This window comes from Kitasatospora sp. NPDC034035 (assembly GCF_055575755.1).
The window spans coordinates 5,971-62,304 of the sequence record NZ_JBVISA010000019.1 but is presented as its reverse complement, the minus strand read 5'-3'; the positions used below and the strand labels follow the sequence as shown (position 1 = coordinate 62,304).

The window sequence follows — 56,334 nt, the reverse complement described above, 5'->3', positions numbered from 1 at the left end:
CCGCCGCCTGGGCGGGTGATCGGACCTGAACTGCCGTATCCTCCGGGGCCGATAACGGTGCCCGGCGGCGTCCGACGGCGTCCGACGGTATTCGGTAACGTTCGACGGAACGGGGGAGCAGCATGATGCAGCGGGGGCAGGTGCCGCGGAGCAACGCGCGGGAGCTGTGGGGGGCGTTGCCGAGGAGTGTGCGGCGGCAGGTGATCGCGGACGCCCGGCGGGGGCGGGCCTGGGAGGACCGGCGGGTGGCGGCGGTGGCCGTCGGCTGGGCCTGGCAGGTGCTCGGCACCCCGGACGCCCGTCGAAGGGACCTCGGCGCGCTGCTGGGCTACCTGCTCAACGCGGTCATGAGCGCCGGCCCGGGTGCCACGGCGGGCGTGGACATCCTCGACGGTTCCCCGGACCACGACGCCAACCCGCTGGTCCGCCGCTGGGCGCGGCGGGTCGAGGCGGCCAACCCGGTGCGGCGGCCGTGAGGAAGGAAGCCGGGACGTGAGCGATGACGTCCTGTCGGTGATCCCGGCGGACCGTCCTGGCAGCCGGACCGGTCGGCGTTCGAGCGGCCGGCGCGCCTCTTCCCATGAGGACGGATGACCGGTGCCCCGGTCCGGCCGACCAGCAGGCCAGGAGGTCGGCGGACCGGACCGCGGCATCGGGTCACGGCACCAGCAGGTGCAGGGCGTTCCTTTCCACCGCGACCTCGACCGGCAGGGGTGCGATGAATTCTCCGTCGGCGTAGGCGGTGATGCCCGGGGAATCGATGCGCAGGGACTCGGTGCGCAGGGTGGTGACCTCGGGGCGGGTGGTGTGGGTGCCTTTGAAGAGGGTGGGGAAGAACCGGGCGATGCGCAGGCGGGGCATGGCGTCGACGAGGGTGACGTCGAGTAGGCCGTCGTCCGGGAGGGCGTCCGGGCACATGAGCATGCCGCCGCCGTAGCTGCGGGTGTTGCCGACGGCGGCGAGGGTGAGGTCGCGTTCGATGACGGTGCCGTCGGCGAGAGTGATCCGGAACGGGAGCGGGCGCAGGTTGGCGAACTCGATGAGGATGGCGAGGTTGTAGCGCATCCGGCCGCGTGGCCAGCGCAGGCGGTTGGTGCGGTCGCTGACCAGGGAGTCGAAGCCGGTGGCGAGGATGGAGCCGAACCGGCGGACGGACCCGTCCGGACCGGTGACCCGGCCGAGGTCGACGGTGCGGATGCGGCCGGCGGCGATGATGTCGGCGGCGGCCTCGGGGGCGTCGAGCGGGAGGCCGTACGCGCGGGCGTGGTCGTTGCCGGTGCCGGCCGGTATCACGCCGAGCGGGACGGTGGTGCCGGCGAGGGCCTGCAGGGCGAGGTTGATCATGCCGTCACCGCCGACCACGGCGACCGCGTCCACACCGTCCGCGGCCGCTTCGCGGGCGAGGCGGACGGCGTCGTCGGCGGAGCGCCCGGCGTGGGGTTCGGCGTCGATGCCGAGGGAGCGCAGGCGGGCGACGGCCCGCTCCGCGGCGGGGCCGGCGTGGCCGGCGCCCGCCGCCGGGTTGGTGAGAACGGCGACCCTGCGGACGGTTCTCGGGCCGTCCGCCCCATGAGCCCGGCTCATGGGATCAGCTTGCCGGGGTTGAGGATGCCCGCCGGGTCGAGCTCGGCCTTGACGGCGCGCAGGATGCGGACGCCCAGGTCGCCGAGCTCGTCGGTCATCCAGGGCCGGTGGTCGGCGCCGACGGCGTGGTGGTGGGTGATGGTGCCGCCCGCGCCGACGATGGCGTCCCCGGCGGCGCGCTTGGCGGCGCCCCAGCGGGTGAGCGGGTCCTCGCCGAGGGCGGCGACGACGGTGAAATAGAGCGAGGCACCGGTCGGGTAGACGTGCGAGATGTGGCAGAGCACGAGCGCGCCGGGCAGGGCGGCGGTGAGTGCCTCGGTGACGGCGGCCCGCAGGGCCGGCAGTCGGCCCCAGCCGGCGGCCGTCTCCAGGGTTTCGCACAGCGCCCCCGCGCCGAGCAGTGAGTCGCGCAGGTAGGGCGCGTTGAACCGGCCGTGTTCCCAGGCCCGGGCGGGGGCTTCGCCGAGCGAGGTGGCGCCGGCGGCGAGCAGCGCCTCGCGGGTGGCACGGTGCCGGGCGGCGACCTGTTCGGCGCTGCCTTCGAAGACGGTGACGGCCAGGCAGCCGCTGACGGTCGGGCTGCCGCCGATCTGTTCGGTCATGGCGAGGTTGACCATGGTCTCGGCCTCGTCGGAGAGCCGGATCACGGTCGGGCCGGTGCCCTGCTGCTCGACGGCGCGCAGCGCGGCCGTCCCGGTGGCGAAGTCGGGGAAGCTCCACGCCTCGTAGGCCTTGACGGCGGGCAGCGGGTGGACGCGCAGCCGGACGGCGGTGATCACGCCGAGGGTGCCCTCGGAGCCGAGGAAGAGCTGGCGCAGGTCGGGGCCGGCGGCGGAGGCGGGGGCGCGGCCGAGGTCGAGCACCCCGGCAGGGGTGACCACCCGCAGGCCGCGCACCATCTCGTCGAAGCGCCCGTACCCGGCGGAGTCCTGACCGGAGGAGCGGGTGGCCGCGAAGCCGCCGATGGTGGCGTAGCGGAAGCTCTGCGGGTAGTGGCCGAGTTCCCAACCGCGTTCGGCGAGCAGTGCTTCGGCGGCCGGGCCGGTGAGGCCGGCGCCGAGGACGGCCTCGCCGGAGGTCTCGTCCAGGTCGAGCAGTTCGTCGAAGCGGCGCAGGTCGAGCGAGACGACGGCGTGGAAGGGGCCGCGCTCGGGGTCGAGGCCGCCGACGACGCTGGTGCCGCCGCCGAAGGGGACGACGGCGATGCGGCGTTCGGCGCACGCCGCGAGGACGGCGGCGACCTCCTGCTCGCTGCCGGGCAGCACGACGGCGTCGGGCGCGTCCTGCGGCTCGCGGCTGCGGCGGCGCAGCAGGTCGGGGGTGGACTTGCCGCCGGCGCGCGGCAGGCGGTCGGCGTCGGCGGTGCTGACGTGGGTCTCGCCGACGGCGGCGGCGAGTGCCTTGAGGTCCTCGGCGGAGGTCCGGGACGGGTGCAGTACGACCTCCTCGGCGCTCGGCCCGGGGGCTGCGTCGCCGGTGACGCCGAGGGCCGCGGCGAGCAGTCCCTTGATGTCGGCGGACAGCTCCTTGGCCAGGGCCGGGTCGCCCCAGGCGTCCCACTTCATCGGGGGGAGCGGAAGAGCGGCGCCCGCCGGTCCCGCTTGCGTCTCAGGTGCCATGCGTTACAGTTTCACACATCATGTCAAGTAGTAACGCCGAGCCGGCGGCAGCAGCCGGGCAGCCCCGCAGCACCGACGACGCGATCCTGGACGCCGCCGCCGACCTGCTCGTCCACCTCGGCGTGCGCCGCACGCAGTTGGCCGAGATCGCGCGCCGCGCCGGGGTCAGCCGGCCGACCGTCTACCGGCGCTGGCCGGACGTCCGGGCGGTGATCGGCGCGCTGCTCACCCGGGAGATCCTGGCCACCCTGGAGGGCGCCTCGCTGGACGTCCAGGACCGGGAGACCCTCGTGGAACGGGTCGTCGAGGTCGCCGTCCGGCTGCGCGACCACCCGGTGCTCGGCGCGCTGCTCCACTCCGAGGACTCCGACCTGCTGCTCGAGTACGTGGTCGAGCGGCTCGGCGCCAGCCAGCGCGGCCTGCTGGAGGCGCTGCGCAGCGGCATCGAGCGGGGCCAGGCGCACGGCTCGGTCCGCGCCGGGGAGCCGCTCGAACTGGCCGCCATGGTCCTGCTGATCGCCCAGTCCACCGTCCAGTCGCACCGCATGGTCGCCTCCCTGCTGCCAGAGGCGGCCTGGCGGCGCGAACTGGCCAGAGCGCTGAACGGATACCTCGCACCATGACGACGCCCGCCGTCGGCCCCTTCGCGGGGACCAGCCGACTCAACGCCGCACGCCGCACGCTGGAACTCGAGGCGCTCGGCGACGACCCGCACATCGACCTGCTGGTGATCGGCGGCGGTGTCACCGGCGCCGGGGTGGCCCTGGACGCCGCCTCGCGCGGCCTGCGCACGGTGCTGGTCGAGTCCCGCGACCTGGCCTTCGGCACCAGCCGCTGGAGCTCCAAGCTGGTGCACGGCGGACTGCGCTACCTCGCCTCCGGCAGGATCAAGGTGGCCCGGGAGAGCGCGGTCGAGCGCGGCGTGCTGATGACCCGCACCGCCCCGCACCTGATCCGCGCGCTGCCCCAACTGGTGCCTCTGCTCCCGGACTTGCTGCGCCCCGGGCAGGGCGCGCTGATCCGCGCGGGCTTCCACGCCGGCGACGCGCTGCGGGTCAGCGCCGGCACGCCGGGCGCGCTGCTGCCCCGGATGCGCCGGATCGACGCGGCCCGCACTCGACAGCTGGTGCCGGGCGTCCGGACCGCGGGCCTGCGCGGCGCGCTCGTCGCGCACGACGGCCAACTCGTGGACGACGCACGGCTGGTGGTCGCCCTGGCGCGAACCGCCGCGCAGTACGGCGCGAGCGTGCTGACCAGGGTCCGGGCCGAGGCGGTGACCGGCACCTCCGCCCGGCTCGTCGACACGCTGACCGGACAGGAACTGGCCGTCCGGGCGGGCGCGGTGGTCAACGCCACCGGCGTCTGGGCGGGTGAGGTGGACACCTCGATCACGTTGCGTCCGAGCCGTGGCACCCATGTCCTGGTGGACGCGGGGATGCTGGGGAATCCGACCGCCGCCCTCACCGTGCCGGTGCCCGGCTCGACCAGCCGCTTCGTGTTCGCCCTGCCGCAGCAGCTCGGCCGGGTCGCGATCGGCCTGACCGACGAGGACGCCCCGGGCCCGATCCCGGACGAGCCGCAGCCCGCCGAGGCCGAGCTGACCTTCCTCCTCGACACCGTCAACGCCGCCCTCGCCACCGCGCTGACCAGGGCGGACGTGCGCGGGGCCTACGCCGGGCTGCGCCCGCTGATCGACACCGGGGGCGGCAGCACCGCCGACATCTCGCGCGAGCACGCGGTGCTGGAGTCCCCGTCCGGGTTGGTCACCGTGGTCGGCGGCAAGCTCACCACCTACCGCCGGATGGCCGAGGACGCGGTGGATGCCGCCGTCCGGCTGCGCGGTCTGCCCGCTCGGACCTGCTGGACGGCGCGGCTGCCACTGGTCGGCGCCCCCGGACACCGGGACAGTCGACCCCTGCCCGCGCAGAAGGTGCCCTCCTCACTGCTCGCCCGGCACGGCGGCGCCGCCCACGAGGTGCTGGCGGCGGGGGAGTCGGTGCCGGTGACCGAGGGTCTGGACGTCACGCGCGCCGAGATCGCGTACGCGGTCACCCACGAGGGCGCGCTGGACGCCGCCGACGTGCTCGACCGCCGTACCCGGATCGGGCTGGTCGCGGAGGACGCGGAACGGGCACGGAAGGTGGTCGAAGAGATTCTGACGGAGTGTCAGGACGGCTGATCGGCCCAGGGGGAGGGCGTCAGGTCCGGTTCGACCCAGCTGGTCCGGGCCTGCTCGCTCGCGAGCGTTCCGGGCCGGTAGTGGCGGGCGAGCAGCTCCTTGTCGAGCAGCTCGGGATGGCGGGCCGCGAACGCCTCGAAGTCCTCGCGCTCCTCGAAAACCGGTGCGCCGTCGGCGTGGTGGGCCACCAGCTCGACCCAGGCCCGGGTCATGGTGACGTGGAACTTCTGCGGCGCCCCGGCCTTGGTGGCGGTGCGCCGGATGCCGTCGCCGATCAGGCCGAGGGCGGTGGCGGCGCCGTGCCGGCGGACCGCGAGCCAGGTGAGGCGGACGTGCCGGCGGTGGCCGAAGCGCTCGGCTCCGGTCATCGCTTCGCGCAGCAGGTCGTCGAAGACGGCGAAGGCGTCGGGGGAGTCCGGGGCGTCGGGGCAGCCCGAGGCGTGGGGGGTCGCGGAGGAGGGCATGCGGGGCTCTCATGGGGGAGGGTGGAACATGCGAATGGGAGATCGTAGGGTTTCGGCGCATTCACGGGCAAACCACCCGCACGGACGGTTTCAGCGGGCCGCGTGCTCCGGCATGGGGAGTTCGGTGCCGGCGAGCTCCAGGACGCAGGAGAGCGGCTGCTCGGCACTGCCGGTGCGGTCCAGGGTCACCGCGAGCGGCCGGGGCGGTTCCTCGGCGAGCTGGGCGGCGAGGGTCAGCGGGTAGCTGCCGTGCCCGTGGACGCGGTGGAAGGCGCACTCCTTGCCGTCCACCAGCAGCTCGGTCTCGGTGATCCAGCCGGAGCGGACGTTGACGGTCACGGAGTGTCCGCCCTGGTCGACGTGGAAGCTGTACCGCTGGCGCATGGGAACCTCCCGCGAGGGCGCCGCAGCCGGGGGAACCGGGAATCGGGGAACCACCGCCAGTCTAGGTCGGCCGCACCGCCCCGGCGCCCCGGTCGGTCCGGTCGGTCCGGCCTCGGGTTCCCCTCGATCGGTTCCCGTCGGAGTCCCTGAAAAGGACCCGGAGAAATTCCCGGGGCGGAGCCCGCCTTCAGGCGGATTCTCGTGATCTCTACAGTGTTGTAGATTCGTCCGCAGGGAGAGATCAGAGGAGGGCATTGTGGGAGTTTCACTGGCCAAGGGCGGCAACGTCTCGCTGAGCAAGGAGGCGCCCGGTCTGAGCGCCGTGATCGTGGGTCTCGGCTGGGACGTGCGCACCACCACCGGGGCCGACTACGACCTGGACGCCAGTGCGCTGCTGTGCAACGCGCTCGGCAAGGTGATCTCGGACCAGCACTTCGTGTTCTTCAACAACCTTCGCAGCCCCGACGGTTCGGTCGAGCACAGCGGCGACAACCTGACCGGTGGCGGCGACGGCGACGACGAGCAGATCAAGGTCGACCTGGACCGGGTGCCGGCCGACGTGGCCAAGGTGGTCTTCCCGGTGTCGATCTACGACGCCGACGCCCGGCTGCAGAGCTTCGGTCAGGTCCGCAACGCGTTCATCCGGATCGTCAACCAGGCCAACGGCCAGGAGATCGCGCGCTACGACCTGTCCGAGGACGCCTCGACCGAGACCGCGATGGTCTTCGGAGAGCTGTACCGCAACGGCGCCGAGTGGAAGTTCCGCGCCATCGGCCAGGGCTACGCCTCCGGCCTTCGCGGCATCGCGACCGACTACGGCGTCAACGTCTGATCCTCGCGCCGGAGCCGGCGGGTTTCGGTGGTCACGCGGAAGGTTCGGTCCGTCCGAGCGCGTGGCCGCCGAAACCCCCGCTGCCGGTGAGCTGGTGCTGCCACCAGGCGGTCATCGCGGGCTCGTCCATGGTCGACCAGTCCGGTGCCTCGGTGACCTGCGCCCGGCCGAGCGTCCGGCCCAGGTCCACCAACTCCCGGCCGGCCGCGCTCCGTTCGCGGTCGTACGCGGCCAGTAGGGACGACCAGGAGCCGGCGGCCCGTCCGGCCTGCTCGAAGGCGTGTGCGTCCTGCATAGCCTTCACCGCCCCGCTCGTGTTGTGCGGGCGCACGACGGTGGCCGCGTCCCCGCCGATGAGCAGCCGCCCGGCCGTGCGGCGCGGGGTCGCCAGGTCGTAGACGGGCTGCAGGAAGGTCCGTTCACGCGGGGTGAGGGTGACCAGCCCGGCCCAGTACGGCGGCAGGTGCCGCTCCGCGAGCTGCCGCAGCTCGTCCAGCCGCCCGTCGGTGAGGGCGCCCGCCGGGAGGCTGGTCGGGCCGTCCAGGCGCAGCCAGGCCGGGGTAGGTGCGTAGAAGACCCAGTTCACCTGGGTGCGGCCGGGGTCCAGCCCGGGGATGCGGTAGATCACGACCTGTCCGCCGCGGTAGCAGACGGTGATGCACTCCTCCTCCGGCCAGACCGCGGCCCCGCCGGGAAGCCCGTCGAGCAGTGCGGCGTCGTAGCTGCCGCGCCAGCACACGTACCCGGCGTACTCGGGCGCGGCCTGCGGGCAGACGGCGGCGCGGACCACCGAGCGGTAGCCGTCCGCGCCGATCACCAGGTCGTAGGCATGGCGGCCGCCGTCGGCGTCCTCGGCCCAGGCGCCCTGCTCGTCGCCGCCGACCGCGGTGACGGTGGTGCCCAGCCGGTACTCGACCTGCTCGGGTTTGCGCTCGCGCAGGGCCTGCCAGAGGACGGCCCAGTGGTGGGAGTGGAACGGGAACGGCTGGTCCCAGAGCACCCGCCCGCGCCCGTCCGGGCCGTCGCCCTCGTCGGCCGGTCCCCGGGTGGTCCAGCGGCGGACGGTGAGGCGGTGGCGGCGGGTGTCCGCGGCGAGGTGCCCGGCGCGGACCAGTTCGTCGAAGCGGTCGTTGTGGGTGCAGATGCCCACGCCGCGGTCCTCCAGTCGGCCCGGGCTGCGTTCCAGCACCACGACCCGTTCCGCGCCCAGCCGGGCGGCGGCCCCGGCGAACGCGCTCCCGGCGATGCTGCCCCCGACCACGGCCACCGAACCACCCCGCACGGCCGCCCCCTCTCCCGAGCCCGCGATGTCCGGGACACGACGATACGCGGGCGTCCCGCCGTCCGCGCGGCGTTCGGTCGGTTCGGTCCGGGGCGGCAGGTCCGAGCCGCAGGGCGGCCGGTTCGGGCCGTGGCCGCTGGGCTTCCCCCGCTTTATGCAACTAGTTGCAACCGATCGACCCGTCCCCTTACCCTGCGGTAACCACGACACCCAGCCCGCGCCCCAGGAGACGTCGATGAGCGCCACCCCCGGCAGCAGCCGCTACCCGCACCTGCTCAGCCCACTCGACCTCGGCTTCACCACCCTGCCCAACCGCGTGATCATGGGCTCGATGCACGTCGGCCTGGAAGAAGCCCCCCACGGCTACGAGCGGATGGCCGCCTTCTACGCCGAGCGCGCCCGTGGGGGCGTCGGCCTGATCGTCACCGGCGGCATCGCCCCCAACGAGGCCGGACGCCCCTGGGAAGGCGGTGCGATGCTGACCACCGAGGAAGAAGCCGACCGGCACCGCGTGGTCACCGACGCGGTGCACGCCGCGGGCGGGAAGATCGCCCTGCAGATCCTGCACTTCGGCCGCTACGCCTACCACCCCGACCTCGTCGCCCCCAGCGCCCTCCAGGCCCCGATCAGCCCCTTCGTGCCCAACGAGCTCACGGCCGAACAGGTCGAGCAGACCATCGAGGACTTCGCCCGCTGCGCCGAACTCGCCCGCCGAGCCGGGTACGACGGCGTCGAGATCATGGGCTCCGAGGGCTATCTGGTCAACGAGTTCATCGTCGCCGCGACCAACCGGCGCGACGACGAGTGGGGCGGCCCGTACGAGCGGCGGATGCGCTTCCCGGTGGAGATCGTCCGCCGGGTCCGCGAGCGGGTCGGCGACGACTTCATCATCGTCTACCGCCTCTCCATGCTCGACCTGGTGCCGGGCGGCTCCACCCTGGACGAGGTGATCCGGCTCGCCCAGGCCGTCGAAGCCGCCGGGGCGACCATCATCAACAGCGGCATCGGCTGGCACGAGGCCCGCATCCCGACCATCGCCACCTCGGTGCCGCGCGGCGCCTTCGCCTGGGTGACCAAGAAGGTCATGGGCAAGGTCGGCATCCCGCTGGTCACCACCAACCGCATCAACACCCCCGAGATCGCCGAAAGCCTGCTCGCCGAGGGCAACGCGGACCTGGTCTCGATGGCCCGCCCGCTGCTCGCCGACGCCGACTTCGTCGCCAAGGCCCGCGACGACCGCGCCGACGCCATCAACACCTGCATCGGCTGCAACCAGGCCTGCCTGGACCACACCTTCAGCCTCAAGATCACCTCCTGCCTGGTCAACCCGCGCGCCTGCCACGAGACCGAACTCGTCCTCGCGCCCACCAAGGTGCGCAAGCGCGTCGGCGTCGTCGGCGCCGGCCCGGCCGGCCTCGCCTTCGCCGTCTCCGCCGCCGAGCGCGGCCACGAGGTCACGCTGTACGACGCTGCCGAGACGGTCGGCGGACAGCTGAACGTGGCCCGGCGCATCCCCGGCAAGGAGGAGTTCGACGAGACGCTGCGCTACTACCGCACCCGGCTCGCCGAACTGGGCGTCACGCTGCGCCTCGGGGCCACCGCCACCGCCGAACAGCTGGCCGAAGCGGGCTACGACGACCTCGTCCTCGCCACCGGCGTCACCCCGCGCACCCCCGCCGACCTCCCCGGGATCGACCACCCCAGCGTGGTCGGCTACCTCGACGTGCTGCGCGACGGCGCGCCCGTCGGCGAGCGGGTCGCCATCCTCGGCGCGGGCGGCATCGGCTTCGACGTGGCCGAGTTCCTCACCGACCAGGGCGACCAGGCGAGCCTCAACCCGCCGGTGTTCCAGGCCAAGTGGGGCATCGACCCGGAATACCGCGAGCGCGGCGGCCTGCGCGCCCCCGAGCGCCCGAAGCCCCCGCGCAGCGTCCACCTGCTGCAGCGCAAGACCAGCAAGGTCGGCGCCGGGCTCGGCAAGACCACCGGCTGGATCCACCGCACCGAGCTCAAGCACCGCGGCGTGGTGATGGTCCCCGGCGTGACGTACCACCTGATCGACGACGCCGGCCTGCACATCACCGTGGACGGTGAGCGCCAGCTGATCCCGGTCGACACCGTGGTGCTCTGCACCGGCCAGGAGCCGCGCCGCGACCTGTACGAGGCGCTGCGCGAGCGCGGCCTGGCAGTGCACCTGATCGGCGGCGCCGACGTGGCCGCCGAGCTGGACGCCAAGCGGGCCATCAAGCAGGGCACCGAACTGGCCGCCTCGCTCTGAGCGGCTCATGGGCGCGTGCATGAGGGCTGCTCATGCACGCGCTCATGTGACCGGGTCATGTGACCTGCTCATGGGGGGCGGTCATGAGATCCGTTCATGGGCGTGCCCCATGAGACTTGTTCATGCGCGCGGCCATGAGGCCTTCTCATGAGCGTGCCCCATGAGGCCTGCTCATGGCCTTGCTCCATGAGACCCGCTCACGGCCCGCAGCCATCCGACCCGCTCGTGCGCCCCTAGGATCGTCCGCATGTCGCTGCCGCACGCCATCCTCACCGCCCTCCTGGAGAAGCCGTCCTCGGGGCTGGAACTGACCAGGCGGTTCGACAAGTCGATCGCCTTCTTCTGGCCCGCCACCCACCAGCAGATCTACCGCGAGCTGGGCCGGCTGGAGGCCTCCGGTCACATCCGGGCCCTTCGGCCGGACGCGCCGGTGCGCGGGCAGAAGAAGGAGTACGAGGTCCTGCCGGAGGGCCGTGCCGAACTGGTCCGCTGGACGGCCGAGGGCGCCGCCCCGCGCGCCGTCCGGGAGCCGCTGCTGCTGCGGCTGCGGGCGGCGGCGGTGGTCGGCGCGGACGGCCTGACGGCCGAGCTGGAGCGCCATCTGGCGCTTCACCGCGCGCAGTTGGCCGACTACCTGGAGATCGAGCGACGCGACTTCCCGGCCGAGAAGGCGGACGGCGAGAACCGGCTCCAGCACGCGGTGCTGCGGGCCGGGATCGGGCTGGAGACCTTCTGGCTGGAGTGGCTCGCCGAGACCCTCGAAGCCCTCTCCCCGGACCATGCCTGACCCTCGCCGCACCCGGCCCTGACCTGCGAAGATGCCCGCCCCGCGCGCCGCGCCCAGCCGCCGGTGGGACACTGGTTGCCTTGTCCCTGCCCGAACTCTCGACCGGGGGCCCGTATGTCTCTTCCTAGGCCTCTCCACGCCATCACCGCCGCGGCCGTCGTCGTGGCGGTCGCTCTGGGCCCGGCCCACCTGGCGTCGGCCGCGCCCACCCAGGAGCTCCCCTCCGCCGACCAGCTGAAATCTGCCCTGCTCACCGCGGCCGACCTCGGCCCAGATTTCACCGAGGCACCCGCCACCCAGAGCCCCAGCCCGGGCGACAACCCGAGCCCGGTCAGCGGCTGTGACGCGCTCAGTGCCTTGATCAACATGCACGCCACCCAGCCCGGCCTCGCGAACCCGCGCGCCGAGACCGAACTCGACGGCCCGGACGGCAACCCGATGGTGACCGAGGCCCTCGCCGCCGAGGCGCCCGATCGGCTCGCCGCCGACTTCAACAGCGTGGCCGACGCCCTCCGAAGCTGCCACAACATCACCTTCAACGCCGGCACCGAGGACACGGTGACCTTCACCGTCACCCCGATCACCCTCGGCGACCGCCAGGACGCCCCCGCGGTTCGCCTCGACGGCACCCTGGCCGGCGTCCAACTCAACGCCTTCATCGGCATCGAGCGCTTCGGCACGGTCGCGATGGCCTTCGGCTACTTCCAGCGCGAGGGCGCCTCCTCGCAGACCGCCTCGATGCAGTACCGCACCGCCGTGGCCAAGGTCGAGCGCACCCTCGGCACCACCGCCGGCAGCACCACCCCGCCCACCGTCGTGGCCACCCAGGGCATGCGGGTCTGACTTCGGTCGGGTTCCTGAAGGACGTGTGCTCGAGGTGGCCCTGCTCCCCGCCGCGTGCCTCGCCGCGTGCGGTGGGGACACATCGTGCACGGCGGTGACGCTCGCCGACACCTGGCGGTACGGCGCGGTGGAGGACGTCGGCTACGGCCACTGGGGCCCAGGAACTGGTAGCACAGCGAGCTGTTCGACCGGTCGGTCACCCGGGGCCGGTACCTGGGTAGCTTCTCCTTCGACCCGCAGACCGGCCAGGTCTGCTCCTGCGCGGTGAACCGGAGGGTGCGAGTCGACTGGCCCCGCCCCTCAAAGCCCCGCCTCTCAAAGCCGCGCCCCTCAAAGCCCCGCCTCTCAAAGCCGCGCCTCTCAAAGCCGCGCCGTTCAAGGCCTCGCCTCTCAAGGCCTCGCTGTGCCGAAGGGGTTGTCGATCACGTAGCGCCAGTGGCCGCCCGGGTCGCGGCGGGCGACGTCGGTGGCGGTGCCGGTGAGGTGGACGGGGGTGCCGTCCGGGGCGGTGCCGGTGATCTCCCAGTCGACGATGAGGAGGGCGATGTCGTCGGCGACGTAGGTGTGCCGGGGGCGGACGGTGATGGGCAGGCCGAGAGCGAGGAACTCGGCGCTGGCGCCGTGGAGTTCGGATCCGGTGACGGCGGCTCCGGGGGAGGGGACGAAGACGGCGCCGGGCTCGTAGACCTGGGCGAGGAGGCCCGGGTCGCCGGAGTTGAACGCGGCGGCGAAGGCTGCCGGGTGTTGTGCCGGGTCGGTGCTCGCGGGGAGGCTGGTGGGGTGAGTCATGTGAGCAGTGAAGACGGGCGTGCCGTAGGTCACCAAACGGGAAGCGACGCGCGCGCCGAAAGCCGGAGCTGGGACGCGGAGTTGGTGCCCGGCGAGCGCGGCCGTACGGTGCGACCGGAGACGGACTGTCCGGTGGAGGTGGCGCTCGCGGCGGTGGCGGGCCGGTGGACGACCCTGGTGCTGCGGGAGTTGATGCACGGCCCCGCCTCGTACGGGGAGTTGCGGGCGCGGCTGCCGGAGATCAGCTCGAAGGTGCTCGCGGAGCGGCTGCAGGCCCTGGGGGAAAGGGAGTTGGTGGTGCGGGAGCGGCTGACCGGTTTTCCGGTGCGGACCTCGTACCGGCTGACGCCGGCGGGGGAGGCACTGCGCCCGTTGCTGGTGGAGCTGTACCGCACGGGTGAGCGGCTGACGGGCAGCCGGTGAGAGGGGCGGCCGCACCCCCGTGGCGGCCGCCCTCCCCCCCGGGCCCCTCCCACCCGGACCTTCGCCCCGGGCTCCTCCCACCTGGACCCCTCCCGTCCGGGCTTGCGGCCTACGGGTGGTAGGTGACCTCCGGGAAGGCCGGCGAGGGCCCGTCGAGCAGCTGGCGGCCTCGGTGGCGCAGGTGGAGGTCGAAGAAGGCGAGCGGGTAGGCCTGCTGGATGCGGATGCCCCGGTCGGGGTCCAGGGTGCCGACCTGGGACTGGATCTGCTGTTCGGTCATGCCGAGCAGCTTCCCCGCCTGGGGGATCAGCGTCATGTTGTCGCCGTACGAGGCGTGGATGGCGCCCGTGGCCTGGATGTCGAGCCGCCAGCCGCGCAGGTGGGTCCAGAAGGTTTCGGCGGCGGGGTTGGTGGCCCGGGCCCAGACGGCGGTCATCATCATGAACGGCCGGTCGAGGTCGGTGGTGGGGGCGGGGTTGGCGATCATCGGCCCGTCGAGGGAGAGTCCGGCGCGGATGCGCTGGTCGGCGGCCATGGCGAGGGCGGTGGCGGTGCCGCCCTTGGACCAGCCGAACGCGCCGACGGCGTAAGGGTCGAGGCCGCCGAGCAGGCCGACCGGAAGGGTGCGACCGTCGACGTCGGGGTTGCGGCCGGCGGCGAGGTCGTCGACGCGGTCGAGGAGGAAGCGGACGTCGGCGGCGTAGTCCTTCGGGGCCATCGGGACGAGGTCCGACGGGGTGGAGACGGTGCCGTCGGGGAACTCGGTGAACGCGTCGTGGGTGTGGTCGACGGTGACGACGGCGTAGCCGTGGCTGGCGAGCTCCTGGCAGATGACCGTGTGGTCGGCGCGGTGGCTGCCGGAGCCGTGCGAGAAGACGACGACGGGCAGCCGGTGGCCGGTCCGGTGGACGGGCGCGCCCTGGTGGCCGGCGGTGAGCGGGGCGACGGAGGGGTCGAGCGGGTAGCCGGCGTCGTCGAGGAAGGCGCGCAGGGCGCCGTCGGTCATCCAGGGGGCGAGCGGGTACGCGTGGGTGTCGGCGCTCCGGGCCGGGTACCAGACGGTGGCCATCAGCTCGCGGTACCGGCCGGGGCCGGCGATCGGGTCCGGGCGGGAGGTGTCACGCAGGTGGAGCGGCACCATGCCCACGAGGCACGGGCCGGTGGGCGCGGGAAGGGTGAGTCGGGCGGGGGCGGACCCGGTGGGCGTGGCCGGACCGCCGGAGGAGGCCGGGGCGCCCCAGGCGGCGCCGGCGAGGCCGAGCGGCACGGCGGTGCCCACGGCCAGGGCGGTGCCCATCATGCGGCGGCGCGTCAGTCCGGTACGGCTTGCGAACGGCGTGGTGTCCATGCGCTGAACGCTGTCACGCGGGGCGGGCGGGCAGCATCAGCCCGCCGATTGATCCTCCGTCACCGGGTATTGGCCCACGGGTTTACGTCCTTGGGCTGATGCGGAGCGGAAAGCGACAGCCTGGCGGTGCGCCGGTGCGCCGGTGCGCCGGTGCGCCGGGCGTGGGCTCGGGCTCGGGCTCGGTGTTCACCGTGTGCCTGTCCCGGTCAGACGAAGTTCTTGTCGATCAGCATCTGCAGCACGTTGACGTGGAAGTCCGGGAAGTCCATCGGCACGATGCCGAACCGGGCGCGCTGCTGGGTGCGGGCGTTCAGGTACGGGTAGACGGTGCGGTCCATGAGGCTCTGCGAGCTGCTCTTGGGCCAGTAACCACCGGCGTAGCTCAGGAAGTTGACGAACATCTTCGAGTAGTTCGGGTTGAGGAACGCCTTGTCGAACTGGGCGACGATGTACTGGCCCTTCTTGCCCAGCGGGTCGCTGCCGCCGATCTCCCAGACGTCCTGGGTGTCGAGGTACTCGTTCTGGCCGCTGGACCAGTCGATCAGACCCCAGGGGTTGGCGAAGTCGGCGAGCAGGACGACCTTTCCGCGCGCGGTGCCGAGCGTCGGCCAGCCGTAGAGGTGGAACAGGCTCCGGAAGCCGAACTCGTTGAAGTAGTAGTTGACCCGTCGCATGAACTCGTCGTCGCCGAGGGCCTGTCCGCCCGCCCGCTCGTTCCTGAGGCGCATCACGATGGTCTCGCCGGAGTGTGCCTGCAGGAAGGACCGGCACTGGTCGAGGACGTCCTGCAGCCGGATGTGCTGGTAGTTGTCGGAGTGGTAGATCCCGAGTTCGTCGGGCGCGCCCTGCAGGCCGTTGCAGCGGATGTCGAGGAAGCGAACGCCTTCCTGCAACTGCTGTGGGATGCCCCAGTTCTGGGTGTGCGACCACTCGGTGCCGTAGCCGGGGTTCTCGCAGCACGAATCGTGGGTGCCGGGGATGGTGAGACCGAGCAGGGAGGCGTTTCCGTCCAGGCGGCTCATCCAGTTGTCGGTCGGCAGTCCGCGTGGAGTGGTCCGCGCGGCGGCCCAGGTGGTGGACGGCAGGACGAGGCCGCCTCCCAGGGCGGCTGCCCCGCCGACTCCCGCGCCCCACTTGAGAAGATCACGACGTGCGATGCCCATGGCGTGGCTCCTTCGGCCTTCGGATCGGCTGGGACGTGCGCTGTCGCTGCTCCGAACGCGGCCTCGGCGTCGGCGGGTCCACTGTACGAGGGGCCCGCCCATGAGTCACGACTACCGACCCGGTGATGTGCTGAGGCAGGAGTGTCCCCCCGGGGCAGTGGGCCGGGTTCACGCTCGCGCAGCCGGTCGCCGATCAGCCGTCGGCGGTGGGAGTGGGAAGTCGGCGGGGTCGACCTCCCACTCCGGGCGGTGGTGGGCCTCCGCCGGTCAGCGGGCCTCGATGGCGACCGACTCGATGACCACGTCCTTCACCGGGCGGTCGTTGCGGCCGGTTTCCGCCTCGGCGATGCCGTCGACGACCTTCCGGCCGGCCTCGTCGGCGACCTCGCCGAAGATGGTGTGCTTGCCGGTGAGCCAGGTGGTCGGCGTGACGGTGATGAAGAACTGGGACCCGTTGGTGCCCGGCCCGGCGTTGGCCATCGCCACCAGGTACGGCTTGGTGAACGCCAGGTCCGGGTGGAACTCGTCCGCGAACTTGTAGCCGGGCCCGCCGGTCCCGTTGCCCAGGGGATCGCCGCCCTGGATCATGAAGCCCTCGATGACCCGGTGGAAGACCGTGCCGTCGTACAGCCTGTCGGTCGTCCTCTGCCCCGTCTCCGGGTTGATCCACTCCCGGTCGCCCTTGGCGAGCTCCACGAAGTTCCGGACGGTCTTGGGGGCGTGATGCGGCAGGAGCCGGATCACGATGTCGCCCTGGTTGGTCTTCAGCGTCGCGTACAGCTCTTCTGCCATGGCACATCCTTCGGTCGGTCCTACTGGCGCGGGCCAGTCTTCCGACCGGGCGGACGACTCGGGGCGACGGCACGGCATCTCACTCGCACGAGTGACCGCGAGTGTCGCGGCAGCGGATGAGGCATGCGGATGGCATGGCCTCGGAGGCGGCGACTACCACAGGCCGGGGAGGTCCGTGGGTGAGGGTCTCTGCGGCTCATTCGTTCGGGCGAAGCTGCCATGCCATCAGTTTGGATACGTCCCTTGTGGCCAAGAAGCGCTTCGGTATCCGTTCACGAGAGGGTGGTTCCGCATGACCGACCAGACCCCGTCGATCACCGACGCGACACTCACTGACATCGCCACCAACGGCATCTGGGGCGCCGGTCTCACCGTCAACCCGTCCGTCGTCGAAGTGGCCCAGGCGCTGCTGGCGGCCCTCCGGGGGGAGCCCGTCGGCGAACTCCCGTCGGAGCTCTCCGAGTTGGTGGCCGATATCCGGCAGGCCGCCACGGTCGAGCTGCCCCGCATCACGGCGCCCGACGGCGTCCGTCTGTCGGCGCTCAGCATCAAGCTGAACGACGGCAACCCGCACCCCGTCGTGATCGTGCCCGCCGGCTGGAACCCGTACGGCTGGCTGCCGTTCCTCTACGCGTACCTCACGCTGGCGCGGCGCGGCTACCACGTGCTGGCCTACTCGCCGCGCGGCATCGGCATCGCGGGGTGGCTGTCCACTTCCGAGGGCTTCATCGACGTGGCCGGGCCGAACGACTGGGCCGACGGCTCGGCCGTGATCGACTACGCGCAGGAGCACTTCACCCCCTCCCGGATCGGCTTCCTCGGCGAGTCCTACGGCTCCGGGATCAGCCAGCTGGTCGCCGCGCACGACCCGGCCGACCGGGTCGACGCCGTCGTCGCGCTGAGCACCTGGGGCAACCTGGCCACCAGCCTGTTCCACAACGACACCCGGCACCTCTCGGCCGTCCAGGCGCTGATCGGCTTCACCGGCGGCGCGCTGGAGGAGAAGTTCGACGAGGCCACCCAGCAACTCCTCAAGGACTTCCTCAGCGGGCAGAACCTGGAGGGCGTGGTCGCCTGGGGCACCGAGCGTTCCCCGGAGGCCTACCTGGACATCACCAACGAGCGCGACATTCCGACCTTCGTCTCGAACACCTGGCACGAGACGCTGTTCCCGGTCGCCTCGGTGATCGACACGTTCACCCGGCTGACCGTCCCGAAGCGCCTCAACCTGTGGATCGGCGACCACGGCGCCCCCGAGGGCCCGGGGCTGGCCGGTCTGGTCGGCGGCCTGCCGTTCCCCGGTCTGGCGGTGCCGATGCGGGAGGCCTACGAGTGGCTGGACCGCCACCTGCTCGGCGCGGACAACGACGTGCCGAGCTGGACGGCGGTGAACAACCAGACCATGTTCACCTACCGGACCATCGTCATCCCCGGCGGCACCAAGCTGATCACCGTCCCGGCGCGCCGCGAGCCGCACGGGGCCTGGGAGGACGTCACCACCGGCAGCGAGTCCTGGTATCTCACCGGCACGGGTGGTGCGGGCGACGGCGCGCTGTCCGACAAGCCGACCGCCGGGTGGTCGCGGGACTTCACCGCCGGGAACCTGACCGAGGCCACCGCGGTGAACGCCCTCATGGCGACCGGGCAGCAGGAGTGGTTCGGCAATCCCAAGGTCTACGACGTCGCCAAGTTCGACCGCGCGCAGCTGCTGGTCTGGTCGACCGACCCGCTCACCGGCCAGGGCGAGGTGGCGCGGCGGATCCGCGGCGCCGCCACCGTGAAGCTCACCGTGCGCAGCACGGCTGACGCCACCACGCTGGTGGCCTACCTGTACGACGTCGCGCCGGACGGCACCGCGCGGATCATCACCCACGAGCCGTACACGGCGACGAACCTGACCCCGAACGTCAACAGTGCCGTCAGCTGGGAGCTGCAGCCGGCCGCCTACGACCTGCCGGCCGGGCACCGCCTCGCCCTGGTCGTGAACAGCCGTGACCAGCTGTACTCCTTCGCGAGCGTGGACGGCAGCACCACCACGATCAGCTCGCAGACCGGCGGCGAGGCGAGCCTGGAGCTGCCGCTCGGCTGACCCGTTGTTCCGTCAGCGGCCCGTCGCCAACCTGCGGCGGGCCGTTGGCGTTCTCCTGGTCGCCGTCCTGGATCGGCCGCTGACCTGGGCAATCCCCGCAACAAGGTCCACGCGAACTTTTAACACACCTGTTCGCTTTCACGTGGCCTACGCCACAGTAACCTCGCCGCGAACAGAGGTACGATCACGCTCGCACCTCCGATCGGAGGGGTACCTACATGCAAGAGCCCAGAGGGGGAAGCTCAGTCATGTCCGCAATCCTGGACGGTACTCTCACTTACTCGAACACCGTCCCGCGTGCCACCGTCCACCGGGCCGCCATCTGTGAGGTCTTCCTCACCGACTCCGCCCGGGTCGCCGAGGGCGAGTACCTCATCGCCGCGCAGCTGCCGCGGGTGCACAGCTACTACAGCGACAACGTCACCGCGCCCGCCGCCTACGACCCGCTGCTGCTGGTCGAGGTCTTCCGCCAGGCGTCCATCTACGCCGCGCACACCTTCCTGGACGCGCCGCTGGACAACAAGTTCATCTTCGTCAGCGGGGAACTCAACATCACCGACCCGGAGGCTCTGCGGATCGGGGCCCGCCCCGGCCAGGCCGAGATCCGGGCCCACCAGGTCGACCTGAAGCGCCGGGACGGCGTCGTCACCGGCAGCACCCTCGACCTGGTCCTCTCGGTGGACGGCGACGAGGCCGCCACCATGCGCACCGTGTGCCAGTGGATGCCGGGTGCCGCCTGGGACCGGATGCGTGACAAGGGCCGCGCCGCCCTCACCCTGGCCCCGGCCCGGCCGCACCACACCGGGCGCCGGGTGCCGTCGATCTCCGTCGGCCGCGCCTCGGGGCAGAACGTCGTGCTGGCCGGGGTCGAGCTGGGGGGCCACGAGCTGCGCGCCCAGGTCGTCGTGGACCAGGGCAACCCGGCGCTGTTCGACCACCCGCTGGACCACATCCCGGGCGCGCTGATCTTCGAGGGCTTCCGCCAGTCCGCGATGTATGCGGCGCAGGAGCTGTTCGGACTCTCGTCGCGCAGCCTGCTGCTCTCCCGGGTGGAGACGGACTTCACCCGCTTCGGCGAGTTCGAGCTGCCGACCGACTGTGTCGTGCGGGTCGTGGAGTCGCCGGCGGCGGACACCGTCGCGTTCGAGATCAGCATGGTGCAGGAGGACGAGCAGATCGCCCGCGCCCGGGTGCACCTCGCCCGTACCAGCCCGATCACGGGTGCTCTGGAGAATCGTTTCGCCTATGCCGCGGCCAGTGCCTGAGCAGCGCGAAAAACCTGAGCAGCCCGAGAAGCCTGAGCAGCGCGAAAAAGCCGAACAGCCCGAACAGCCCGAACAGCCCGAACAGCCCGAGTCGCGGCGCCACGTCACTGTGCCATGTCACGGCGCCGCCACGTCACTGTGCCATGTCACGGCGCCGCCACGTCACGGCACCGCAAGGAGACACCGCCATGTCCAAGCCCATGATCTGGTTCGACTTCGGCGGTGTGCTCTCGCCGCCGCTGGACGACCTCTTCGACTCGTACCACACCCGCACCGGCATCACCCCGCGCCAGCTGAAGACCGCCCTCGGCACCGTCGCCGGCGAGCTCGGCGTCGAACCGCTCGCGCCCATCGAACTCGCCATGCTCACCGAGGCCGAGTGGGGCGACGCCATGGTCCGCGTCCTGCGGGACGAGAACCCCGGCATCGACCTGACCCGCGCCCGCTTCGAGCGCTTCGGCGAGCAGTGGTTCGAGGGGGTCAACGCCAACCCGGTGATGACCGCGACCGTGCGGCACGCCAAGGAGAACGGCTTCCGGGTCGGCATCCTCAGCAACAACGTCGTGGAGTGGGAGCCGTACTGGCAGGCCATCGTGGCGCCCGCCGGGGAGGTCGACTGCGTGGTCGACTCCTGCAAGGTCGGGTTCCGCAAGCCCGACCCGGAGATCTTCCGCCTCGCCGAGCAGCAGGCGGGGGTGACGCCCGAGGAGTGCGTGCTGATCGACGACCTCCCCGAGAACTGCGTCGCCGCCCGCCGCTGCGGCTGGCGCGCGGTGCACTTCCGCAACAGTGCCCAGGCCGTACGGGAGTTGACCGGCCTGATCGGACTGCCCGCGCTCACCTGACCGCTCATCGGCTGTCCTCGGCTGTCCTCGGCCGCGCTCCCTCACCCTCACCTCCCACCGGAGAACGCATGACCACCGTCGTCCCGTCCGCGACCGCCACCGTCACGGACATCCCGCACCTGGACCCCGTCCCGGCCTTCACCCCGCTGACCGAGCCCGGACCAAACGGCGTGCCGCTGATCGAGCTGCCCAGCGGCCACTCCGCCGTCCACCTCACCCGCTACGCCGACGTCCACAAGCTGCTCACCGACCCGGCCTCCGGCCGCACCGAGACCAACGTCGACGGCGGGCCGAGCTTCCTGCCCACCGTGATGCCGAAGGAACTGCTGCTCAACCTGGACGCCCCGCACCACGCCCGGGTGCGCGGCTTCGTCGCCGCCGACTACAGCGCGACCGGCGTGGAGCGGCTGCGCCCGGTGCTCGACCGGGTGATCGAGGAGGGGATCGCGCGGCTGCGCACGGCCGAATCCCCGGACCTGTTCAGCGACCTGATCGACCGCGTGCCGATCACCGTCAACTGCCACTTCCTCGGCGTGCCGCTGGACGACGTCGACTACTTCCGGCCGTCCTCGCGGGTGGTGCAGATCGCCTCCCACGAGAACGTGCCCGACCTCGTCCAGCACTTCTACCAGGTCTACGGCTACGTCCAGGACCTGGTCACCGGCGCCCGGCCGGTGCTGCCCGGCGGCCTGATCGAGCAGTTCCGGGCCAACCGCGACCGCGTCGAACCCGCCATGGACGACGCCGAGTTGACCGGCATCTTCTTCGGCTCCCTGCTCGGCGCGGACCAGAACATCGTGTCCGTGCTCACCAAGTCGCTCTACACCCTGCTGGCCGCCCCGGCGCTGTGGCGCCGGCTCGCCGAGGAACCGGAGATCGCGCCGCGGCTGGCCGAGGAACTGATCCGGCTCATCCCGCTCGGCACCATCTCCGCCTTCCCGCGCATCGCGGGCCGGGACCTGGAGACCAGCGTCGGCCTGGTGCCCGAGGGCAGCGTCGTCTACCCGGACGCCTTCGCCGCCAACCGCGACCCGGAGGTGTTCCCGGACCCGCTGGTGATCGACCCCGACCGCCAACCGGCCAAGCGGCACCTGCAGTTCGGGTACGGGATGCACCACTGCATGGGCGCGGCGCTGGCCCGGATGGAGATCGTGTCCGTGCTGACCCGCCTGGCGCAGGAGTTCCCGACGCTGGCACTGGCCGTCGAGCCGGCGGACGTGCCGTGGGACATCGGCACGGTGCTGCGGCGGCCGACCTCGCTGCCGGTGCGGTGGTAGCCGCGCCGGTAGTCGCGGTGGCGGTCCGGTAGGTGCGTGAAAGGGCGGGTACGGGAAGCCGTACCCGCCCTTCGGGCATGGCCGGTCGGGCCGGCGTCCGCTACGGCTCGCCGAACCACTCGCGCAGCGTGCCGGCCAGCGGACCGCCGTCGGACGCCCAGGCCACGTAGCCGTCCGGGCGGACCAGGACGGCGTCCCACGGCAGCTTGCGGTTGCCCTCGGCCCGGACCACGCGCAGCAGGTGCGACCAGCCCTCGGCCTGCTTGCGGTGCGCCTCCTCGTCGGCGCCGAGCAGGAGCAGCACCGGGCGTCCGTCCAGCAGTAGACGGATGACGTCGGTGGGGCCGTCCTCGGTGGTGAGGGGGAGGTTGGGAAGGAAGTGTCCCTCCCAGGGGGAGCCGTCCGAGATGCGCGCCGGGTAGACGGTGTCCTGGGCGCTGATCATGTTGCCGAGGTGGGTGTTGGCACCCTCGACGCCGAGCAGTTCGGAGACCAGGTCGCGCAGCGGGTCCAGGCCCGGATCGGGCCGCATCAGGGCGAGTTGGGCGCGGGTGTTGTCGACCACCCGGCGGGCGACCGGGCGGCGCTCGGCGCTGTAGGTGTCCAACAGGTCCTTGCCCGCCGTGCCGGCCAGGGTGTGGGCGAGCTTCCAGGTGAGGTTGAGCGCGTCCTGCAGGCCGAGGTTGAGGCCCTGGCCGCCGACCGGGAAGTGCACGTGGGCGGCGTCGCCGGCCAGGAAGACCCGGCCCTTGCGGTAGTCGCACACCACGCGGGAGAAGTCGTTGAACTTGGAGAAGAACACCGGGTCCGTCATCGGCACCGCGTGGCCGAGGATGCGCTCGGCCTCGGATCGCAGCTCGCCTAGGGTGAGCGGGGCGTGGCGGTCGCGGTGCGGGCCACGGAAGTCGATGGTGAAGAAGCGGCTGTGCCCGTACGGGTTCACGCCCGCGATCGTCCAGCCGCGCGGGGTGCGGTTCCAGCCGGAGGGCACCCGGTGGGGGTCGCTGAGGCGGACCAGGCCGAGCAGGGCGGAGACGGTCGCCGGGTGGGTCTCGCTCGCGAAGCCGAGCAGGTCGCGCACGGTGCTGCGGGCGCCGTCCGCGGCCACGACGTACTCGGCGGTCAGCTGCCGTACGCCGTCCGGGCCCTCGGCGACGACCTCGACGGTGGCCGGGCCCTGGACGAGGTCGGTCACGGTGTGGCCGCGCAGGACGGTGACGCCGCGGGCGCGGGCCCGGGCCTCGAAGTCCCGCTCCAGGTCGGCCTGGGAGCGGCCGTAGATCGGCGCGGGCTCGGTGCCGGGGGCGGTGATGACCAGGCCGGGCAAGCCCGCGAAGTGGAAGGCGTCGGCGTTCGGACGGGCGAGGCCGGTGTCGGTGGCCTGGTGGGCGCGCAGGTGGCCGCGGCGGGCCAGGCCCTGGACGGTACGGGCGTGCAGGGTGCCGGCCTTGGGCTGGTCGACGGTCTCCGGGTTCGTCTCCAGAACGACGGTGGAGATGCCGTGATGGCCCAGCTCGGCGGCGACGAGCATGCCCACGGGGCCGCCCCCGATGACGACGACTTGGGCACGGGAAGTGGTGGCGGGATCCATGGGTGCGGAGGTCCTTTCCGGGTGGGGTAGGCGCGGACATGAGCGGCGCTCATGGGTGGGCGGCATGAACGGAGTTCATGGGCGGGTCCACATGAGTGGCGTTCATGGGCAAGGCGACATGAGTGGCGTTCATGGGCGAACTGCATGAGCTCCGCTCATGGCCGCGCGCATGCGCGGAGCTCATGGTGGTCGGCGCATGGGTGAGGGCCCGGCGCCGTTCGGGGGTGTCGGCGCCGGGCCCGGTCTCGGGGAGATGGTGCGGGAGGGCGGCCCGGGGGTAGCCGCCCTCCCGCGTCTCGGAACGGCCTCACGGCCGTGGTCATCGGGGGCTGTCAGGCCCGGACCGTCAGGCCCGTCCCGTCAGAGCCGGACCGTCAGGCCTGAGCCTTCTGCCCGCCGCCGCGCAGCATGGCCGCGATCACGACGATCAGCACCACGCCGACGGCCGCGAGGCCCCACAGGACGGAGTGGAAGGCGTAGTCGTAGGCGCTGGCGAGGAAGTCCACGAAGCCCTTGTGGTCGGTGGCGCCGGACAGGTCGGCCGCTCCCGAGAGGTCGCCGCCGGCTGCCTGGTCGGCGACCTTGTCGGCCTGCGAGGCGCCCTCGTGCGCGCCGATGCCGTCGGTGATGCGGGTGCCGAGCACGGTGGCCAGCGCGGAGCCGTACACCGCGACGGCGACGGCCTCGCTGCCCAGGCGCAGGGTGTTGAGGAAGCCGGCCGCCATGCCCGCCTTGGCGGGGTCGACCAGTTCCAGTGCCTGGCCGTCGACCAGGCCGGCCGACAGGCCCATGCCGGCGCCGGTGATCAGCATCGGGGCCGCGAGCACCAGGACGGTGACGGAGGGGGAGAGCAGGGTGAGGGCGATGTCGCCGACGACCAGGCAGACCAGGCTGACGTAGATCAGGGTGAGCGCCGAGACGCCGCGGGTGACGAGCTTGACGGCGAGCATCGGGAAGACCAGCACGGGGGCGGTGAGCAGCAGCATCAGCACGCCGGCGGCGCCGGTGTTGCGGCCGGTGACGGCGGTCAGGTAGCTCGGCAGGTAGGTGAGCATGGTGACGAAGCCGAAGGAGGCGGCGACCGGCACCAGGCACAGGCCGACGAAGCGGCGGTTGCGCAGCACGCTCAGGTCCAGCATGGGGTGCGCGCTGCGGTTCTCGACGGCCGCGAAGACGGCCAGCACGACGACCGCGCCGACGAACAGGCCGATCACTCCGACGCTGCCCCAACCCCACTGGGAGCCCTGCACGATGGCGGTGGTGAGCAGCACCATGGCGACGACGAACAGTGCGCTGCCGGGGACGTCGATCCGTCCGCCGCTGCCGCTGTCGGAGGGCATGGCGCGGGAGATCGCGGGCACTGCGAGCAGGACGACGGCGAGGGCGACGGCGTGGACGGCGAACACCCAGCGCCAGCCGAGGCCCTGGACCAGTACGCCGGCGAGGGAGGGTCCGATGGCGACGCCGATGCCGGCGATGGTGCCGAACATGGCGAAGGCCTTGGCGCGGGCCGGGCCGTCGAAGACGGTGGAGACGATCGCCGCTCCGCAGGAGAAGATCGCGGCGCCGCCGATGCCGGTGAGGGCGCGGGCGGCGTCCAGCCAGATGACGTCGGTGGCGACGGCGCTGGCGAGCGAGGCGACGGCGTAGACGGCGACACCGGCGGCGAAGGCCTTGACCCGGCCGATGACATCGGCGATCGAGCCCCAGACCAGGGTGAAGCAGGCGAACGCGACGTTGAAGGCGTTCACCACCCACTGGAGCGGGGCGAGGTCGGCGTGGGTGCTGGTGCCGATGTCGGGGAGGGCGACCGCCGTGCCGGAGATGGACATGGGCACGACGAACACTGCGAGGAGAACCGCGGCCAGTGTCAGCGTTCGGCCGGGCTGCTGCGCTTCCGTTACCACCGGCGGCGTGGCAGACGACGTGGTCTGCGTACTCATGGGGCACAACTCCAGGCTCGGCCCGACCGCGGAACGGCCAGGTAAGGAATTTTTCGAACCTTACGGTGCCATGCGGGCGAGGTACGATGCAACCCATACCTGAGGATGTCTGAGGAAGGAGGATCCGATGCCCGACCCGGAAGGCCACCCCTCGACCGAGGAGATGGATCTGCGGATGGTCCTGAACGCACTCGCCGATCCGCTGCGCTACGGGGTGATCTCCGCCCTGTTGCAGGAAGCCGAGGGGGCGGCACGCACCTGCGCCTCCTTCAACCTTCCGGTCTCCAAGTCCACGATCACCCACCACTTCCGCGTCCTGCGCGAGGCCGGCCTGGTCCGTCAGGTCGACCGCGGCAACAGTCGCGCGGCCACCCTCCGCCGCGAGGACCTGGACAAGCGCTTCCCCGGACTGCTCGACCTGATCCGCGCAAATCCCTGAGCCGCGCAAATCCCTGAGCCGCGCAAATCTTTGAGCCGCGCGAACCCCTGAGCCGCGCGAACCCCTGAGCTCTCCGGGCGGGCGTCCGGAACCAAGGGGCGGTCAAGGAACCTTGACCGCCCCTTGGCCTTTCCGGCTGGTGACGGTGTGTCAAACTGTGCGCCCTCACAGGACGATGAGGAGACCCCGGTGGACCACGCGCGCCCCCTGATCGAGGACTTCCCCGCCCATCCCGACGGCGATCCCGCCGCAACCCTGGCCCGCGCCGTCCGGGACCGCCGTGCCGCCCTCGGCCTCACCCTCGCCGACCTCGCCACCCGCTCCGGTCTGCCCGAGACCCACCTGCGCGCGATCGAGGCCGGACACGCGATGCCGACGCTCGCGCTGCTGACGGTGCTGTCGAGGGCGCTGCACGAGGATCACCGGGCGGGCCTCCCGACGAGCCTTCCCCTCACGCGGGCCCCTCACGCCGGTTCGTAGGTGGTGTTGCGGACGAGGGAGCGGGCGTGGGGGGAGTCCATGGGGTGGGCGAAGAGGTAGCCCTGGCCGAGGGGGCAGCCCATGGCGGCGAGGAGGTCGCGCTGTTCGGGGTGTTCGATGCCCTCGGCGATGACCTGGACACCGAGGGTGTCGGCGATGCGGGCGATGCCCTCGACCAGGGCGTACTGCTGGTGGGAGTGGCCGAGGCCGTCGATGAAGGATTTGTCGATCTTGAGTAGGGAGATCGGGAACTCCCGCAGGTAGGAGAGCGAGGAGTAGCCGGTGCCGAAGTCGTCGATGGCGATGCCGACGCCGAGTCCGGAGAGGATGGCCATGTCGGCGTGGATGCGGTCGTCGCGGCGCATCAGGACGGATTCGGTGAGTTCCAGGACGAGGGTGTGCGGGTCGATGCCGGAGGTGGCGATGGCGTGGCGGACCACGTCGACGAAGCCGGCGTCGCGGAACTGGCGGGCGGAGACGTTGACGTTGACCCGGAGCGGGAGGCGGCCGGCGGTGGTGCGGGCGGTGGAGCTGGCGGCGTGCCAGGCGGCGGCCTCCTGGGTGGCGCGTTCGAGGACCCAGGCGCCGAGCGGGACGATCTGGCCGCTCTCCTCGGCGAGGGCGATGAATTCGTCGGGCAGGACCATGCCGCGCCGGTCGTGCGGCCAGCGGACCAGGGCTTCGAAGGCGACCAGGTCGCCGGTGCGCAGGTCGACGATCGGCTGGTAGTACAGCTGGAACGCCGATTCCGCGATCGCGGAGTCGAGGTGCTCGTTCATCTCGTGCCGTTCCACCAGCCCGGCCTGCAGGGCCGGCCGGTAGTGGCACCACTGGCGGCGGCCGGCCGCCTTGGCGGAGTAGAGCGCGAGGTCGGCGTGGGTGAGCAGTTCGGCGGCGTCGACGCTGTCCTCGGTGGTCGCCACGCCGATGCTGGCGTTCACCCGGACCGCGCCCGCCTTGAGCTTGAACGGCTCGGTGAAGACCTCCAGCACGCCGGCCGCGATGGTGTCCACGTCCGAGGTCCGCATCGCGTCCTCCACCAGCACCGCGAACTCGTCGCCGCCGAGCCGGGCGGCTGTGTCGGAGGAGCGCAGCGTGGTGGAGATCCGGAGGGAGACGGCGACCAGCAGCTCGTCGCCGACCGCGTGACCCTGGGTGTCGTTGACCACCTTGAAGTCGTCCAGGTCGATGAAGAGCACCCCGGTGACGGACCCGCTGCGCTCGCCGCGGGACAGCGCGTGCCCGACCCGGTCCTGGAACAGCACCCGGTTGGCAAGGCCGGTGAGGGAGTCGTGGAAGGCCCGGTGGGTCAGCTCGCGCTCCATCTGCCGCTGCTCGGTGACGTCGCGCAGGGTGAGCACCAGGGCGCCGACGGTCGGGTCGGCGCGCAGGTCGTTGAAGCGGACCTCGGCCTCGATCGGGGTGCGGTCCTGGCGCAGCAGCCGCCAGTGCTCGCGCAGCTGTTCCCTGGACTGTTCGCGGGGCTGCTCGCCGCGGGGCGGGGGTGTCGAGCCGCGCATCCGGGCGAGCGCCTTGCTGACGTCCCGGCTGTCCTCGGGCGGGACGAGGTCGATGAGCAGGGTGCCTTCCAGCGCGGGGTTGCCGAGCACGGACTCGGCGGAGGGGGAGGCGTAGCGCACGCCGTCGTCGGCGTCGAGGATCAGGATGACGTCGCTGGCGTTCTGGACGAGCGTGCGGAAGTACAGCTCGCTGTTGCGGCGGTTGACCTCCTGGCTCAGTACGACCCGTTCGACGGCGAGGGCGGCCTGCGCGGCGAGGATCTCCAGTGAGCTCCAGAGGCTGGCCAGTTCCTGCTCGGTGCCGGTGACGATGAGGGCGCCGATCAGCGGGTCGCCGGAGGGGCGTTCGGCGAGGGTGAGCGGGCAGATCAGGGCGTACGTCAGGCTGTCGAGGTGCCCGGTCAGCTCGTGGCCGGGCAGGTCGACGGACTCGACGGGCAGCAGTCGGCTCTCGCGGTAGGCGGCGAGGGCCAGCACCTGGTCGGAGTCGGAGGCGGTTCCCAGCCGATGCTCGGCCGCGTCGTGTTCGGCGTGCCGGACGTGCAGCACGCCGGCCTCGGCGACGGCGAGCAGGGCGACGTGCCCGGGTTCGGCGGGCATCAGGGTGGAGGCCGCGGACTGGACGGCGTCCGCGGCCTCCACCACGGTGACGGCCGCGGTCAGCCGGGCGCCCGCCTCGCGCAGCGCCCGTTCGCGGGCGATGGCCTGTCTGCGGGCGGAGACGACCACCGCGAGCCGGGCGAGTACGAGCAGGTAGAGGAGCGCGGAGAAGGCGCCGATCACGCCCGCGTTGCCGGTGTTCCCGTTCAGCGATTCGATGATCAGGATCGCCGGGGCGATCAGCGAGGTGAGGGTGAGCAGGACGAGCCGGGCGGCACTGAGGTCCGGTTGCTGGGTGGGGACGGGTCTGGTCAGCTCGACCATCGACGGGTGCAGGGCGGCCGCGCCCCAGGCGGTGTAGAAGGCGGCCCAGCCGAGTTCGACGGGCGTGCCGATGCGCCAGGTGCCGTGCAGCTGGATCAGCCCGTACAGCACGTCGGAGACGAGCAGGCCGACGGTGCCGACGGCGAGCAGCTGCAGCGAGCGGGAGTTGCCGCCGCGCGGGGTCAGCAGGCGCAGCAGCAGGGCGAGGACGACCACGTCGCCGAGCGGGTAGGCCATCGAGACGGCCCGCTGGAACCAGGTCAGGTCGGGGCTGTGGGTGTACGGGAGGATCAGGTAGATCCAGGAGAGCAGGGCCAGGCCGATGGTGGGGATCAGCGCGTCAAGCAGTCCGGCGCGGTCCTGACGGGCGGTGCGCCAGCGGATGAAGCCGAGCACGCCGGCCGCGTACAGCACGAACTCGGCGAGGTAGAAGCCGTCCGCGACGGAGGGGAACGGGTTGGGCAGGTGCAGGATGTCCAGCTGGACCGCCTGCACCACTTCGCCTGCGGTGAAGCTCAGGTTGGCGAGCGCCAGCAGGTACCAGAAGCGCGCGTGCGCGGGGTGGTTGAGGCGGATGCCGACCACGATGGCGGCGACGCCGCCGAGGCCGATGCCCGTCCACCAGATGATCCGTTGGCCCGGGTTGGTGTAGTAGATGCCGGTGAACAGCACCATCCAGAGCAGGTAACAGGCCATCAGGCGTTGTCGCCGGCGTGTCAACGAGGCTACCTCCTCCGCGACATCGCCCCGCCGGTCGGGCGGGGGAGTTCGGGCGAGGGCGGGGCCCGGGCGGTCCGGGTGTCACCGGGCGTCCGAGGGCTGGGGACTGGGCGCGTGTCGGCGGTCGGGACCGGGCGCGTACTCGTGCTCGGACCGGCGCTTCTTCGCGCACGTGCGCGGCGTCCGGTCGGTGGGCGACCGGACGTTACTCAATGTGCCGTGAGTGCGTATAGTCGGAAATGTCGCACCCCCAAGCATTCTGCCGCCACAGCACGAGGTCAAGCCGGTGGATGACGCAGCAGACAGCGCACAGGGCGTACGAACGGATGCGAGTTCCGGACGTCACGCCGTGGTCCGCAACGACAACGGTCAGTACGCGGTCTGGCCGGGGGACTTGACCGTTCCCGGCGGGTGGCGGCAGGTGTACGGCCCGGCCGAGCGGGCCGACTGCCGGGCCTGGGTGGAGCGGGAGTGGCGGCCGGCGGAGCTGGGGTTCGCGGGTTCCGAGGGCGTCCGGCGGGCCCCGGCCGGGTTCGCCGACACGGTGCACGGGCTGTTCCGCACGCGGGCGGCGCACGACCCGCAGGCGCTCGCCGTCATCGCCGAGGGCACCACGCTGAGTTACCGCGAACTCGACCTGCGCAGCGACCGGCTGGCCTCCGAGCTGCGGGCGTACGGAACGGGGCCGGAGCAGGTGGTGCCGATCTGCCTGGAACGCGGGGCCGGGCTGGTGACCGCCTGGCTGGGCGTGCTCAAGGCGGGCGGGGCCTTCCTGCCGCTGGACCCGGCGCATCCGCCGCGGCGGCTGGCGCGGCTGGTGGAGGACAGCGGGGCCCGGGTGGTGATCACTGACGGTCATGAGTTTCCGGGGGTGACGGCGGTGCGGGCGGACGGCGGCGGCGTGGGGGGCGCCCCGGCCTCGGCCCCGTCCCCGTCGAAGGGCGGCGCCGGGCCCGGGCAGCCCCGGCCCGACGACTTCAGCGGGACCGGCACCGGCACCGGCACCAGGACCGGGACCGAGGTCGGGCAAGCCCGGCTCGGCGACGGCGTCGTACCGGACGACCTCGCGTACCTGATCTACACCTCCGGCACGACCGGCCGCCCCAAGGGCGTCCCGGTCACCCACCGTGCGCTGGTGTTCACCCTCGACCGGATCGTCCACGCATACCGGCTCGCGCCCGGCGAGCGCGTCCTTCAGCTGGCCGCACTGGGCTCCGACACCGCGCTCGAGCAGGTGCTGGGCGCGCTGCTCGCGGGCGCGACGGTCGTCCTGGGCGGCGGCAGTGGGGGCGGCACCTGGGCGCCCACCGAGCTGGTCGGCCGGCTGCCCGGGCTCGGCCTGGCCGTCGCCGACTTCACCCCCGCCTACTGGCACCACGTGCTCGACCTGCTCCCGTCCGGCGGAGGCGGCCCGGACAGGCTGCGCCTGGTGGTGGTCGGCGGGGACGTCGTGCACGCCGCCGACTGCCGAGGCTGCCTGGAGCGGCTGCCGGGCACGCGGCTGCTCAACGCGTACGGGGTCACCGAGGCGGCCGTCACCTCGATGCTCTGCGAGGTCACGGCGGAGCTGCTGGACGGCGCGGGCACGGGCGGGGCCCCGGCCGCGCCGGTGCCGATCGGGCGGCCGCTGCCGGGCGTGCGGGTGCACGTGCTGGACTCGCGGCTGCGCCCGGTCCGGCCCGGCGAGAAGGGACACATCCACCTCGGCGGGCCCGGTCTCGCCCGGGGCTACTGGCGCAGCCCCGGGCTCACCGCCGAAACGTTCCTGCCCGACCCGTACGCGCCGCTGCCCGGCGAGCGGATGTACCGCACCGGCGACGCCGGACGGTGGCGGGCGGACGGCCAGCTGGAGATCCTCGGGCGCTTCGACGACCAGATGAAGGTGCGCGGCCACCGGGTGGACCCGGCGGAGATCGAGGCGGTGCTGGCCGCGCATCCGGACGTCCGGCAGGCCCGGGTCTCGGCCGGCGGGACGGCGGCGGACGGCAGCCGGGCCCTCACCGCCTACTACACGCTCGCGGCCGGGGCGGTGGACGGCGCCGCGGGGATCCGGGCGTTCCTGGCCGAGCGGCTGCCGGAGTACCTGGTGCCGGCCGAGTTCGTGCCGCTGGAGGCGATGCCGCTCACGGCGGCCGGCAAGATCGACCGGCGCCGGCTGCCGGACGCCCCGGTACGGACGGCGCCCAAGGCGGCGGACGCGGGCGGTGGCGAGGGCTATCCGATCGAGGAAGCGGTCGGGCACCTCTGGGCGGAGCTGCTCGGCGTCGAGACCGTCGGCCCCGACGACGACTTCTTCGCACTCGGCGGCACCTCGCTGCTGGCGATGGAGATGCTGGCGCGCGCCCGGATCATGTTCGGCGTCGACGTCGGCCGGGTGCGGACGCTCACCCGCGCGCTGCTGCGCGAGCCCGAGCTGCGGCCCTTCGCGGCGGCGCTGCAGGAGGCGCGTAGGGGCGGCGGTGGCGTGGGCGGCGGCGCGCACACGGAACCGGGCGGAGGCGGCCCGAGCGCCAGGGAAGCACCGGTCGACTGGTTCGCGGAGGCCCGGCTCACCGACCCCGTCGGCCAGTCCTGGAGCCCCGCGCCCTCCCGCGCTGAACCCGCCGAGATCCTGCTCACCGGCGCCACCGGCTTCTGCGGCGCGCACCTGCTGCACGCGCTGCTCGCCACCACCCGGGCCCGGATCCACTGCCTGGTTCGGGCGCCCGACGAGGAGCACGCCCTGGAACGGCTGCGGGCCACCCAGCAGCGCTTCCTGCGGCACGACCTCGCCGACAGCCGGGTGGTGCCGCTGGTGGGCGACCTCACCAAGGACCGAATAGGGCTCACAGAACGTCGGTTCCACTGGATGGCGGGCAACCTGGACGCGATCCACCACCTCGGCGGGCAGGTCAACTTCCTCTACCCGTACCGCCAGCTGCGCGACTCCAACGTCGGCGGCACCCGCGAGATCGTCCGGCTCGCCGGGCACAGTCGGGGCATCCCCGTGCACTACCTCTCCACCCTCGCCGTCCTGGCCGGCTTCGGAGCGGCGGGCGTCGGCAAGGTCACCGAGCGGACCCAGCTGGCCCACCCCGAACGGATCGGCGTCGGCTACGTCGAGAGCAAATGGGTGGCCGAGCAGCTGCTGCACAACGCGGCCGACGTCGGGCTGCCGGTCACCGTGCTGCGCACCAACGACGTCACCGGGGACCTGACCAACGGCGTGATGAACACCGGTACCGAACTGTGCGCGCTGATCAAGTACCTGGCGGACAGCGGGACATGCCCGGACGTCGAGCTGCTGCTCGACTTCGTCCCGGCCGACCGTTTCACCCACGCCATCGCCCACATCGCCGCCCACGCGCCCGCCGACGGAGAGGTCTACCACCTCACCTCGCCGCAGCCGGGCGTCCTCGCCGACCTCGCCGACCGGCTGCGGGCGCGCGGCCACCGGATCGTCCAACTGCCCTACGGGGAATGGGTGCAGGGCCTGGTCCGGTTCGCGGCCGGGAACCCGACCCATCCGATCGCGCCGTTCGTCCCCCTGTTCGTGGATCGCGCGCCCGGGTCGGAGCTGTCGATCAGCGAGATGTACTTCCGGCCGACGTTCCCCCTGTTCGACCGGGCGAACACGGACGCGGCGCTGGTCGGGAGCGGCATCGAACTACCGCCGGTGGGCGATGAATTGATCGACCACTACCTGGCGGAGCTGGAGGCGGAAGGATATCTGGGGGAGGCGCGATGAGCGGCCGCCCCGACGCCGCCGCCACCTTCGACGCGCTGGACCTCCGACTCGCCCCGGGCGACGGCCCGGTGGCGTTCGGCGGCGCACTCGGGCCGCGGGAGCTGCTGGCGGCGTACCGGCGCGGACTGTTCCCGCTGCCGGCCGCGGACATGTACGCGAGCGCGTACAACGAGGCGGTGTACGGGGACGCCGTCGAAGCGGGGGAGCTGCCGCTGCTGCCGGGCGCGGAGGACCCGTACGCGCTGGCGTGGTGGTCGCCCGACCCCCGGCCGGTGATCGCGGCCGACGGCGTACGGCTCGGGAGCCGGCTGGCCCGGCGACTGCGCAACCGGTCGGCGTGGTGGACGAGCGCGGACCGGGCCTTCGGGCAGGTGCTGGCGGCCTGCGCCGATGGGCGTCAACCGGTGTGGCTCACCGATGAGTTGGCGTCGATGATGGCACAGCTGCACGCGCTCGGGGCGGCACACAGCGCGGAGGTGTGGGAGGGGGAGGAGCTGATCGGCGGGGTGTTCGGGGTGGCGGTCGGGCCGGTGCTGAGCCTCGACTCGATGTTCCACCGCCGCCCGGACGCCGCCCGGGTCGCCGTCGCCGACCTCGGCGCGCGGTTCGGTGCGGCCGGCGGGCGGCTGCTCGACGCGCAGTGGGACGGACCGCACGTGCGCAGCCTGGGGGCGGAGCCGATGGCGCGCTCGCGCTACCTCGCGGAGCTGGCCGCCGGGGGCGACGCGGCGGGCCCACTGCCCGGCGAGGCGCGGCCGGTGGCACGGCTGGGGGCGCGGCCGGTGGCGGGACGAGCGACAGGGCCGGGGGCAGGGCGAGCGACGGGGCCGGCGGCAGGACGAGCGGCACGCCTAGGGTGACCACTGGTTCACCCGGCGTTGGTCGTCCGTTTGGCCTGCCTTCGACAAACTTATTCCTCGTCAGTAACATGACGCCGCGTGTTCAAGAGCTCCATAGGCAGGGCCGCGGGCCCCGCCGTCCTCACCGTCATCCTCGCCGGGGCCGCCGCGTGCGGGCCGACCAGCCCCGGAACCTCCCAGACCGGCGCCGCCCCGGCGGCCGCCACCGTCGCCGACGCGAGTCCGACCGCCGCCGGGGGCAGCCCGGCCGCGGCCGCGCCTGCAGGCGGCGTCCCGCGCGCCAAGGCGACCCCGCCCGCCACCAGCCGACCGACCGCCGGCCAGGCGGCCGTCACCGCCGCACCCGCCGGAGACCGGCAAGCCGCGATCGGCAGCCCCGGCAAGGACGGCGCCGCGGTCACGGCGGCGACGAAGAGCCTGCAGCTGACCGCGTACGACCCGGCGGGCGGCACGGCCGTCCTGACGGCGGCCGCCGGTCCGGCCCCGACGGGCGCGGCCTCCCCGAGCGCTGCCGCTGTCCCGTCTCCCGCCGCGCCGTCTCCCGCTGCCCCGTCGACCGCTGCCGCCCCGTCAGCCGCTCCCGTTGCGGCCGCCGTCCAGCCCGGCCAGCTGATCGCCAGCCCGCCCACCGCCGCCGCGCCGCAGGGCGCGCTGGTCGCCGTCACCGCCGTCCACCCCGGCGCGGGCAACACCCTCAACCTGGCCACCCGCCCCGCCACCCTCGCCGAACTCCTCGGCGGCACCGAGGCCGACGGCAGTGTGCCCGTCGACCCGCACGGCATCACGGTGACCCCGCTGGTCAAGGACCTCAAGGCGACCGTCGGCGCCGACCTCAACGGCGTGCAGGCCGACGCCTCCGGCACCCTGGAAGTGAACCTCAAGGCCCCTGTGCCGCTGCCCGAAGGTGCCAGCCTGGACGCCTCCGGCTCGCTCCAGCTCCACCCGGCCGTCCACTTCGCCTACCACGGCGCCGCCGCAGGCAGCCCGCGCACCGCGTCGATCGGCTTCGACCTGGGCGCCCACGCCCAGTGGAAGGTCACCGGCGACGTCACCCGCAACACCGGTGCGGCGCCCATCCGTGTGCCCTTCGCCAAGCTGCAGGCCAGCCCCGTACTGACCGTCGCCGGCCTGCCTGTGGTCGTCAACCTCGGCCTGACCTGCTACCTGGAGGTCAGCGCCGACGGCCAGGTGCACCTGGAAGCGGAACAGGACGCGACCGGCACCTGGGCCGTCCGCGCCGACTACACCGGCGGCAAGGGCTGGACCCCGGTCACCAACGCCGAGACCAAGGTCACCCCGGTCCACGTGCGGCTCAACGGCAAGGCCGGCGTGCGGGCCGCGCTCGGCGCCGAGATCAGTGTCGGCCTGTACGACACCGTCGGCGTGGAGACCACCGTCGCCCCCTACCTGAAGGCCCAGGCCGAAGGCTCCCTGACCGTCTCCTCAGGCAACCCGCCGCAGGCGCAGGGCAGTTGGTCGCTGCTCGGCGGCGTCGACCTGAACGGCGCGCTCACCGCCCACCTGAAGATCTTCGGCACCCCGATCATCGAGGGCAAGCTGCCGCTGCCCCCGTTCCACCGCGAATGGCCGCTGATCGCCGGCTCGGCGACCCTGCCGGCGCCGAAGCCCAGCGCGAGCTGACCAACCGTCATCACCACGAGCCCCTCGACCTGTTCACCGGTCGAGGGGCCCGCTGTCGTTGTCGCCCGCCGGGCGCCGGGCCCCAGGGGATGCCGGTGGGTGGAGGAAATGGGGCCGCCGCTCGAGCCTCTTCTGTCATGCGCATTTCTACAATTCGGTGTCGTGGTCGCCCGCGCAGGATTTCCTCCGAGGGCGGGGCCGGATCGTGTCGAGGCCGGATGGTGTCGAAGCCGGATGGTGTCGAGGCCGTCGCGCTCGAAGCTCATGCGAGGTTGCCAATCCGGCGTGTGAATCACTCTGATGACAGGAGAACGCACATGTTCCGAAAGGTCCTGAGCACAGCCACCATCGCGGCCACCACGGTTCTGGCGGCCGGACTCGCCACCGGCTCGGCGCAGGCCACCGACTTCTGGCAGGCCTGGGGCGCGGGGTCGTACCACGCCAGCTCGGACTTCGTTCCCAGCGGTGGCCTGGTGCACATCGGCGGCTGGGCCTGCGAGGGCGGTTCCGCCCACAACTTCTACGTCTCGCTCGTCAAGACCAGCGGCTCCCAGAAGGTGTTCTCCAGCTACAGCTGGGACGTGGACGGCAGGGACCACGTCGACCCGCGCGGCATCGGGGTCAACACCAGCACGGCGTACTACCTGCGGTGGTACGGGAACGGCTCGGCGCCCTGCTCGAAGGCGTTCGCGACGAACTGACCGAGGACGTCCAGCACGAGGGGCCCGCGCCGTCGGGCGCGGGCCCCGCCCTCCGCTCCGGTACCGGAAGGAACGGTCATGCGCCGGACCCGCCCCGTCGTCCTGCTCTCCCTGGCCGCGGCGCTCGCCGCCTGCGGCCCCGCGGGCTCGGGCTCGCCCGCGGCCCCCGCCCCGGCGGCCGCCACCACCCTCCCCGGCACGGACGCACCGCGGGTCGCGGTGATCGCCCAGGGAGAGGTGGACGGTATCCCCTGGCAGGTGGACCTCCTGGCCGAGAACGGGCAACTCTGCACCCAGGCCTCGGTCGACCACCGAGCCACCGGGCACGGCTGCGACCCGCCGGTCTCGAAGACCGTCCCGGTCAACGTCGCCGTCGACGGCCTGGACGACCGCGTCCTGCTCGTGTACGGCGCCGCCGACCCCAGCGTGGCGGGCCTCCTCGCCCACAGCAGCGCGGGCGCACCCCGGCCGGTCGCCATCACGGCCGCACCCGGCGGGCGGGGGTTCTTCGCCTACGCGGTGAAGCCGGGTACCGCCACCGACCTCACGGCCCTCGACGCCGGCGGGCGGCAGGTCTTCTCCGCCGGTGACAAGATCCGGCAGTTCGAGGACCCGGCCCGCTGACCCGCCGGTCGCCTGCGGGGGCGACCGGCAGTCGGATGGGTTCGAAGGGGGATGCTCTTCCATGAGCTTTGCTCATGCCGGGCGTGGGAGTGACTGTGCCGCGGCGCGCAGCAGCAGGTCGAGCAGGGCGGTGGCGGTGTCCGACGGCTCGGTGGGGGTGAGGACGACCTGGTCGACGGTGGTCGAGGGACCGGCGAGGGGAATGACGCGCAGGCCGGGCGGCTGGTGGTCGAGTGCGGATTCGACGGTGATGCCGATGCCCGTGCCGGCGGCGACGTGGGCGGCGATGGCGTGCACGCTGTCGGCGGTCCTGATGATGCGCAGGTCGGCCCCGCCGATGTGGAAGGCGGACAGGAGCCGGTCGCAGAGGCCGCTGTTGATCTGGTGGGGCCAGGTGAGCAGGTCGGTGGTGGACAGTTCGGACGCGTGGAGCTCGGCGTGTCCGGCGAAGGGGTGGGCCGCGGGGACGAGTGCCACGAACCTCTCGGTGGACAGGACCCTCGCCCGGACGCCGGTGATGTCGCCGGTCGCCCAGCCGATGCCCAGCCCGATGGTCTCGGCCCGCAGGGCGGTGAGTTGGGCGGTGGTCGGCATGGCCTCCGGCACGATCGCCACGTCGGGGAAGCGGTCGCGCAGTTGCGGCAGACAGTGCAGCAGCAACTGGTGGCCGGTGTATTCGGCGTGGGCGACGACGAGGGTGGCGCGGGTCCGGCCGCCGGCGGCGAGGGAACGTCCGCGTTGGTGGAAGCGGCGCAGCTGGGCGAGGGTGGCGTGGGCGTCGGGCAGCAGTGCTTCGCCGAGGTCGGTCAGCGCCACCCGGCGGCTGGTGCGGTGGAACAGCCGTCCGCCGAGGGTGTTCTCCAGCCGTCTGACGGCGTCGCTGACGGTGGGTTGCCCCCGGTGCAGGCGGGCGGCGGCGCGGCCGAAGTGGAGTTCTTCGGCGACGGCGACGAATGCTTCCAGTTCGATCCTGTCCACGGGACCAGGCTAACGCGATCGATCGGTGGGGCCGATCGCTGTGTGCCGGAGTTCGGCGTTGATGCCGTGCCGTGCGCGGGCTGTGATGGGTGGGCAAGCGGGGAGCTTCCCCACGATCGACCGGAAGTAGTGAAGAGACATGGCATTCAGTGGTGTTGACCGTGCGCAGGGCGAGGGCGTTGACCGTGGGCAGGGCGAGGGTGCTGACCGCACGCAGGGCGCGGGCGTTGACCGTGGGCAGGAGCCGCCGGAGGTCACGGTGACGGTGGTCTTCCACTCGGTGCACGGGCACACCCGGGTGCTGGCCGAGCACCTCGCCGACGGGGCGCGGCAGGTGCCGGGCGCCCGGGTGTATCTCGTCGAGGTCCGGCCCGAGGACGTCGTCGCGGGCCGCTGGCACGATGCCGAGGTGCTGGCGCTGCTCGAGCGCTCCGATGCGATCGTCCTCGGCTGCCCGACGCTGATGGGCAGCGTGTCGGCGGTGTTCAAGGCGTTCATGGAGGCGGCGTTCACGCCGTTCGTCACGCAGGCGTGGAAGGACAAGCTGGCCGGGGGGTTCACCATGTCCGCGTCGCAGAGCGGCGACAAGCTGACGGTCCTGGAGCAGCTGGCGGTCTTCGCCGCGCAGTTGGGCATGCAGTGGATCGGCGTGGGCGACATGCCGGGCAACAACTGGAGCGGCGGCACCCGCGACGATGTGAACCGGCTGGGTTCGTGGCTGGGTCTGATGAGTCAGAGTCATGCCGATCTGGGGCCGGAGCACGCCGGATCGCGCGGCGACCGGATCACCGCGCGGCGCTACGGCGAGCGGATCGCCCGGTTGACCCAGCGCTGGGTCAACGCCGTGCCGTACGACACTCCCCGGATGACCGAGCACGAGGCGCGCGCCCTGTCGGCCTCCCTCAGGGAGACGGACGGCGTGCCGGCCGTGCTGACCGGCGCCTGACGGCCGACCGGACCGGCGGATCGCGGAGCCTTCTCTCGTCCGTCCGTCACATTCGTCTGCCGGGGTCCGTCGGTGAAGTACCGCAGACCGACAGATGGAAGGACACCGTGATGCTCACCAACGTCATGTACGTCACGCTCTACGTCACCGATCAGGACCGCGCGCTGAGGTTCTACACGGAGCAGCTCGGCCTGGAGAAGCGCATCGATTTCCCGAACCCGGGTGGGCGTTTCCTCACCGTGGGCGTCCCCGGCAGCCCGGTCGAGATCATCCTGTGGGCCGACGACGCGGCCGCGGGGCAGCCGTCCGAGGTGCTGCTGGGCGCCGCGCCCGGTCCGGTCATCCTCGAATCGGATGATCTGCGGGCGGACTTCAAGGTCTTCCGCGACCGTGGTGTGACCTTCGACCGCCCGGAGCCGGAGGACTACAGGTTCGGCATCGCCATCGAGGCCGTGGATCCGGACGGCAACCGCATCTCGCTGCGCGAGCGCGGCCGGGGCGGCAGCGCCGACGCCTGACCTTGCTGCGACGCCTTGGTGCGACGCCTTGGTGCGACGCCTTGCTGTGACGCCTTGCTGTGACGCCTTGCTGTGACACGGTGATGTGACACCCTCGCGGAGGCGTGTTCGCGTACGTCGGCCCCTGAGCCGAGACCTGGCGGTTGTCGACGGAGGTCTTCGCTCGGGGGCCGACCGTATTCCGGCTCCCTGAAGAAAGGGTTCCCGCCCGCGCGACATCCTGGCGCCCCACGTAGTCATCAGGGGTATGCACGGGGATCACGGAACAAGAGAACGGGCGGGGACCGCGTGAAATCAGCACAGGAGGCCGAGTACCTGGAGTTCGTGGCGGCGAGGGCGAAGGCGCTGTACCGCTCGGCGTACGTCCTCGCGGCCGGCGACGCGCACCTCGCCGAGGACCTGGTCCAGGAAACCCTCAGCCGGGTGTACGTGCACTGGAAGCGGGTGGCCGGTGCGGACAGCCCGGAGGCCTATGCGCAGACGGTCCTGGTCCGCACCTTCCTCAGCCTGCGGCGTCGGCGGAGCACCGGGGAGCGCCCCGTCGGGACCATGCCCGACAGTGCGGCGTCCGGTCCGGACACCGCGCTGCGGCTCACCCTGCTGGACGCGCTCGGCCAACTGCCGCCCCGCGACCGGGCGGTGCTGCTGCTGCGCTACTGGGAGGACCGCAGCATCGAGGAGACCGCCCGGATGCTCAAGCTGAGCAGCAGCGCGGTCCGCTCCCAGGGCACCCGCGCGCTCGGCAGGGTGCGTGCGTTGCTCGGCGACAGCCTGTCCGACCTGGTTCCGCACTGAGTGCCGCACTGAGTGCCGCACTGAGTGCCGCACTGAGTGCCGCACCGAGTGCCGCACCGAGTGCCGCACCGAGTACCGGTGCACGCAGGTCAAAGCCGCCACACAGCCCCCAGCAGCGACAGAAAAGGTGACGCCAGCATGCCGTTCGAAGCAGACCTCGCACATGCCCTGGACCGCACGACCGACTCCCTCGACCCCGATCTCACCACGCTCATGCGCGGAGCCGTCGAGCGCGGGCGCAGCCGCCGGCGGCGGCGCACCGCCGGCGTCATCGCCGGGGTCGGTGCCTGCGCCGTGCTCGCGGCCGCCGGCCTGGTGATGCCCGGCGCGCTCACCTGGGGCCGCTCCGCGGGATCCGACATGGAGACCGTGGCTGCGCTGGCGACGCCCCGTTCCGCGATCACCGACACCCAGATGATCCAGGCCCTGGAGGCGACGTTCCCCGGGGGCCGGTTCAGCCAGGAGACCGGGCAGAGCAACAACCCCTCGGACCCGTCCGGCGGGTACGTCGCCAACGGTGGACTGGTCCTGGACGACGGTCAGGGCGCCGCCTTCGTCGGCGTCTCTGCCGTGCGGCTCAAGCTGCCGCTCAGGGACGGCGACGGGCTGAGCTGCGATCGGACGCCCGCGCGCGCCAAGGGTGACATCTGCACGCTGAGCGAGCTGCCGAGCAGTGCCGCGATTCCCGGCGGTGCCGTGGTGATGGCCGAGCAGAACGCGGCCAAGCACCCGGCGGGTGCCGACACCGCCCACCGCTGGACGGTGACGGTGACCCTGAAGTCGACCGGCGCGCAGCTCCAGATGGTGCAGTGGAACAGCACCGGCGGCGGCACCGGCAGCGAGACGCCGAAGCCGACCCGGGCCGCGCCCCCGCTCACCGAGCAGCAGGCGGTGGCCGCACTCACCGGTGCCACCTGGGCGCCTATCCTCGGCGCCCTCGCCTGACGCGTTGCCTTGCCGAAAGCCCGTGGCGGAGAGCGGGAAGTCGGGTCGGCCGACTTCCCACTCCTTTTCCTTCACGCGGTGGCGGTGGGGGTCGGAGCGGCCTCCCCGTCCCCTACTCTTCCTCCATGCTCTCTGTGGTGGTGGCCCCTTGGGCGGGCGTGGCGGAGCCGGTATTCGTCCGTAATCCGGATGAACTGCACGACGCCGCGAGCACGATGAAGGTCGCGGTGCTGGCCGCGCTGACCCGTAGCCGGGTGAACCTCGATGCCGAGGTTCCGGTGGTGAACCGCTTCGCGTCCGTCGTGGGCGGGGACTTCGGCAACGATCCGGACTGGGACAGCGATCCGCTTCCCTGGGAGCTGTTGGGTACCCACGTGCCCCTCCGCCTCCTCGCCGAGCGGATGATCACGCACTCCTCCAACCTCGCCACCAACCTCTGCCTGGCCCGCACCACCCCGCAGGCCGTCGCCGACGTCTGGCGCCGCGCGGGGGCGACCCGCAGCGCCAGCCCGCGCGGGATCGAGGACTACGCGGCGCGCGAAGCGGGCGTGCACAACCGGGTCAGCGCCCGCGACCTGGTCCGGCTGCTGCACTCGCTCGCCGGGGAGCCCGAACTCCTCGCGCTCCTCGAAGACAACGACTTCCGGGTGGACCTCGCCGCCGGCCTCCCCCCGGGCACCCGGATCGCGTTCAAGAACGGCTGGTTCCCCGGCGTCCGCCACAGCGTGGGCCTCATTCACCCCAGGGACTGCCCGTCGTACCTCCTCGCCGTCTGCTACACCGGCCCGCTCGCCTCCGGCACCGACCGCACCGATCCGGCCGCCCGCCTCCTGGCCCGCATCTCGGCGGCGGTCTGGGCACGACGCGGGCAGATCAGCAGGGCCGTCGGCGGGGCCACCGGCGGGGCCGTCAGCGGAACCCTCGGCGGGGAGATGAACGGGCGAGGGCCGTCAGCCCGTCCAGCGCCGCTTCGTTGAGCAGGTTGATCCGTACGAACCCGTCGTGCCCGGTGAGTTCGAAGCGCCGCTGATCGAGCGCGAGCAGCCGATCGCCCGGAGCCGCAGGCCGGGCGAACCGGAAGTACCCGGTCTCGACCGGCGTGCAGGCCGTCCGCCGGGGTGCTGCCGTGCCCCGCCGTCCCGTACGGATACAAGACGGTCTCCGCGTGCATGACGATCAGTCAAAAGTGGTATGGACTCGGGGCATTCCGCTCACACTGTCGGGGGAGAGCTTGGGGGTGAGCCGAAGTGTCGTCGCGCCTGCGGAATTTCGCCCGACTGGTCACGGGGCTCACTGTCCTGTCGGCCTACGTCGCGTTGCACCTGCTGGTCAGCGTGGGCATGGGCCAGCAGGTGGGCCGGAACGCGACCCTGGCACTCTGGTTCGGGGCGCCCGCCCTGGTGTTGCTCGGGCCGGTCCTGTGGCTGCGCCACCGCCGCCGGTCGGGGGCGGCGGAGCTCGTGCGGATCGTCAGCCGGTACGTGCCGCGCCGGCAGCCGTGGCACAGGGCGCTCCGGCTGGCCAACGGCCTGGGACTGATGCTGTTCGGGGGCGGATTCTACGCGGTCACCGAGTCGGAGAAGCAAGGCCACAAGATGCCGCTGGAGGCGCAGTTCCTGCTGCTGTTCGGCGGTCTGGCGGCCCTGGCGGCAGGCTTCCTGATCTTGCGCCGCACCCGCCCGTACGCGGCTCGACCGGCGGCCCGGGCCCTGCTGCTGAGCGGCCGCCAACCCGTCCTCTACCTGCGCAGTTTCGGTGACGACGACAGCGCCGCCCAGGTCGACGACGTAGCGGAGATCAACCTCCACACGCGGGAGGAGCAGCTCGCGGGCGCTCTGGGCGCCGTCGGCCCCGTGATCGCGGTGGGCCGGCCGGAGGAGCGCCTGCCGCATCTCGGCGCGGCCCGCTTCTACCTGCCGCTGGACGACTGGAAGCCCACCGTGCTGCGGCTGATGGACCTGTCCCAGCTCATCGTCCTGCGCCTCGGGCAGGGGGACGGGCTGTGGTGGGAAGTCGAGCAGGCGCGAACCACCCAGCCCGCGAAGAAACTGGTCCTGCTGGTTCCGGGCGGCGCCCCGTCCGACCTGGTCGCCCGGCTGAGCGCGTACCTGCCCGAGCCCGTACCGCCGGAAGGGTCGGGCACCGGCGAGCACTGGATCTCCGCCGTCATCGTCTTCGACGGCTCCTGGACGCCCCGCGTGTTCCCGGTGGGGCTCCGGCTCAAGGGGTGGCGGGGCTGGAACCAGCGAGCGAGTCTCGGCGCGAGGGAAACGCCCGCAGCCGAGGTGGCTCGTGCGGTGGGGACAGCGCTGGCGTCCTCGGGGCCGCGTCGGCGGACGATGGTCTTGAGAGCCTGGTTCGTGACGCACATCGCTGCTCACACGGGCTTCGGGCTGGTGGTCGCGGTGGTCCTGGCGGGCTGGCTCGGCTATCGGGCACTGCAGTTGATCGGACTCTGGTGAACACGAACTCTGGGGGAAACGTGGACCATCCGCAGCAAGGCAGCACGTTCGAGAGCACGGGCGGGGGCGGAACGGGGCAGCGCCGGGCCGTGACCGGCTGGGGTGTCGCCGTGACGGTCCTGATCCTCCTGTCGCTGCTGTACGACGTCCTGCTCACGGTGGCAGACTGGCGCGTCTACCTCGCGGTCGAGGACGCCCTCGCGGGGAACGCGACCGAGTCGGAGCTCCAGGCGGCCGATGACTTCTCGAGCTTCTTCACCTTCTGGAAGGGCCTGGTACTGGTCGTCGCGGCCGGCGTGGTGTTCCTGGCCTGGCTGTGGCGGGCGCGGATCAACGCGGAGTCGCTGGGCGGCCCGAGCAGCCAGCGCCGGGCCCGGGGCTGGACGGTCGGTTCCTGGATCACCCCGGTGGCGAACCTGTGGATCCCGTACCAGGTCGTGACGGACATCTGGCAGGCCAGCGCGCCCCGGCGGTCGAATCCCGGTCCGCTGCTCGCCGCCTGGTGGGGAGCGTGGGTGATCGGGGGCTACGTGGGGCGGGCCTACACGTACCAGGTCATGCAGGACGCGCTCTCGGAGGACGATCTGCGCCGTGCCGTGTACCTGGGCACCGTGGCCGCCGCACTCGACGTGCTCGCCGGGGTGCTGATCATCTACACCATTCACCGGATCGGCAGCTGGCAGACCCAGCGGCGCGCTGAAGCACTCCGCTGAGCCTGGTCGGCTGCCGGCTGCCGGCTGCCGGCAGCCGACCAGGCGTAGCCGTCAGTACGGCTGGACGAGGACGTGCGCCGCGCCCGGGATGCCCACCTTGAGGAGCTCGTCCTCCTCCGGGGTGGTCGGGGTGCCGGTCTCCTGCTTGAGGATCGCGCGGGACAGGCCCTGGACCCACATGGCGCGCGGGCGGCGGCGCTCCTCCCAGGCGGTGAGGGCGGCCGGGACGGTGTCGGCGGCGTCCAGGCTCTGGGCGAGCACGAGCGCGTCCTCGACGGCCATCGCGGCGCCCTGGGCCAGGTGCGGGGTGGAGGCGTGGGCGGCGTCGCCCGCGAGGACGATCCGGCCGACGTGCCACGGGTCCTCGACGGTGACCTGGGAGATCCGCGAGTAGACCACGGCGGCCGGGTCGGTGACCTGCGCCAGCGCCTCGGCGATCGGGCCGTCGAAGCCGGCCAGGCGCTCGCGCAGCTGCTCGTGGGCGCGCTCCGGGTCCGGACGGAAGTTCTCGGCCTCGGCGAACACCGAGCCCAGGTACATGAGTTCCTCGCTGATCGGGGTGAGCAGCGCCTTCGCCTCGAGGTTGCCGGCGGACATCACCACGCCTCGCACCTCGGGGGAACGCGGCAGCGTCACGCGCCAGTTGGCGAAGCCGGTGTACTCGGGGGCGTACGTCTCGCCGTACAGGTGCTTGCGCAGCGGCGAGCCGATGCCGTCGAAGCCGACGACCAGGTCGTAGCGGGCGGCGTGGCCGTCGGTGAGGGTGACGTCGACGCCGCCGCCTGCGCCTGCGCCGCCGCCTGCGCCTGCGCCGCCGCCTGCGCCTGCGCCGCCACCATCGCCGCTGGTGTGGTCCGAGATCGAGGCGATGGTGGTGCCGAAGCGGACGGTCGCGCCGGCCTTGGCGGCCGCGTCGGCGAGGACCCGGGCGAGGGCGGGACGCGGTATGCCGTTGTTGGACGGGGCGTCGCCCATCCGGGGCTGCGGGATCTTGGCGAGGGTGGCGCCGGCCGGGTCGCAGATGGTCAGCACCTCCCACTCGAAGCCGGCGGCCAGGCAGGCGTCCAGGACGCCGATCTCGCGCATCACGTGCAGGGCGTTGGACGGCTGGATGATGCCGACGCCGAGCGCCTCCAACTGCTCGCGCAGCTCGGCGACATCGACGTGGTGGCCGCGCTTGGCCAGGGCGGTGGCGAGGGTGAGGCCGCCGATGCCGCCGCCGTGGACGAGGACGCGCAGGGGTGTGGTCATGCTGGTGCTCCCAGGGAAGTGCGGTTCAGCCGGGGGACGGGTGAGGCTGGGACGACGTGTGAGGCTGGGATGACGGGTGAAGCTGGGATGACGTATAGCCGGGGGAGGAGGAAGGACGGTTCAGCCGACGGGGGAGGCGGCGGCGAGTTCCATCAGGTGGTCGACCAGGGCGAGCAGCAGGTCCCGCCCGAAGGCGCGCTCGCGTACGTCACCGAGCAGCATCGGCACCTGCGGGTCGAGGTCGAGCGCGGCCCGGATCTCGTCGGGGGTACGGGTGTTGGTGTTGTGGAAGCAGTTGATCGCGACCACGAACGGGATGCCCCGGCTCTCGAAGAAGTCGATCGAGGCGAAGCTGGTCTCCAACCTGCGGGTGTCGGCGATGACGATCCCGCCGAGGGCGCCGTTGACCAGGTCGTTCCACATGAACCAGAAGCGTTCCTGCCCGGGCGTGCCGAACAGGTAGACGACCAGCTCGGGGCTGACGGTGATCCGGCCGAAGTCCAGGGCGACGGTGGTGGTGTCCTTCTGGTCGACGCCGGACAGGTCGTCCACGCCGACGCTGGCCCGGGTCAGGTACTCCTCGGTGCGCAGCGGGGTGACCTCGCTGACCGAGCCGACCAGGGTGGTCTTGCCGACGCCGAAGCCGCCGGCGATGAGGATCTTGACGGCGGCCGGGGCGGCCGGGGCGGCCGCGGGGCTGTCGATGGCGGAGTGGGTGGCGGTGGGGTCGCCGATGGCGGAGCGGGGGGTTGCCATGTTCAGAGTCTCCGGAGTCCTTCGCGTACGGCCGTGAGCAGGCCGAGGTCCACGCCCCCGGCGGCCCGGGCCACCGAGAGCGGCGCCCGGGCCTTCAGCAGGCCCTGGGCGACCAGGTCGCCCAGCAGGATCTTGGTGACCGAGACCGGGAGGTCCAGGCCGGCCGACACCTCGGCGACGGCTGCCGGGCGCCGGCAGCGGTCGAGGATCAGACGGTGCTCGGGCTGGAGGCCGCGGGCACCGGCGCGGCTGCCCCGCGCCAGGGCCACGGCGGCCTCCTCCTCGACCGTGGTGAGCACGGTGATGAGGGTGAGGTCGTCCCGCTCGGGCGCGGTGCGGCCGCGGGTGATGGTGTACGGGCGGACCATGCTGCCCGTCTCGTCCTCCGCGTCCTCCTCCAGCTCGCTCCAGTGCGGCACCGCGCCGCGCCGCAGGGGGTCCTCCCGCGCGGCGTCGTTCCCGTACGGGCCCACCCGGGTCAGCCCCGGTTCCGGGCGGCGAACACGTCGAACGAGGCGGGGGCACCAGGGGCGTTCTCGCTGCGGGCCGGGGTGGTGAGCTTCTGGCCGACCTGCTGCACCAGGGTGTGCATCGCGACGGACATCACCTCGGCGTCCACCTCCTGGGAGGCGACCACGGCCAGGTGGGTGCCCTGGGCGGCGGCGATGATGAACAGCCAGCACTCGGCGAGCTCGACGATCACCTGGTGCACCGGCCCGCCGTCGAAGAGCTGCCCGACGCCGCGGGCCAGGCTCTGCTGGCCGGTGGCGACGGCGGCCAGGCGCTCGGCGTCGGCCCGCTCGATGGTGCGGGAGTGGCTCACCACGAGACCGTCGTCGGAGAGCAGGACGGCGTTCCTGGTCCCGGGCACCGAGTCGACGAGTCCGTCCAGCAGCCAGTCCAGGTCCTGGTGGGTGGCGATCGTGCGGTTCATCACTGGTCATCCGTTCGTGTGGTTCGGGAGTCCGCGGCAGGCAGGGCCCAGGGGGAGGGGCCGGGCGCGGGAGCCGGGGGACCGGCGGGGGCGCCGGGGGCGGGGGGAGCCGCCGGGGTGGGGCCCGCGGGCAGCCGGTGCTCGCCGCTGTCCTGCGCCCGGGCGGCACGGGACTGGCGCTGGAAGGCACCGATTGCCGCACCCGCGCGCCGCACCGGGCGGTCGGAGCGCTGGAACGGGCCCGCGGGCGGTGCGGCGGCGTCGGCGGTGACCCCGGTCCCGGCCTGGGACCCGGCCCCGGATCCGGCCTCGACGGGGCGATCGGCGGGGCGCTCGACCCACTGCGGGGCCGGCGGCGGCACCCGCAGCTCGGCGGCCAGGCTGGCCTGCCGCACGCGCTGCGGCAGCGGCGGCTGCCCGCCCTCGGCCGGGCTGTACGGCACCGAGGTGGGGTACTCGCGGGTGCTGCGCCGCTCGGCCAGCCGGTAGTGGTCGGCCGGGCGGTACTGCTCGTCGGCGTACGGGGCCTCGGCCTCGGTGACCCGGGCGTAGGCGATGTCCGGGTAGGCCGGGGTGTCCCCCGCGGGCGCGGGGTCGCCGGGGGAGCTGTGCTCGATCGGATGCTCGGGCGGGAGCGGGGACAGCGGGAGGGCGGATTGCGGGAGGGGCTGCTCCTGGAAGGGCGGCTGCGAGGAGGGCCCCTGCGGGAACGGCTCCTGGACGGGAACCGACGGGTACGGCGCCTCCAGGGCGGGGGCCGCCGGCACCGGTGGGAAGGCCTCCTGTACGGCTGCCTCCTGTACGGGTGCCTCCTGGACCGGATCCGCCGGTACGGGACCCTCGTGCGCGGGGGCTGCCGGGTGGGGCACCTCCTGCTCGGGCGCAGCCTGGTAGGGGCCCGCTGGGTAGGGGCCCGCCGGGTAGGGGCCCGCCGGGTAGGGAGCCGCCGCCACCGCCAGTGGCACGGGCGCGGCCTGCGGCACGAAGTGGCCCTGTCCGAAGGACTCCACCGGTGCGACCGGCGGTCCGGCCGGTTCCTGGGCGGGCACCTCGTCGGAGGCCGAGCGCACCGCCCGGCGCGAGCGCCGGACCAGCGGGATGGGCTCGGCGGGCGCGCCGGGGGAGCCGTCCGGCAGCCCGGTGTCGCCGTCGATGACCAGCTCGTCCGGGACGAGCACGACCACCCGGGTACCGCCGAAGGCCGACGGGCGGAACTCGATCTTCAGCCCGTGCAGCGTGGCGAGGCGGGCGACCACGTGGAAGCCGAGGCGGATGTCGTCGGCCCGGGCCAGCACGTCGGTGCGCGGCGGACGGCTCATCAGCTCGTTGGCCGCGTCGTACTGCGCCGGGTCCATGCCCAGGCCGCGGTCCTCGATCTCGATCGCGAGCCCGCGGCCGACCAGGGCGGCCCGGACCTCGACCGGCGTGGGCGGCTTGGAGAAGGTGGTGGCGTTCTCCATCAGCTCGGCGAGCACGTGCGCGACCGGTCCGACGGCCCGCTCGGACAGCCACGGGTGGCCCTCGACGTCGAGCATGATCCGGCGGTAGTCCTGCACCTCGCCCTGCGCGGCGCGCAGCACGTCGAGCAGCGGGACGGGCTTGCGCCAGCGCCGCTGCGGCTGGCCGCCGGCCATGATCACGAGGTTCTCCTCGTAGCGGCGCAGACGGGCGGTGAGGTGGTCGAGGTCGAACAGGCCCTCCAGGACCTCCGGGTCCTCGTGCTTGCGCTCCAGCTCGTCCAGCTTGCGCAGCTGGCGGCCGATCAGCAGCTGGGTGCGGCGGGCGATGCGCTGCAGCAGCCGTTCGAAGCCGCGGTGCTGCTCGGCTTGGCCGACGGCGGCCTCCAGGGCGGAGGCGCGGGCCAGGTTGAGGGCCAGGCCGAGGCGGGCCAGCTCGTCGGTGCCGTTGCCGTGCGGGCCGGCGGTGATGGTGCGGGTCTCGGCCTCGACGTCCACCTGCTCGCCGCGCCCGAGGCGCTCGACCACCTCGGGCAGGGTGCGCCGCATCTCCTCGGCCTGGGTGTGCAGTTCCTTGATGCGGCGGCGCAGCGAGCGGCTGATCCGCCAGGAGGCGATGACCACCGCGACGACCGTGATCAGGCCGATGACGGTGGTCAGCACGACCCGGGTCAGCAGGCTCAGGATGGTGCCCTTGCCGACCTCGACGATGCCGCTGGTGCGGGTCTCGATCGCCTTGACCAGCGGGGGGTTGAGCTGGTCGAGGGCCTGGCGCCACTGGTCCTGGGCGGCGGGCAGCTTGACGGTGCCGGCCGCGTCGGCGGCGGTGGGCTTGGTCAGCTGCTGTTCGACGGCGGCCTTGGCCTGCCAGGCCGGGCTGTTCATCAGGTCGTGCCAGGCGGGGGCCTCGCCGTCCGGGATGTACGGGAGGACCTGGACGGTGAGCAGGTGGTCCTGCGCGCCGATGGCCTGTTGGACGGCCTGGTAGTCGGCGGTGCTCAGCCGGCCGGTGGGCCAGCCGCGAGCCAGGACGGCGTCCTCGCGGGCCAGCATCTCCTTCGCCCAGAAGGCGTTGACCAGGGTCTTGGAGATCCAGGTGACCTCGCCGGTGTCCACGTGGCTGAGCGCGGTGAACAGCCGCAGGTCCACCGCGATCAGGTCGGTGTAGTAGGCGTAGACGGTCTGCTGGTCGACCGATCCGCGGTCCACGGCGGCGCGCTGCTCGGCCAGCTTGCCCATGGCCTGGCGGGCCTCGGCGACGGCGCTGCGCACCTCCCCGGGCGCGCTGTCGGCGGTCTCGCCGGACAGGCTCTGGAACTGGCGCACCGCGTCGTCGGTCGACTGCCGCTGGCGGCGTAGCTGGTCGGTGTTGGCGCCGGGCCGGGCGAGTGCCTCGGCGCTGAGCCGGCGCTCCTCCTGGAGGTTGTAGTAGACGATGTTCGACGGCTGGCCGGCCTTCTGGGCCAGGAGGCCCTGGGCGGCCTGCCGCTGGAAGTCGAAGACGGTCTCGCCGCTGGTGACCGCCCAGAGGACGACGAGGGCGATGCTGGGGACGACGGCCAGGACGAGCAGCGCCGTCCGCAGGGACAGGCGTGGACGCCTGCGGGGGCCCTTCGGCGTCGGGGGCCGCCGATTCGCACGCGCGCGCAGAGCAGACTCCTTGGGGCTGGCGGCCGGCCGGTAAGGGGCCGGGCCGTCCGGGCACGGGTTTTTGACGAAGCGATACTAGTCATACCGTGTGATTGGAGTGAAAGCCCGTTCGCCACCTGGGCGGTGCTTGCACACACATGGGACACAATGTCATTCAGTCGTTGACTGTATGCATGCGGAGCAGGCTGTTCCGGACTCGCTTGACACAGTGTCAACGCGTCGCGCGGCCGGCGGGTGGCCGCCGTGTGAAAACTGTGTGACGCCGTATCGGGAGCGCCCGTGGCAGGTGCTCCACCGGACTCAACGGGACCGGGCCTCGGCGGGTTCACCGGGCACGTTCGCCGGTGCGGTCCGTCGGAAGGCTCAGTCCGCCAGGAGGCGGGAGCGGGTGGCCTCCAGCTCGGCCGCCAGGACCCGACCGGCGGCCTCCGGGTCGCCCTCGTGAACGGCGCGGACGAGAGCGGCGTGCGAGTCGTAGCCCTGGTTCGGGTCCTCGGTCCGGAGGTCGAACAGGCCGACCAGGGTGACCAGTTGCTCCCGCAGAACCGGGGCGAACTGGGCGAAGAGGTCGTCCAGGACGGGATTGTGGGCAGCAGTCACGAGGGCGGTGTGCAGGGCGATGTCGGCGTCCACGAAGGCGGTGTCGTCGGCCCCGCCCGCCGCGCGGCGGGCCGCCAGTGCGGCGTCGAGGGCGGCGAGGTCCGCCTCCGTGCGCCGGGTGGCCGCGAGGCGGGCGGCCTGCACCTCGACCATCGTCCGCACCTCGTAGACGTGCGCCAGTTCGGCGCGGCGCAGCCGGGCAGGCCAGTCCTCGGCGGGGCGGTCGGCGGTGACGAACACCCCGGAGCCCTGGCGGCTCTGCACCATTGCGGCCGCGGCGAGCGTGCGCAGCGCCTCCCGGATCGTCGAGCGGCCGACACCCAACTCCTTGGCCAGTGCGACCTCGCCCGGCAGCTTCCCGCCCACCGGCCACTGGCCGGACCGGATCTGCTCCTCGATCCGCGCGGCGGCCTGCTCGGCGAGGGGGGAGGGGCGGAGCGGGATCATCGGGCTCACCTGTCAGGTTGTCTGAGGACTTGTGTCGTGGGTACTCTACCCAACATGCAGCCGTGGATCCTCCCCGTGGGGGGCCTTCTTCTTGGTGGCCGCAGCGGGGCGTGACCGGACCGGCACCCCGCTGCGGGGCGCCGACCTGCCGGTCACCGGTATGCGTCATGAGGAACTCGCATGATCTTCCCGACCCTGCACGCCCCCGCCGGGCCCGTCCCGGCCGACACCCCCGCCTGGAACCCGCAACGCGGCGGCGCCATGCCCTCCCACCGCTACCGCCCCGCCCACGACCGGGTCCACGTCCCCGCCCTGATGCGGCGCTGGCCCGGCCGGCGCATCGAGCGGGCGCCGCTGTGGGTGCCCGTCGACCTGCGGGACGGCAACCAGGCCCTCGCCGAACCGATGGACCCGACGCGCAAGCAACGGATGTTCGACCTCTTCCTGGCCATGGGCTTCAAGGAGATCGAAGTCGGCTACCCCTCCGCCAGCCGCGCCGACTTCGACTTCGTCCGCCAACTCGCCACCACCCCCGGCGCCGTCCCCGAAGACGTCACGGTCGTCGTCTTCACCGCCGCCCGGGCGGACCTGATCGAGCGCACCTTCGAGGCCGTCGCCGGCCTGCCGCACGTCGTCGTCCACCTCTACACCGCGACCGCGCCGCTGTGGCGGGACGTCGTCCTCGGCAAGGAACGGGCGGAGCTGCGGGCGCTCATCACCGAAGCCGCCACCCACACGGCCCGGCTCGGGGAGGGCCGGGACGGCCTGCGGTTCCAGTTCTCGCCCGAGGTGTTCAACCTGACCGAACCCGACTACGTGCTGGAGGTGTGCAACGGGCTGACCCGGCTGTGGGACGCGAGTCCCGACCGTCCGGTCATCCACAACCTGCCGGCGACCGTCGAGATCGCCACACCCAACGTCTACGCCGACCAGATCGAGTACATGGACCGGCACCTGGAACGGCGCGACGCGGTGATCCTCTCCGTCCACCCGCACAACGACCGGGGCACGGGCGTCGCCTGCGCCGAACTCGCGGTGCTGGCCGGCGCACAGCGGATCGAAGGCTGCCTGTTCGGCAACGGCGAGCGCACCGGGAACGTCGACCTGGTCACCCTGGCACTCAACCTGCACACCCAGGGCGTCGACCCGATGCTCGACCTGTCCGACATCGACGAGATCCGGCGCACCGTCGAACACTGCAACCGGCTGCCCGTCCACGAACGACACCCGTACGCCGGCGACCTGGTGCACACCGCCTTCTCCGGCACCCACCAGGACGCCATCAAGAAGGGGTTCGTGCAACACGCCAAAACCGCCGCCGAACTGGGCGTCCCCGAACGGGAGGCACCCTGGTCGGTGCCCTACCTGCCGATCGACCCGGCCGACCTGGGCCGCGACTACGAGGCGGTGATCCGCGTCAACAGCCAGTCCGGCAAGGGCGGCATCGCCTATCTGCTGCGCGCCGGCGAAGGGCTCGAGCTGCCCCGACGACTGCAGATCGAGTTCGCGCGGACCGTACAGCAGGCGACCGACGACAGCGGCAGGGAAGTGACGGGCGAGGAACTGTACCGGCTGTTCCGGGCGGAGTACCTCGATGAGAGTTCCTCATGGGCCTGGCAGGTGGGTGACGACTGGGCCGAGGTCGACGGACGGCGCGGCACCGGCGTCGGACCGCTGGACGCCGTCGCGGACGCGGTCGGGGCAGAGATCCTCTCCTTCAGCGAACACGCGGTGGGCTCCGGGCCCGAAGCGGTCGCCTACGTCGAGGCACGGATCGGAGGCCGGGTCGTCTGGGGCGCCGGACGGGACACCTCCGTCCTCACAGCCGGCGTACGGGCGGTGCTGAGCGCGGCGGGCCGGGCCGCCGCCGGCGGCGCTACCGGGAAGGTCATGAGGGGGGCTCATGGGTCGGGGTCATGAGCGGGGCTCATGGGTCGGGGTCATGCGAGGGACTCATGGGTCGGGGTATGCGAGGAACTCATAGGCCGGGGTCATGAGAGGGACTCATGGAGCCCCGTCCGCCGTGACGCCGAACCGAGCGGAACACCGTCCGGACGGCAGTCCGTCCGATCTGCCTGAGGCCGCTCGGCCCGAGGGCCGCTCCGCCTGATGGTCGGTCAGCGTCCGAGCTCCACGACGGTCTCCCGGGTCAGCTCCTGTGCCCGGGAGACCGTCGCGGTCAGGTCGTGCGCCGATCCGCCGGGTGCCGCGAGGAGGGTGCGGACTCGCCGGCCGAAGTCCTCGGGTGCGGCGGTGAGTTGCTCGGCGACGGCCAGGGCACCCTTCTCGTTGAGGCACCAGCGGCGGTCGTGGGCGTGCAGGGCCTGCGCCAGGACGCCGAACGCCCGGGACAGGCAGAGCGAGACGTACAGCGCGTCCGCGCGGGCGGCTCCCTTCTCGGCGACGTCGAGCAGGAACCCGGCCTCCCAGGCGGCCGCCGTCAGGGCCTCGCGGAGCGGCTCGGGGTAGCGTGCGGTCTGCCGCTTCAGAGCCGTCAACTCGCCGGCAGGGTCGGCAAGTACCTGCCCGCACGCCACCTCGCCGGGGTAGCAGGGCGACCAGAATCCGAGCGGATGGCCCGGTTGCACCCCTACCTCGTAGCGGCCCTCGCGGCAGTCCGCCCACACCTGCTCGACGCGGTCCAGGTCCCGCAGGATCCAGTCCACGGCGACGCCGTCGACCCGCAGCCACGCGCCGCCGTTCACCCACGGCCCCCAGCCGCCCGGCCCGGCGACCTCCACGCCGGGGCCGGCCAGTGCCCGCAGCGCTTCCAGGTCGAGGTCGCCCCGGTAGTACACCCCGAGATCCCAGTCCGAGCCCGCACTGTGCTCGCCCCGCGCCCGGCTGCCCCCGAGCATCACGCCCACCACGCCCGGCACGGTGGTCAGTTGATCGGCCATGCCCTCGATGATCGTTCGCATGGACAGAGTCTGACAGAGCGAAAGGCGGAAGGGTCGAACGGCCGAGGGGAGTGGAGGACGAGGTGAGGGAAGCAGAGGAGGTGAACTCACTCCTCGCCACTCTCAAGATATAGAGCCACGGGGGCCTTGCCGCAAGGCCCCCGTCATGCCGCAGAATCACCAACTCAAGCCCAAGGACCGGCGAAAACGGGAGAGTCACGAATGCGAGTGGTGTTGTCGGCGTACGGGTCGCGCGGGGATGTCGAGCCGCTGGCCGGGTTGGCGCTGCGGCTGCGGGAGCTCGGCGTGCAGGTGCGGGTGTGCGCGCCGCCGGACGAGGAGTTCGCGGCGCGGCTGGCCGAGGTCGGGGTGGACCTGGTGCCGGTCGGCCAGTCGGTGCGTTCGCTGGTGAGCGGGCCGCCGCCGGCGCCGTCGGACCTGCCGAAGCGGGCGGCCGCGCTGGTCGAGCAGTTCTACGAGGCGGTGCTCGGGGCGGCCGAGCCGGGTGGCGCGGTGGTGGCGACCGGGCTGTTCCCGGCCGTGGCCGGGGCGCAGGCGGCAGCCGAGAAGCTGGGCGCGCGCTTCGCGTACCTCGCGCTGCAGCCGACCGTGCTGCCCTCCCCGCACCACCGGCCGTTCGAGTACCCGATACAGCCGTACCCGGCGGAGGTGACCGACCACCGGGAGCTGTGGGAACTCAACATCGGGGCCATGAACGCGCTGTTCGGCGGGCCGGTCAACGACCACCGGGCGGCCGTCGGGCTGCCGGTGGTCGAGAACGTCCGCGACCACGTCCTCACCGACCGCCCGTGGCTGGCCACCGACCCGACGCTCGACCCGTGGCGGCTGCCGGCCGACCTCGAGGTGGAGCAGACCGGCGCGTGGATCCTGCCGGACGAGCGCCCGATGCCCGCCGACCTGGAGGCCTTCCTGGCGGCCGGCGAGGCACCGGTGTACGTCGGCTTCGGCAGCATGCCGCTGCGCGACGCGCCGGGCGCGGCCCGGGCGGCGGTCGACGCCGTCCGCGCGCAGGGCCGCCGGGTGCTGCTGGGACGCGGCTGGGCCCAGCTGGCCGAGGTCGACGGCGCGGACGACTGCTTCGCCGTCGGGGAGGTCAACCAGCAGGCGCTGTTCCGTCGGGTCGCGGCCGTCGTCCACCACGGCGGCGCGGGCACCACCACCACGGCCGCCCGCGCCGGTGTGCCCCAGGTCCTGGTCCCGCAGATCGTCGACCAGCCGTACTGGGCGTCGCGGGTGGCAGAGTTGGGCATCGGCGTCGCCCACGACGGCCCCACCCCGACGGCCGACTCCCTGGCCGCCGCCCTCCGGCAGGCCCTGACCCCGGAGACCACCCGGCGGGCCGCCGCCGTCGCGGGCGAGATCCGCACGGACGGCACCGCGGTGGCGGCGAGGCTGCTGCTGGACGCGGTGGGCTGAAACCGTTCCCCGGGCGGAGTGGGGAGGGGGGGGGGGCGGCCTCCCCCCCCCCAGAAGGTGGGGAGGGCGGGTTGGTGGAGGGATTTGGGGCCCTCTTCCGGAAGTTGTTTTCCTTTCTTTCTGAAAAACTCC

Annotated in this window: 49 protein-coding genes (1 of these 49 only partly in view); 29 read left to right on the top strand and 20 right to left on the bottom strand. The window is 72.7% G+C overall.

Annotation, left to right across the window (positions count from 1 at the left end; translation table 11 throughout):
* Both ACZ52J_RS25570 and ACZ52J_RS25565 read left to right on the top strand, forming a co-directional pair.
* Positions 1-19, top strand: the final stretch of a protein-coding gene (locus ACZ52J_RS25570) for a DUF6891 domain-containing protein (protein ID WP_465622041.1). Its footprint begins 902 nt before the window's first position; only the last 19 of its 921 coding nucleotides appear in the window; its start codon lies beyond the left edge, outside the window; the stop codon is at positions 17-19.
* A 121-nt stretch (positions 20-140) separates the two neighbouring features.
* A complete protein-coding gene (locus ACZ52J_RS25565; protein WP_465622040.1) occupies positions 141-476 on the top strand; it encodes a hypothetical protein in 336 nt (111 codons plus the stop codon).
* A 181-nt stretch (positions 477-657) separates the two neighbouring features.
* Here the strand turns inward: ACZ52J_RS25565 and ACZ52J_RS25560 are convergent, their stop codons facing one another.
* Both ACZ52J_RS25560 and ACZ52J_RS25555 read right to left on the bottom strand, forming a co-directional pair.
* Positions 658-1,584: a diacylglycerol kinase gene (locus ACZ52J_RS25560; RefSeq protein WP_465622038.1), complete on the bottom strand. Its 927-nt coding sequence runs from the start codon at positions 1,582-1,584 to the stop codon at positions 658-660.
* Entirely contained in the window at positions 1,581-3,149 is a 1,569-nt protein-coding gene (locus tag ACZ52J_RS25555) for an FAD-binding oxidoreductase (RefSeq protein ID WP_465622036.1), read from the bottom strand. The genes ACZ52J_RS25560 and ACZ52J_RS25555 overlap by 4 nt, the downstream gene beginning before the upstream one ends.
* A 74-nt stretch (positions 3,150-3,223) precedes the next feature.
* Here ACZ52J_RS25555 and ACZ52J_RS25550 point away from each other — a divergent pair, with 74 nt between their 5' ends.
* Both ACZ52J_RS25550 and ACZ52J_RS25545 read left to right on the top strand, forming a co-directional pair.
* The gene (locus tag ACZ52J_RS25550; protein WP_360490506.1) at positions 3,224-3,826 is read left to right on the top strand and encodes a TetR/AcrR family transcriptional regulator; all 603 of its coding nucleotides are present in this window, start codon (positions 3,224-3,226) and stop codon (positions 3,824-3,826) included.
* Positions 3,823-5,382: a glycerol-3-phosphate dehydrogenase/oxidase gene (locus ACZ52J_RS25545; protein ID WP_465622034.1), complete on the top strand. Its 1,560-nt coding sequence runs from the start codon at positions 3,823-3,825 to the stop codon at positions 5,380-5,382. Before ACZ52J_RS25550 ends, ACZ52J_RS25545 begins: the two co-directional genes overlap by 4 nt.
* On the opposite strand, the gene ACZ52J_RS25540 is transcribed toward ACZ52J_RS25545, so the two are convergent.
* Together ACZ52J_RS25540 and ACZ52J_RS25535 are read right to left on the bottom strand one after the other, a co-directional pair.
* On the bottom strand, positions 5,370-5,846 hold the full coding sequence (locus tag ACZ52J_RS25540) for a hypothetical protein (protein ID WP_465622032.1): 477 nt from the start codon (positions 5,844-5,846) through the stop codon (positions 5,370-5,372). The genes ACZ52J_RS25545 and ACZ52J_RS25540 overlap by 13 nt on opposite strands.
* A gap of 90 nt (positions 5,847-5,936) precedes the next feature.
* Positions 5,937-6,230, bottom strand: coding sequence for a hypothetical protein (locus ACZ52J_RS25535; RefSeq protein ID WP_465622031.1), 294 nt, complete (start codon positions 6,228-6,230; stop codon positions 5,937-5,939).
* A 256-nt stretch (positions 6,231-6,486) separates the two neighbouring features.
* Here ACZ52J_RS25535 and ACZ52J_RS25530 point away from each other — a divergent pair, with 256 nt between their 5' ends.
* Positions 6,487-7,062 carry a TerD family protein gene (locus ACZ52J_RS25530; RefSeq protein WP_360490494.1) on the top strand — a complete coding sequence of 192 codons (576 nt, stop codon included), beginning with the start codon at positions 6,487-6,489 and terminating at the stop codon, positions 7,060-7,062.
* Positions 7,063-7,093: 31 nt separating this feature from the next.
* Here ACZ52J_RS25530 and ACZ52J_RS25525 read toward each other — a convergent pair whose 3' ends face one another.
* Entirely contained in the window at positions 7,094-8,329 is a 1,236-nt protein-coding gene (locus ACZ52J_RS25525; protein ID WP_465622029.1) for an FAD binding domain-containing protein, read from the bottom strand.
* Between the two features lie 250 nt (positions 8,330-8,579).
* Here ACZ52J_RS25525 and ACZ52J_RS25520 point away from each other — a divergent pair, with 250 nt between their 5' ends.
* The 3 genes from ACZ52J_RS25520 to ACZ52J_RS25510 all read left to right on the top strand — a co-directional run bounded on the left by ACZ52J_RS25520 (position 8,580) and on the right by ACZ52J_RS25510 (position 12,252).
* A complete protein-coding gene (locus ACZ52J_RS25520; protein WP_465622027.1) occupies positions 8,580-10,622 on the top strand; it encodes an oxidoreductase in 2,043 nt (680 codons plus the stop codon).
* A gap of 247 nt (positions 10,623-10,869) precedes the next feature.
* Complete coding sequence (locus tag ACZ52J_RS25515; RefSeq protein ID WP_465622026.1) at positions 10,870-11,409, top strand: PadR family transcriptional regulator; 540 nt, start codon at positions 10,870-10,872, stop codon at positions 11,407-11,409.
* A gap of 114 nt (positions 11,410-11,523) precedes the next feature.
* On the top strand, positions 11,524-12,252 hold the full coding sequence (locus tag ACZ52J_RS25510) for a hypothetical protein (RefSeq protein ID WP_465622024.1): 729 nt from the start codon (positions 11,524-11,526) through the stop codon (positions 12,250-12,252).
* A gap of 390 nt (positions 12,253-12,642) precedes the next feature.
* On the opposite strand, the gene ACZ52J_RS25505 is transcribed toward ACZ52J_RS25510, so the two are convergent.
* Positions 12,643-13,041: a YybH family protein gene (locus ACZ52J_RS25505; RefSeq protein ID WP_465622022.1), complete on the bottom strand. Its 399-nt coding sequence runs from the start codon at positions 13,039-13,041 to the stop codon at positions 12,643-12,645.
* 132 nt (positions 13,042-13,173) lie between these two features.
* On the opposite strand from ACZ52J_RS25505, the gene ACZ52J_RS25500 reads away from it, so the two are divergent.
* The gene (locus ACZ52J_RS25500; protein WP_465622020.1) at positions 13,174-13,464 is read left to right on the top strand and encodes a winged helix-turn-helix transcriptional regulator; all 291 of its coding nucleotides are present in this window, start codon (positions 13,174-13,176) and stop codon (positions 13,462-13,464) included.
* 109 nt (positions 13,465-13,573) lie between these two features.
* Here ACZ52J_RS25500 and ACZ52J_RS25495 read toward each other — a convergent pair whose 3' ends face one another.
* From ACZ52J_RS25495 to ACZ52J_RS25485, 3 genes are all read right to left on the bottom strand, one after another.
* On the bottom strand, positions 13,574-14,812 hold the full coding sequence (locus tag ACZ52J_RS25495) for an alpha/beta hydrolase family protein (RefSeq protein WP_465622019.1): 1,239 nt from the start codon (positions 14,810-14,812) through the stop codon (positions 13,574-13,576).
* A gap of 206 nt (positions 14,813-15,018) precedes the next feature.
* Complete coding sequence (locus tag ACZ52J_RS25490; protein ID WP_465622017.1) at positions 15,019-15,975, bottom strand: phosphatidylinositol-specific phospholipase C; 957 nt, start codon at positions 15,973-15,975, stop codon at positions 15,019-15,021.
* A 267-nt stretch (positions 15,976-16,242) separates the two neighbouring features.
* On the bottom strand, positions 16,243-16,767 hold the full coding sequence (locus tag ACZ52J_RS25485; protein ID WP_465622015.1) for a peptidylprolyl isomerase: 525 nt from the start codon (positions 16,765-16,767) through the stop codon (positions 16,243-16,245).
* Between the two features lie 292 nt (positions 16,768-17,059).
* Between ACZ52J_RS25485 and ACZ52J_RS25480 the strand changes: the two genes are divergently transcribed.
* The 4 genes from ACZ52J_RS25480 (at position 17,060) to ACZ52J_RS25465 (ending at position 22,243) form a co-directional block, all read left to right on the top strand.
* Positions 17,060-18,856, top strand: coding sequence for an alpha/beta fold hydrolase (locus ACZ52J_RS25480; RefSeq protein WP_465622013.1), 1,797 nt, complete (start codon positions 17,060-17,062; stop codon positions 18,854-18,856).
* 248 nt (positions 18,857-19,104) lie between these two features.
* Positions 19,105-20,121 (top strand): ScbA/BarX family gamma-butyrolactone biosynthesis protein, encoded by a 1,017-nt coding sequence (locus ACZ52J_RS25475; protein WP_465622011.1) that lies wholly within the window; start codon positions 19,105-19,107, stop codon positions 20,119-20,121.
* A gap of 188 nt (positions 20,122-20,309) precedes the next feature.
* Complete coding sequence (locus ACZ52J_RS25470; protein WP_465622009.1) at positions 20,310-20,966, top strand: HAD family hydrolase; 657 nt, start codon at positions 20,310-20,312, stop codon at positions 20,964-20,966.
* A 68-nt stretch (positions 20,967-21,034) separates the two neighbouring features.
* The gene (locus ACZ52J_RS25465; RefSeq protein ID WP_465622006.1) at positions 21,035-22,243 is read left to right on the top strand and encodes a cytochrome P450; all 1,209 of its coding nucleotides are present in this window, start codon (positions 21,035-21,037) and stop codon (positions 22,241-22,243) included.
* Between the two features lie 100 nt (positions 22,244-22,343).
* Here the strand turns inward: ACZ52J_RS25465 and ACZ52J_RS25460 are convergent, their stop codons facing one another.
* Together ACZ52J_RS25460 and ACZ52J_RS25455 are read right to left on the bottom strand one after the other, a co-directional pair.
* Complete coding sequence (locus ACZ52J_RS25460; protein WP_465622004.1) at positions 22,344-23,834, bottom strand: FAD-dependent monooxygenase; 1,491 nt, start codon at positions 23,832-23,834, stop codon at positions 22,344-22,346.
* A gap of 374 nt (positions 23,835-24,208) precedes the next feature.
* Entirely contained in the window at positions 24,209-25,777 is a 1,569-nt protein-coding gene (locus ACZ52J_RS25455) for an MFS transporter (protein WP_465622002.1), read from the bottom strand.
* A gap of 127 nt (positions 25,778-25,904) precedes the next feature.
* Here ACZ52J_RS25455 and ACZ52J_RS25450 point away from each other — a divergent pair, with 127 nt between their 5' ends.
* Together ACZ52J_RS25450 and ACZ52J_RS25445 are read left to right on the top strand one after the other, a co-directional pair.
* Complete coding sequence (locus ACZ52J_RS25450) at positions 25,905-26,216, top strand: ArsR/SmtB family transcription factor (RefSeq protein WP_465622000.1); 312 nt, start codon at positions 25,905-25,907, stop codon at positions 26,214-26,216.
* 189 nt (positions 26,217-26,405) lie between these two features.
* Positions 26,406-26,696, top strand: coding sequence for a helix-turn-helix domain-containing protein (locus ACZ52J_RS25445; RefSeq protein ID WP_465621998.1), 291 nt, complete (start codon positions 26,406-26,408; stop codon positions 26,694-26,696).
* Here the strand turns inward: ACZ52J_RS25445 and ACZ52J_RS25440 are convergent.
* Positions 26,681-29,860, bottom strand: coding sequence for a putative bifunctional diguanylate cyclase/phosphodiesterase (locus ACZ52J_RS25440; RefSeq protein WP_465621996.1), 3,180 nt, complete (start codon positions 29,858-29,860; stop codon positions 26,681-26,683). The genes ACZ52J_RS25445 and ACZ52J_RS25440 overlap by 16 nt on opposite strands.
* Before the next feature lie 286 nt (positions 29,861-30,146).
* Between ACZ52J_RS25440 and ACZ52J_RS25435 the strand changes: the two genes are divergently transcribed.
* From ACZ52J_RS25435 to ACZ52J_RS25415, 5 genes are all read left to right on the top strand, one after another.
* A complete protein-coding gene (locus ACZ52J_RS25435) occupies positions 30,147-33,587 on the top strand; it encodes an amino acid adenylation domain-containing protein (protein ID WP_465621994.1) in 3,441 nt (1,146 codons plus the stop codon).
* Complete coding sequence (locus ACZ52J_RS25430) at positions 33,584-34,447, top strand: leucyl/phenylalanyl-tRNA--protein transferase (RefSeq protein ID WP_465621992.1); 864 nt, start codon at positions 33,584-33,586, stop codon at positions 34,445-34,447. The genes ACZ52J_RS25435 and ACZ52J_RS25430 overlap by 4 nt, the downstream gene beginning before the upstream one ends.
* Positions 34,448-34,525: 78 nt before the next feature.
* On the top strand, positions 34,526-36,088 hold the full coding sequence (locus tag ACZ52J_RS25425; RefSeq protein WP_465621990.1) for a hypothetical protein: 1,563 nt from the start codon (positions 34,526-34,528) through the stop codon (positions 36,086-36,088).
* Positions 36,089-36,405: 317 nt separating this feature from the next.
* Entirely contained in the window at positions 36,406-36,789 is a 384-nt protein-coding gene (locus tag ACZ52J_RS25420; RefSeq protein WP_465621988.1) for a hypothetical protein, read from the top strand.
* Between the two features lie 78 nt (positions 36,790-36,867).
* Positions 36,868-37,413 (top strand): hypothetical protein, encoded by a 546-nt coding sequence (locus ACZ52J_RS25415; RefSeq protein WP_465621987.1) that lies wholly within the window; start codon positions 36,868-36,870, stop codon positions 37,411-37,413.
* A gap of 72 nt (positions 37,414-37,485) precedes the next feature.
* On the opposite strand, the gene ACZ52J_RS25410 is transcribed toward ACZ52J_RS25415, so the two are convergent.
* A complete protein-coding gene (locus ACZ52J_RS25410) occupies positions 37,486-38,391 on the bottom strand; it encodes a LysR family transcriptional regulator (RefSeq protein WP_465621985.1) in 906 nt (301 codons plus the stop codon).
* 139 nt (positions 38,392-38,530) lie between these two features.
* On the opposite strand from ACZ52J_RS25410, the gene ACZ52J_RS25405 reads away from it, so the two are divergent.
* The 7 genes from ACZ52J_RS25405 (at position 38,531) to ACZ52J_RS25375 (ending at position 44,770) form a co-directional block, all read left to right on the top strand.
* Complete coding sequence (locus tag ACZ52J_RS25405) at positions 38,531-39,337, top strand: flavodoxin family protein (protein ID WP_465621983.1); 807 nt, start codon at positions 38,531-38,533, stop codon at positions 39,335-39,337.
* 110 nt (positions 39,338-39,447) lie between these two features.
* On the top strand, positions 39,448-39,855 hold the full coding sequence (locus ACZ52J_RS25400) for a VOC family protein (RefSeq protein WP_360490436.1): 408 nt from the start codon (positions 39,448-39,450) through the stop codon (positions 39,853-39,855).
* A gap of 288 nt (positions 39,856-40,143) precedes the next feature.
* A complete protein-coding gene (locus tag ACZ52J_RS25395; RefSeq protein ID WP_360490434.1) occupies positions 40,144-40,650 on the top strand; it encodes a SigE family RNA polymerase sigma factor in 507 nt (168 codons plus the stop codon).
* A gap of 138 nt (positions 40,651-40,788) precedes the next feature.
* A complete protein-coding gene (locus ACZ52J_RS25390; RefSeq protein WP_465621981.1) occupies positions 40,789-41,595 on the top strand; it encodes a hypothetical protein in 807 nt (268 codons plus the stop codon).
* Between the two features lie 125 nt (positions 41,596-41,720).
* Positions 41,721-42,572, top strand: a complete 852-nt coding sequence (locus ACZ52J_RS25385) for a serine hydrolase (protein ID WP_465621979.1) — start codon at positions 41,721-41,723, stop codon at positions 42,570-42,572.
* Between the two features lie 270 nt (positions 42,573-42,842).
* Entirely contained in the window at positions 42,843-44,057 is a 1,215-nt protein-coding gene (locus ACZ52J_RS25380; protein ID WP_465621978.1) for a transferase, read from the top strand.
* Between the two features lie 110 nt (positions 44,058-44,167).
* Positions 44,168-44,770: a DUF4328 domain-containing protein gene (locus ACZ52J_RS25375; protein ID WP_465621976.1), complete on the top strand. Its 603-nt coding sequence runs from the start codon at positions 44,168-44,170 to the stop codon at positions 44,768-44,770.
* Between the two features lie 51 nt (positions 44,771-44,821).
* Here the strand turns inward: ACZ52J_RS25375 and ACZ52J_RS25370 are convergent, their stop codons facing one another.
* From ACZ52J_RS25370 to ACZ52J_RS25345, 6 genes are all read right to left on the bottom strand, one after another.
* Positions 44,822-46,021 carry an FAD-dependent monooxygenase gene (locus ACZ52J_RS25370; protein ID WP_465621974.1) on the bottom strand — a complete coding sequence of 400 codons (1,200 nt, stop codon included), beginning with the start codon at positions 46,019-46,021 and terminating at the stop codon, positions 44,822-44,824.
* A gap of 120 nt (positions 46,022-46,141) precedes the next feature.
* Positions 46,142-46,777, bottom strand: a complete 636-nt coding sequence (locus ACZ52J_RS25365) for a GTP-binding protein (protein WP_465621972.1) — start codon at positions 46,775-46,777, stop codon at positions 46,142-46,144.
* Positions 46,778-46,779: 2 nt separating this feature from the next.
* Entirely contained in the window at positions 46,780-47,250 is a 471-nt protein-coding gene (locus ACZ52J_RS25360) for a DUF742 domain-containing protein (protein WP_465621970.1), read from the bottom strand.
* Between the two features lie 5 nt (positions 47,251-47,255).
* Positions 47,256-47,711 carry a roadblock/LC7 domain-containing protein gene (locus ACZ52J_RS25355; RefSeq protein WP_360490420.1) on the bottom strand — a complete coding sequence of 152 codons (456 nt, stop codon included), beginning with the start codon at positions 47,709-47,711 and terminating at the stop codon, positions 47,256-47,258.
* Positions 47,711-50,605: a sensor histidine kinase gene (locus ACZ52J_RS25350; protein WP_465622217.1), complete on the bottom strand. Its 2,895-nt coding sequence runs from the start codon at positions 50,603-50,605 to the stop codon at positions 47,711-47,713. The genes ACZ52J_RS25355 and ACZ52J_RS25350 overlap by 1 nt, the downstream gene beginning before the upstream one ends.
* A 576-nt stretch (positions 50,606-51,181) precedes the next feature.
* A complete protein-coding gene (locus ACZ52J_RS25345) occupies positions 51,182-51,865 on the bottom strand; it encodes a FadR/GntR family transcriptional regulator (RefSeq protein ID WP_465621968.1) in 684 nt (227 codons plus the stop codon).
* 180 nt (positions 51,866-52,045) lie between these two features.
* Between ACZ52J_RS25345 and ACZ52J_RS25340 the strand changes: the two genes are divergently transcribed.
* The gene (locus ACZ52J_RS25340; protein ID WP_465621966.1) at positions 52,046-53,785 is read left to right on the top strand and encodes a 2-isopropylmalate synthase; all 1,740 of its coding nucleotides are present in this window, start codon (positions 52,046-52,048) and stop codon (positions 53,783-53,785) included.
* A 197-nt stretch (positions 53,786-53,982) separates the two neighbouring features.
* On the opposite strand, the gene ACZ52J_RS25335 is transcribed toward ACZ52J_RS25340, so the two are convergent.
* Positions 53,983-54,786: a DUF4037 domain-containing protein gene (locus tag ACZ52J_RS25335; protein ID WP_465621964.1), complete on the bottom strand. Its 804-nt coding sequence runs from the start codon at positions 54,784-54,786 to the stop codon at positions 53,983-53,985.
* A gap of 201 nt (positions 54,787-54,987) precedes the next feature.
* Between ACZ52J_RS25335 and ACZ52J_RS25330 the strand changes: the two genes are divergently transcribed.
* On the top strand, positions 54,988-56,202 hold the full coding sequence (locus tag ACZ52J_RS25330) for a glycosyltransferase (protein WP_465621962.1): 1,215 nt from the start codon (positions 54,988-54,990) through the stop codon (positions 56,200-56,202).
* Positions 56,203-56,334: the final 132 nt, after the last annotated feature.

Excerpts from the sequence above, each read along its gene's own strand:
- ACZ52J_RS25560 (WP_465622038.1), bottom strand. The coding sequence starts at position 1,584 with ATGAGCCGGGCTCATGGGGCGGACGGCCCGAGAACCGTCCGCAGGGTC.
- ACZ52J_RS25555 (WP_465622036.1), bottom strand. The coding sequence starts at position 3,149 with ATGAAGTGGGACGCCTGGGGCGACCCGGCCCTGGCCAAGGAGCTGTCC.
- ACZ52J_RS25550 (WP_360490506.1), top strand. The coding sequence starts at position 3,224 with ATGTCAAGTAGTAACGCCGAGCCGGCGGCAGCAGCCGGGCAGCCCCGC.
- ACZ52J_RS25545 (WP_465622034.1), top strand. The coding sequence starts at position 3,823 with ATGACGACGCCCGCCGTCGGCCCCTTCGCGGGGACCAGCCGACTCAAC.
- ACZ52J_RS25540 (WP_465622032.1), bottom strand. The coding sequence starts at position 5,846 with ATGCCCTCCTCCGCGACCCCCCACGCCTCGGGCTGCCCCGACGCCCCG.
- ACZ52J_RS25535 (WP_465622031.1), bottom strand. The coding sequence starts at position 6,230 with ATGCGCCAGCGGTACAGCTTCCACGTCGACCAGGGCGGACACTCCGTG.
- ACZ52J_RS25520 (WP_465622027.1), top strand. The coding sequence starts at position 8,580 with ATGAGCGCCACCCCCGGCAGCAGCCGCTACCCGCACCTGCTCAGCCCA.
- ACZ52J_RS25515 (WP_465622026.1), top strand. The coding sequence starts at position 10,870 with ATGTCGCTGCCGCACGCCATCCTCACCGCCCTCCTGGAGAAGCCGTCC.
- ACZ52J_RS25510 (WP_465622024.1), top strand. The coding sequence starts at position 11,524 with ATGTCTCTTCCTAGGCCTCTCCACGCCATCACCGCCGCGGCCGTCGTC.
- ACZ52J_RS25505 (WP_465622022.1), bottom strand. The coding sequence starts at position 13,041 with ATGACTCACCCCACCAGCCTCCCCGCGAGCACCGACCCGGCACAACAC.
- ACZ52J_RS25495 (WP_465622019.1), bottom strand. The coding sequence starts at position 14,812 with ATGGACACCACGCCGTTCGCAAGCCGTACCGGACTGACGCGCCGCCGC.
- ACZ52J_RS25490 (WP_465622017.1), bottom strand. The coding sequence starts at position 15,975 with ATGGGCATCGCACGTCGTGATCTTCTCAAGTGGGGCGCGGGAGTCGGC.
- ACZ52J_RS25485 (WP_465622015.1), bottom strand. The coding sequence starts at position 16,767 with ATGGCAGAAGAGCTGTACGCGACGCTGAAGACCAACCAGGGCGACATC.
- ACZ52J_RS25480 (WP_465622013.1), top strand. The coding sequence starts at position 17,060 with ATGACCGACCAGACCCCGTCGATCACCGACGCGACACTCACTGACATC.
- ACZ52J_RS25475 (WP_465622011.1), top strand. The coding sequence starts at position 19,105 with ATGTCCGCAATCCTGGACGGTACTCTCACTTACTCGAACACCGTCCCG.
- ACZ52J_RS25470 (WP_465622009.1), top strand. The coding sequence starts at position 20,310 with ATGTCCAAGCCCATGATCTGGTTCGACTTCGGCGGTGTGCTCTCGCCG.
- ACZ52J_RS25465 (WP_465622006.1), top strand. The coding sequence starts at position 21,035 with ATGACCACCGTCGTCCCGTCCGCGACCGCCACCGTCACGGACATCCCG.
- ACZ52J_RS25460 (WP_465622004.1), bottom strand. The coding sequence starts at position 23,834 with ATGGATCCCGCCACCACTTCCCGTGCCCAAGTCGTCGTCATCGGGGGC.
- ACZ52J_RS25455 (WP_465622002.1), bottom strand. The coding sequence starts at position 25,777 with ATGAGTACGCAGACCACGTCGTCTGCCACGCCGCCGGTGGTAACGGAA.
- ACZ52J_RS25450 (WP_465622000.1), top strand. The coding sequence starts at position 25,905 with ATGCCCGACCCGGAAGGCCACCCCTCGACCGAGGAGATGGATCTGCGG.
- ACZ52J_RS25430 (WP_465621992.1), top strand. The coding sequence starts at position 33,584 with ATGAGCGGCCGCCCCGACGCCGCCGCCACCTTCGACGCGCTGGACCTC.
- ACZ52J_RS25420 (WP_465621988.1), top strand. The coding sequence starts at position 36,406 with ATGTTCCGAAAGGTCCTGAGCACAGCCACCATCGCGGCCACCACGGTT.
- ACZ52J_RS25415 (WP_465621987.1), top strand. The coding sequence starts at position 36,868 with ATGCGCCGGACCCGCCCCGTCGTCCTGCTCTCCCTGGCCGCGGCGCTC.
- ACZ52J_RS25405 (WP_465621983.1), top strand. The coding sequence starts at position 38,531 with ATGGCATTCAGTGGTGTTGACCGTGCGCAGGGCGAGGGCGTTGACCGT.
- ACZ52J_RS25400 (WP_360490436.1), top strand. The coding sequence starts at position 39,448 with ATGCTCACCAACGTCATGTACGTCACGCTCTACGTCACCGATCAGGAC.
- ACZ52J_RS25390 (WP_465621981.1), top strand. The coding sequence starts at position 40,789 with ATGCCGTTCGAAGCAGACCTCGCACATGCCCTGGACCGCACGACCGAC.
- ACZ52J_RS25385 (WP_465621979.1), top strand. The coding sequence starts at position 41,721 with ATGCTCTCTGTGGTGGTGGCCCCTTGGGCGGGCGTGGCGGAGCCGGTA.
- ACZ52J_RS25370 (WP_465621974.1), bottom strand. The coding sequence starts at position 46,021 with ATGACCACACCCCTGCGCGTCCTCGTCCACGGCGGCGGCATCGGCGGC.
- ACZ52J_RS25365 (WP_465621972.1), bottom strand. The coding sequence starts at position 46,777 with ATGGCAACCCCCCGCTCCGCCATCGGCGACCCCACCGCCACCCACTCC.
- ACZ52J_RS25355 (WP_360490420.1), bottom strand. The coding sequence starts at position 47,711 with ATGAACCGCACGATCGCCACCCACCAGGACCTGGACTGGCTGCTGGAC.
- ACZ52J_RS25345 (WP_465621968.1), bottom strand. The coding sequence starts at position 51,865 with ATGATCCCGCTCCGCCCCTCCCCCCTCGCCGAGCAGGCCGCCGCGCGG.
- ACZ52J_RS25340 (WP_465621966.1), top strand. The coding sequence starts at position 52,046 with ATGATCTTCCCGACCCTGCACGCCCCCGCCGGGCCCGTCCCGGCCGAC.
- ACZ52J_RS25335 (WP_465621964.1), bottom strand. The coding sequence starts at position 54,786 with ATGCGAACGATCATCGAGGGCATGGCCGATCAACTGACCACCGTGCCG.
- ACZ52J_RS25330 (WP_465621962.1), top strand. The coding sequence starts at position 54,988 with ATGCGAGTGGTGTTGTCGGCGTACGGGTCGCGCGGGGATGTCGAGCCG.